This is a genomic window from Streptococcus sp. 400_SSPC (assembly GCF_001072745.1).
Classification (GTDB): Bacteria; Bacillota; Bacilli; order Lactobacillales; family Streptococcaceae; genus Streptococcus; species Streptococcus xiaochunlingii.
The window spans coordinates 1-51,247 of sequence record NZ_JVIQ01000002.1; the positions used below are offsets into that span (position 1 = coordinate 1).

A 51,247-nucleotide genomic window follows, 5' to 3' on the forward strand; every position below is an offset into this window, starting at 1 on the left:
TAGAGCCCACTCAACCACTGCGTCTTGCTCGATAATCCAAAGACAATTGAGAGGCTAGGACTTCTGTCCCAGCCTCGTTTTTTGATTTAATTGCGTCTGGCTTGTTGTTGTTTGAAATGGTAGTAAGCTCCTATCATCCCTGCCGTATTTTGATGATGCGCAAACTCCAATTGTGTCTTGTCTGCTAGGCTCGGAACAAGAGAAGCCTTGAGAGCTGCTGAAATCTTTGGTTTCAAAATAGCTTCCTGTCCCATGACTCCACCACCAAGAATGACCACTTGAGGATTGACAACATAACAGATATTGGCAAGCCCCTTGCCCAGGTAGTCGACCATGCGATCGATTCCTGCCATACAGATGGTATTTCCTTGGGTCGCTTCCTTGAATATGCGACGACCACTCCATTGTTCAACAGGATCCCCATGCTCCTTGGCAACATATTCAACCAAAGCTGTCGTCGAGGCCAAATCTTGGAAGGCGCCATCTTGAAGATGAAAGTAACCTACCTCGCAAGCAGAATTGCTAAAGCCATGGAAAATCTCCCCATTGATCAAGAGACAGCCACCAATGCCAGTACCGACCGTTAAACAGACGGCAACTTGAGCACCCTGGCCATTCCCTGACATCACTTCTGCTAAACCAGCACAGTTGACGTCATTTTCAATTTCGCAGGGGATTTGATAGGTCTCTTCAATTTCTTTTTTGAACTGAGTTCCTGCATAATTAGGAATCTGAGGGCCTGCATAAAAGATTTCCCCCTTATCGGGGTCAACCATCCCAGCTGACGAAATACAGACTCCAAGAATAGTATTTTCTTCGAGGTAAGATTCTACTAAAGCTTTGGTTTTCCCTAGAATTCCAGGTCCCCCTTTTTCAGCTTCTGTCGGCATTTCATGCGACTCGATCAGATTCTCTGCTTCATCAATCAGACCATATTTGATATTGGTCCCACCGATATCAATCGCTAGGTAATAGGCCATACACCTCTCCTTTCCGATTTACACTCTTTTTTAAAGGAAACGTTCCTTGACTTCACGGATTAAGCTAGCTGCTTTTTGAACCACTTCCTGGTCTGCTTCAGTTACCGGGGTTAATGGACTCCGAACAGATCCCAGTTCTAGACCTTCATTGATCCGCAAGACTTCTTTAATGACCCCATACATGTTTCCATGAGCAGACGTCAAGACTCCGATAATGCCATTGATGGCAAACTGCAAGGCACGCGCAGTCTCTAAGTCTTTCTCAGCAATCAGCTGATTGAGTTTCAAGAAGAGTTCCGGCATAGCACCATAGGTGCCTCCAATACCTGCTCCTGCTCCCATCAGACGGCCACCTAAGAATTGTTCATCTGGACCATTAAAGACGATATGGTCATCACCTCCCAAAGAAGCAAAGGTCTGGATATCTTGCACAGGCATGGAAGAGTTTTTCACCCCAATCACCCGTGGGTTTTTCAACATTTCTTTATACAGACTTGGTGTCAGAGCTACCCCTGCTAATTGCGGGATATTGTAGATGACAAAGTCTGTGTTTGGCGCTGCTGCGCTGATTTCATTCCAGTAGTGGGCCACACTGTATTCTGGTAAGCGGAAATAAATTGGCGGAATGGCCGCAATGGCATCTACTCCAAGTTCTTCTGCATGTCGTGCCAATTCCACGCTGTCCTTGGTATTGTTGCAGGCCACGTGAGCGATGATGGTCAATTTTCCTTTAGCCACTGCCATGACTTCTTCCAAGACTAGCTTGCGATCGGCTACGCTCTGGTAGATACATTCGCCGGAAGATCCGTTGACATACAAGCCCTGCACACCTTTCGCGATAAAATATTCTACCAGCGCACGTACCCGCTCCGGGCTAATTTCTCCTTGGTCATCATAGCAGGCATAAAAAGCCGGGATGACTCCTTCATATTTTTTTAAATCTGACATTTTTTCTCCTTTTGTCGTATCAGTAATATTATTAACCCATGATCTCTGATAATTTAACTTTTCGGTCTTCATTAATGGAACGAGTACAAGCATCAGCAGACGCAATCGCTTCTAACGCCGCTTCTCCGGTTAATAGTTTTTCAAATTCTTTTGATACAGGAGCACCATTCATTATGTCATGAAGGTATTTCATTTCTTTATCAATAACAGAAGATAGCCATAATGGAGTTCGTTTCCCTGGTTTGCCATAAGCAATGGCACCATCCATCTCCGTACTATGATAAATTCTTGTACGGTCATCATCCTCTTCCTGAGATTCATGAATTAAGAAATAAGTTTCTTTTCCATCTACTTTCAGAGTACCTTTACAATTAAATAGGTCTAATTTTATAGCACCCTTCGTTCCCTGAATCAGAACATAGTGTTCTCCCCAACGATAGGCAGAACCCCATTCAAGCAAGGCAAATCGCTTGCCAGGGAATTCCATATTAACAAAAATCATATCATCTTCATCACCAAAGTTTTCTCCTTGGTGAGCTACATTTCCACCTGTCATCGTAACTGTTTCAGGAATACCTCCCATTAAAAATTGAACGCAATCCAACTCATGGATATGGTGGTAAAGATGGCCCCCTGATTTTTCACGAATTTTTTTCCATGAAATGGATGGTTGTTGTTCTTCCCAGCCATTTCTCGCTGTATGACAGTACAAAACATCTCCAATAACCCCTTGATTGATCAATTCTTTAGCATGATGAACACCATTAAAGAAATTCATAATGTGACCAGCCATGAAAATCACACCATTTTCTTTACATGTTTCTACCATCTCTTTACAATCTTCATATGATAAAGCAATCGGTTTTTCACAGAAAACATTTTTTCCATTCTGAGCAGCTTTAATAACGGGTTCTTTATGCAGATTATTAGGAGAAGCAACAATCACGCAGTCCACATCATCACTTTGAACCAATTCATCTAGTGACGAAGCCACTCGTGCTCCTAATTCTTCTGCTACAGCTTCTGCATTTTCTGGATCATACACAACTGTAATTACTGCACCGTCATTTTCTTTCATATATCTTGCTAATTCAGCACCAAAGTATCCTGTGCCAACAACACCATAATTTACAACCATTGTTTTTCTCCTGTTTCTATTTTTACTATTTTACGGATCCTTCAGAAAGACCACTTGCAATTTTATTTTGGATAATTGAGAAGAAGATGATTGAAGGCAGTACCACAATTACAGAGGCTGCCATCATATCTCCCCAATCTAGAATCTCCGAACCGTTTAATGAACGCAAAGCCACCGCAACCGTCATCTTACTTGTATCATTGATCAAGATCAATGCATAAAGAAATTCATTCCAAGCATTAATAAAGGTATATATGGCTGTGGCCACAATCCCTGGTGCAACAATTGGTAACACCACTTTATAAAAGGTAACAAATTTATTCGCGCCATCTATTTTTGCTGCTTCCTCGATTCCAATTGGAACTGTTTGGAAGAACCCTACTAACAACCACACTGCATAAGGGACACTAAACGAAAGATAAACAATCATTAAACCAATTAAACTATTGGTTAATCCAACTTTTGCAACGGCAATAGAATAAGGAATTGCCAACAAGATCGGAGGGAAGATATAAGTAATTACTAACAATCGAGACATGATCGCCCCTAATTTTGGAAAGAAGCGAACAATCCCGTAAGCAGCCATTGCAGAAATGATAATAGCGATGACAGTTGTCGTTAATGCGATTAATAAGCTATTTTTTATATTATCTATAAAATGTAGGTCATTAATAACATGCGTAAAATAATCGAGAGTAAACTGTTTAGGCCAAAATCTTGTTGGAAACTGGGTTAATTCACCTTTTCCTTTTACAGAAGATAAAAGGATCCAAATTAAAGGAAAAATTGCGATAATAGTTGAAATAACTAAAACAACATGTGACCCAATATCAAGGAGTACATTTGTTCTTCTCTTCATCATTTTCTACCCTCCTTCTCCCATTTACTAATTACTCCAAAGTAAATGAAACATACTGCCAACAAGAAAATAAATAGCAAGACTGTTACTGCGGAGGCACGCCCAAGAAGTTTTGTTCCCCAACCGAGATTATATGCGAATATTGGCAATGTTGTTGTTGCGTTTGAAGGGCCTCCACCTGTAATCAGATAGATAATATCAAAGTTATTAAAGATCCATACTGTTCTAAGTACAACAAGTAATCCGACTACTACTTTAATATGAGGTAAAATTACAAATCGAAAAACTTGCCAACTGGAGGCTCCATCAATCCTAGCTGCTTCAAACTGTTCCTCCGGAACCGTTTGTAAGGCAGATAGAACATTGACCATGATCATAGGGGCACCAAACCAAATATTAATAAATACTAAACAGATGAAAGCCCACGTACTTTCTGTCAAAAATCCAGGGACGTGATTCATCAGTCCTAATTTCACAATCAAGTTAGGTAGATAACCATATACTCCATTTAAGATCCATTGCCAAGAAAAGGCAATGACAATAGTTGGGAACGCCCAAGGAACAATCAACAATGTCCTATATAACTTCTTAAAACGTCTAACTCTATGCAATGCAAGTGCTAATACAAAACCAACAAGCACTTGTCCCACAAGAGAAAAGACTGTCCATTTAAGGGAGTTGAAGAAGGCATTGTAGAAATTAGGATCCGATAAAACTGCTTTATAATTTGCTAATCCTACAAATTTATACCGCGGCAAGATCAAATGTTTGTTTGTAAAGCTAAAATAAATGCTGGAGAAAAATGGGTAAACAAATAATAGTCCAACAATGATAATAGCAGGTAACACAAACACCCATCGAGTCAAATTTCTATTTTTGACCATATGCTTTTTCCTCTCTAAAAACAGAGGCTACATTATTGTAGCCTCTGCTATTATTATTTAACATCAACTGCTACAGTTTCGAATAAATCGTTCAATTGTTTTTCTGCATCCTTAGCAGCCTCCATTGGATCTTTACCATTTGTAATAATATCTTGGAACATTTGTTCAATGATATGTTGGTTTGTTAACATTCCAGCTTGAACACTTGGACCATTTTCATATCCAATAGCTGTACCTTTTTCTGCTGCTTTTGTAATAACTTCTTCTGCATGTTGGAATTTCTTGCGAATGTCATTATCTTTATAGGCTGGATCATCACTAATTCCTTTGATGGCAGGCAACATTCCAACAGGAGTTGAATCTAAGAAATTAATGTAATCTTCCTTTTCATACAAAGATTCTAAGAATGCCTTCGCTACTTCTGGATGTTTGGAATTCTTCCAAACTACCAATGGAATATTAGAAGTTTCAATACCATAATCTTTATCTGATTCTTTCACCTTTGGAATAGGATAGGCATCAATTGCATCAATCAATTGAGGGCTATTTGCTTGGATACCACCAACATGGAATCCTGAGTTAAAGTCAAATGCTGTCTTTCCTTGATAGAACAAAGTGGCTTGTTGCAAGACATTAAAGTTAAGTGAATCTTTTGGAGAAAATTCCTTGTACATCTTCACCCAATATTTAATTCCATCTTGAGCCAGTTTACTTGTCAAGTCAGCTTTCATATCTTTTGTCAAAAGACTTCCACCACCACTTCGTACATAGAAATTCAAGAAGCGTGTCCCCATCATATCATTTGTCCCGAAAGGTACAGACACTCCATAAACTCCATTTTCTTTTAATTTTTTGGAAGCCTCATACAATTGATCCCATGTTTTTGGAACTTCAATATTATATTGTTTCAATAAATCGGTGCGAACCCACATTACTTGAGCATGTGAGTACAAAGGAATGGAATAAAAATTGCCATCAACCTTCGCTTCATCTAATGCTGTTTTATTAAATTTATCTTCTCCTATTTTTTTAACGGTATCATTCAATGGAACCAAAGCATCTGAATTGACCATTTCCATGACCTGATTCGGCAATGCAGTGCTAATATCTGGAACATTCCCATTTGCTAATCCAGTCGTCCATTTTGTATAGAAGTCGTTCCATGAAAACGTCTCAATCTTAATTTTAACCTTTGGATGCTTCTTCATAAACTCATCCGCTGATTTTTGAATACTTTCTAACCGCGGACCCTGAGTAAATGAGTGCCACACTACAATTTCACCAGATAATTCTCCAGTTTTATTACTTCCTTCTGCATCATTTTTTGAAGATGAACATGCAGTGACAAATAATGCGAATAACGCGAGAACCAAAGCTAAAAGAATTTTCTTACTATTTTTCATTGTTTTCCTCTTTCTGTTTTAAATACAAAATATGTAATCAGCGCTTTGAAGACTTAACTTCTCCGAAAAAACTAACTATATTGCCTATCTCCTCCATTTTCTATTTAAGACATCTAATCAATCGCAATTTTGAATAAATATTTTCTGACTGTTTCTTCCTGACCTGAATAACCATTTGGTTGGTGAGGTTCACCAGGGAAGAAGACTGCAAAATTATGATAGCCCAAATGAAGTGGATAGAATTTCTCACAATGAACAAAGCCAATATCACTTGCTTCATCAAATGGAATAGCTTCATCTAGGATAAGGGAACCGTAGCTAGAAAATTCATGTCCTTCAACTAATAAATGAAGGTCGGCATAACGGCGATGATGTTCAAAGCGATCATTTTCATCTTTGTTAAGGGTGTTTTCTTGGACAACGAGAAAGACCTTGTCACCGTCGATATCATATCTCCCTAGCTCAAAAGAATCTTTCCGGTGTTCATAGAGAAAATCAATCGCTTGATCCAGATTAGGATGAATCCCTTTGTACAATTTTATGTTTATTAAATCATCAAATATCATCTATTTCTCCTTTTACACTAGATTTATGTTGCAGAAAGTTAAGCAAATATGACTTCCTTCTTGAAATCTTCATCGTTATCCTTCACTGAAACATTCTCATTAAATGAATTCGACTAGTCTCTATTGGGTCTCCTCCTCCTTCAATCTTCTGTTTTGTTTTCTCAATTTAATGCTGCGACGAAGCGTTCTGTAATTTCTTTAGGTCGTGTGATAGCTCCCCCTACTACAACTCCTCTGACACCCAGGTCATGAATTTCTTTGGCTTGTGCAGGATAATGAATCTTACCTTCAGCAATCACATCGACACCCGCTTGGCAGAGTTGGCGAATCAAGTCAATGTCAGGTCCGTCTACTTTCGGGCTATAATCTGTGTACCCAGATAAGGTCGTTCCGACAAAATCAACCCCTGCTTCGACAGCTGTTAAGCCTTCTTCAAAGGTGCTGATATCTGCCATCAAGAGTTGATCAGGATATTTCTCCTTCACTTGCTGGATAAAGTCGACAATCGATAGACCGTCATGACGCGGACGTTTGGTACAATCCAGGGCAATCACTGCGATATCTAATACGGCCAATTCATCTACTTCTTTCATAGTAGCAGTAATGAATGGTTCCTCAGGAGGATAATCTCTCTTGATGATCCCGATAATCGGAAGTTTTGTCACTTCCTTGATTTCTTTGATATCGCGGACACTATTCGCTCGGATTCCAACCGCCCCTCCTTGCTCAGCTGCTTTGACCAAGAGAGGAATCACACCTCCTGCCTCTGTGTAGAGAGGTTCATGAGGAAGCGCCTGACAAGAAACGATAATGCCGTCTTTGATCTGTTGAATTAATTCTTCTTTCGTGATCTTGGACATACATTCCATCTCCTTTATTTATTACGTCAACTCGAGTACTTGTAAAGTTATTATATAGTATTTTTAAAGCGCTTACAATGTTTTAGAGCTATTTTGATTATAGTTTCATATTTTAAACTATAATCTCTTTCCTCTGAAACTAGTTTCAGAGATGCAAACATTCTAAAACTTTTTTAGAAATTTTTTCCATTTCCAGATTTTTATACGAATAGTATAAGTGACCAAACAAAAAGAAAGGAGGACCACAGATGTACTATACTCCCATTATCATCCCATGGTTTTTGTATTACTTCTTCCGAAAATAAATAAGGAAAGGGAATACCGAACATGAAAAAGAATACCAAAGCTTTTGTTCTATTAATCTTGCTTTCATTGATCTTGTTTTAAACTAAAACCTTGAAACGTAAGAAAAACACAGCATTGGCTATTGACCTTATCCTTGCTTCATCTAATCAGATTAGCTGACACAAGGTGAATAAAAGGCTACCCATACAAGCTAGCTCTATTGGAAAATTACCCTAGCTTTGCTTCTCAACAAAAATTAGGATTATTAAAATATGAGATGGCCTATCCACACTATAATCTTTGCAATCATCATCGCATTAACTGTTTTACATGATGCACATCTGATTGCGTTTCAACCACAGATTAATTTAGCCATTGCGGCTACAATCTATCTAGCAGTTGATGCTAGATGGCGACAAACAAGAAAGAAAGAGGAAAATTAAATGACAACAGAATTCACACAAAAATTCACACCCTTAACAGAAGAAGAATTGACACAAGTTGATGGGGGAGCTATCCCATTGGTTGCTTGGATCCTTGCTCATCCCTATCTATCTGGCACTATTGCTGGTGGTGTAACAGCTGTCGGAACTGCCATTTGGGGAGCATTTAAATAATTAATTTGAAGGAGAAAAGCAATGATAGACCAAGTACAATTTAAAGATCTCACGCATGAAGAATTAAGTGATATTAATGGTGGAGGACTCCCTTTTCTATTAGTTTTCGCTTACGGTTTTTCTTCTGCTTATATCGGGACAACAAAACTGATCGATGCATTTCATAGTAATATGACACGGAAATGGTAAAGGAGGAGACCAATGAGTCTGGTATTTATCACCCTCATCCTTTTGACGGGATACTGCATTCTTGATAAAAAAGCACCCAAACAGGTAGAAGGGTACTTTCCTAAATTTGCTATTGCCTTCATGGTCACTTTCACCATTCTCAACGAGGCAATTGATTTACTCTACACAATCTTACATTAAGGAGGACACTTATGGATACAAGCATCCATTATACTTACCTAACAGAAGCTGAACTGGCGACCATTGATGGAGGAGCCTCCGTTTTTGACTCGGCAAAATTCATCGTTCAAACATGGAATATTTTATACAATTCCGGACGTGATTTTGGCCGTAGTATCATCAATGGCATCATGCACTAGAAAGGAGCAAGCATGAAACTCGAAGAAACACGTTTTAGAAGCTTGTCCGAGCAGGAACTCAGCCATGTAGATGGTGGATCCGTCTGGATCACTGTCGGACTGATCGCTACTCCCCTGCTCATGGGAACCTTCGCTGGCGCCTTTGACGAATACGCTCGCAAACGAGGCAAACAGTAACACTTCTTTATCATCTCACTAAACAGTACAAAAAATCCCAGCTTTTAAAAAAGCTAGGATTTTTTCGTTTGAACGAAGCAAGCCCTTTTTCTATTCTCCCTCTTCATCATCGAGGAGAGAGATCCCAAATAAATGTCTTCTAGAACTTTCGATGCACTAGGCCGTTTTTTGAATCGGTTTTTCCTTTACGACAAACACAAAGCCAATAGAGCCGACGAATGCCCCAAGCAAGATCCAATAAACTATATCCGTTGAAGTGAACGGACCTTCTAAGAGACCAGCCAATAAAAAGAGATCAATATACAATCTGGTGTCACGATAAAAGTCCCAATTGAAATGGTAGCTACCTACTGGATGCTGGCGAATGGACACCTGCGGTTGAAAGACCTGAAGAAGAATCAAAATCCCTACAAAAGCAAGATAAGCAAGGCTAACAACCGAAAGCGGATCCTGTGTCATCATAGCTACAGCCACTAAAAGTAAGACCAAGAGCCAGAAATGAAAGTCCAACCAGAACTCACGATGATAATGGAACATTTTCATAAGATCACACCTTTCTATTTATGTTATATTTCTAATAATATTAGAGTACGTTTTATTAGGAGTAGCAAGTAAATAGACGTGACAAGAACAACTACTACATCTGTTAAAAAGGACAGGAACAGTTTCATGTTCCTGTCCTTTTTGTTTCAGCATCAAACGATTGAGCCTTCTTAGCTGAGGTCATTATCAATAATGACTTTCAAGGCATTGTTTTCGCCAGCATGTTTGAAGATTTCGTATGCCTTTTCTGCTTCTGAAAGTTTGAAGTGGTGGGTCACTAACTTCGTCGCATCAATCTTGCCAGATTTCAAAACATTAAGAAGCATTTCAGTTGTATTGGCATTGACCAAACCAGTATTGAGCGTGATGTTCTTAATCCAAAGGTCGTCAAGATTGAAGCTAACTGGTTTACCATGCACTCCGACGTTGGCAATATGACCGCCGACCGAGATAATATTTTGGCAGACATCGAAGGTAGCTGGATAGCCCACACATTCCATAGAGATATCAACACCACGACCATCGGTCACTTCATTGATAAAGGCCTTGATTTCATCAATATCACTTGAACAGATGGTATGAGTAGCTCCAAACTTCTTAGAAGCTTCGAGACGTGATTCTGACAAGTCTACCATGATAATGGTAGCTGGTGAGAAGAATTGTACGGTTAAGAGAGCTGCCAAACCGATTGGCCCTGCACCAACGATACAAACGTTGTCTCCAGGTTTCACGTGAGAAGGGAGCACTCCAATCTCATAGGAAGTAGGCAGAATATCAGAGAGCATAACCAGGGCTTCGTCATCTACAGAAGCTGGTGCATGATAGAGACTGCCGTCTGCGTGAGGGATATGGACATACTCTGCTTGGGTACCGTTGATCAAGTGGCCAAGGATCCAGCCCCCATCTTCACAGTGGGAAGGCAAGCCACGTTTACAGTAGTAGCAAGTGTTACAAGCTGTTACGCATGAGATGATAACCTTGTCTCCTACCTTAAAGTTCGTAACCGCATCGCCGACTTCTTCGACAATCCCAATTCCTTCATGACCCAGGATGGTCCCTTCTTTACAAGCTGGAACATCACCACCCAAAATATGGAGGTCTGTTCCACAAATGGTCGTTTTCACTAGACGAACAATCGCATCAGTTGGTTTCTTGATCACTGGTTTTGGTTGATCAATCAACTGAAGATTTCCTGCTGATACATATGTTGCTGCTTTCATAAGCGACTCCTTTTTTGTTGGTTTTATCAAACCATTTTATTACAGTTTTTACTTTGTGAATATTATAACATACAAAGCAAGCGCTTGCAACATATTTATTAGATTTCTTTAAAAGATAGTTTTCAGGTCTCAAAAATCAATTTCTAGCGTTAAGATAAAGAAAAATCCCTCGCTCTTTTGAGCGAGGGGTAGCTGATAAACATCAGTTGTTCTCTAGCGCCTTATTTACGACGTCCTGGACGTTCTTTGTAACCATAGTATGCATCTTCGATGATTTCTTGCATGTGGTCTACCATTGGAAGACGTGGGTTAGCTGGTGAACATTGATCTTCGTAAGCAAGGAAGGCCAATTCGCGAGAATGTTTCTTCCATTCTTTTTCGTCAATTCCTTGTGCTTTAAAGTTCATTTCAATTCCTACACGTTCACCGAGTTCGTAAACAGCTTTCGCGTAAGCTTCAACTGCTTCTTCTGGTGTAGAGCATGGAAGGCCAAGCATACGAGCGATGTCTTGATACTTCTCATCTGCACGGTAGTAGTTGTACTTAGGCCATGTTGCTGTCTTAGCTGGGCGTGTACCGTTGTAGCGGATAACGTATGGAAGCAAGATTGCATTGGTCCGTCCGTGAATGGTGTGGAATTGCGCACCAATCTTGTGAGCCATTGAGTGAGAAATACCTAGGAAGGCATTGGCGAAGGCCATACCAGCAATAGTTGAAGCGTTATGCATTTTCTCACGTGAGTGGAAGTCTGCATTCTTCACTGAGCTTTCCAAGTTTTCAAAGACAAGTTTGATGGCTTGAAGAGCAAGACCATCAGTGTAGTCGCTAGCCATTTGTGATACGTAAGCTTCAGTCGCGTGAGTCAATACGTCCATACCAGTATCAGCCGCAACAGATCCAGGAACTGTCAATACCAAGGCAGGGTCTACAATGGCAACCGTTGGAGTCAATGAGTAGTCTGCGATTGGGTATTTACGGTTGTTTGCTTTATCAGAGATAACGGCAAATGGAGTTACTTCAGATCCTGTACCAGATGTTGTTGGGATCGCGATGAATTTAGTTTTCTTACCAAGCAATGGGAATTTGAAGGCACGTTTACGGATATCCATGAATTTTTGTACAAGGTCACGGAAGTCCACTTCTGGTTGTTCATAGAAGAGCCACATTACTTTAGCCGCATCCATTGGAGATCCACCGCCGAGAGCGACGATAGTATCTGGTTTGAAGGCACGCATGATCTCTGTACCACGTTCAACAGTTGTGATATCTGGATCTGGTTCAACGTCTGCAAAGATTTGGTAAACTACCTTGTTGCGACGAAGGTCAAGCTGTTCGATGATACGATCAAGGAAACCAAGCTCTACCATAGCGTGGTCTGTAACGATCATGACACGTTCAACGTCACGACATTTTTGTAGGTATTCAATTGAATCACGTTCAAAGTATGTTTTTGAAGGAAGTTTCATCCATTGCATGTTATTTCTCCGGCGTCCGACTTTTTTGATATTCAAGAGGTTGATGGCACTAACGTTGTCCCCAACAGAGTTACGTCCGTAAGAACCACATCCAAGTGTCAATGATGGCAAGAAGGCATTGTAAACATCCCCGATACCACCGAAAGTCGAAGGAGAGTTGCAGATCACACGAATGGCTTTAACTGCTTTACCAAATTCTTTGGTCAATTCTTCGTCAGCTGTATGGATGGCAGCTGAGTGACCAAGACCGTTGAATTCAACCATTTGACGAGCTTTGTTAATTCCGTCTTCACGGCTTTCAGATTTCAAGACAGCGATGACTGGTGACAATTTTTCACGAGTCAAAGGCTCTTTTTCGCCAACTTCTTTACATTCTGCCGCAAGGATATTGGTTCCTTCTGGAACTGAGAAGCCAGCTTGTTCAGCGATCCATGCTGCTGGTTTCCCAACGATGTCCGCATTCAATTTCGCACCCGCACAGTTTTTGCTGTTAGCTTTTACACCAAAGCAGAACTCTTCAAGAAGGGCTTTTTCTTTTTTGTTGACGAAGTAAGTGTGGTAAGATTTGAATTCTTCAACAAACTCATCGTAGATTTCTTTATCGATGATGACCGCTTGTTCAGACGCACAGACCATACCATTGTCAAATGATTTAGACATGACGATATCGTGTGCAGCTTGGCGGATGTTAGCTGATTTTTCGACATAAGCAGGAACGTTTCCGGCACCGACCCCAAGAGCTGGTTTACCGCAAGAATAGGCAGCTTTCACCATTGCGTTACCACCTGTTGCAAGGATAGTCGCAATCCCTTCGTGGTTCATAAGGGCACTGGTTGCTTCCATAGATGGTTGCGTGATCCATTGCACACAGTTTTCAGGAGCTCCTGCTTTAATCGCTGCATCGCGGACGATTTGTGCCGCATGAGCAGATGATTCTTGCGCTGATGGGTGGAAAGCAAAGACGATAGGGTTCCGTGTCTTCAAGGAAATCAATGCTTTAAAGATTGCTGTTGAAGTTGGGTTGGTTGTAGGTGTGATCCCGCAGACTACTCCGACTGGCTCAGCAATCAAGGTCAAACCAGTGACATCATCTTCTTGAATGACACCAACTGTCTTGGTGTGACGCATGTTGTTTACAACGTGCTCACAAGCGAACAAGTTCTTAGTCGCCTTGTCTTCAAAGACTCCACGACCAGTTTCTTCATAGGCATGAAGAGCGAGCTCACCGTGAGCGTCAAGAGCAGCTACAGATGCTTTCGCCACAATGTAGTCTACTTGCTCCTGATCCAATTTGCGCATTTCTTCAAGCGCTACGAGCGCTTTTTGCACCAACTCGTCTACATGTTTTTCAGCAGCGAGTTTCTTTTCTTCAGGTGAGAGAGTTTTTTTATCAGCCATTTGATACTTTCCTCCAATGTTTGAAACCCTTATCCTTTTCCGGAACTTTTTCTTGTTTTCAGAAACTTTCAAGAATAGTGTAAGAAATTTCGATTTGTTAATTTTTTCACAATATTATTGTACTCTATTTTAGAAAATTTGTAAATAGTTTCACAAAGATTTTTTTAACTTTTTATCATGAATCCTCCTTCTCCTTCTATACAGGAGTATTTTCAAGAAAAAATTGAAGGATGTTTTTGAGAAAGCACTTCAATTTCACAAACAAATATTTTCACGCAATTTTTGTAAGCGTTTTCTTAATTTTACTAAAAAAAGCAATTTTCTTCAAGTGAAAATTGCTTAAGTCGTTTAGTAATTTTTACGGCTTAACTGGCCCTCTATTTGCTTGATCAACTGCTTCTTTTACGACGTTAGCGTATAGATTTCCCCCAACATCGATGGAGCCATCTGATTCTAAACCAAAGTGGACACTATCCGTTCCAGCCCAGATAGCTGGATTTTCGACAGCAACTTGATGCCAGTCCGCTACATAGACATAATCGTATTTTTTAGCTAACTCTAGCTCATACTTTCGAGTCTGAACGGTGACGCTCTTGCTATCATTTGCTTCACGTCCATCATATGGGGTCACAAAGATTAAGCGATGTCCTTTTGGTAGTTCTTGAACAAACTTATCCAACAATTCTTGATAATTATTAGAAGAGTTAGTTCCAAGTGCGATCACCACGTTCTTGAGCAAGACTCTATTGGCAATATCCGTTTCATATACCTTTAAGCCTGAGTCCAGATTGCGACTCACCAAAGCATCTAGTTGGATATCTGGCAGAACTTGTTTCAGATAATCTGATGCCCGGAGGTTTACAGAATCTCCGATCATGGTCACGCCATCTGATACATTGTAGGAAGTCGCTGAAGCATTGTCAACTTGGGCACGCGTGATCTGCATCTTGCTGTCGGATTGACGAAGCCCTTCGGTAATCAGGTTTTCATCAAAGGCTCCGACGCGTGGCGCAAAGAGTGCAATCCCAAACATGAGCAAGGTCAAGGGAATCGCGCTGTAAAAGAGTGGTTTCGTGAAACTTCTGAGATCCATCGAGATCCCAAAAATCTTCGGTTCACGTCCAGCCAAGGTTGGTTCAATAATATAGAAACTCAAGGCAGCAAGACTAAAGGATACAAGCGCTGTTAATAGAGAAGCCCATCCATTGGTCATTAATTGAGAAAAGATGATGTAAAATGGCCAGTGGAAGAGATAAACCCCATAACTTGTATCTGCAATAAAGGTAATCACTGCAGGTTCTTTCTGATCTGGCGTCTTTTCATGAAGGACACGCGTCATCACAATCATCACAGATGCAGCAAGAGTTGCTACTAAAAATCCAAATAAATAGGTCCAAACACTATCAAATGGAAGAATAAATGTCAAGACCAACAAAACTAGAAAAGCACCCGCTAAAATCGTTAACGTCTTCTGTAGAGATAGCTTCTTCACTAATTGAGTAAGATTTGGGCTGGTCGTTGTAATCCCTGTCACTGTCGCTAAAGCACTCCCCACAAAGAAAGGAAAGACGTGAGCGATACTAGAAAAATAGACATTGGACAAATTCTTGGTGACCAGCGCTCCGACAAAGAAGGTCAGGAAGGCCACCAAAAAGAGACCTGTCGACGACAGGAAGATATAGCCTCTATATTGGCCAACTGACTTAGCTTTTTTACCCAAAAACCAAGCCAAAAGAGCCCAGAGGACGTAGTAATGAACTTCAAGAGCCAAACTCCAAGTATGAATGAAAAGATGGGGGATGAACTGACTTTCGTAACTTCCGCCACTTAACATCTCATAGAAATTGGTCACAAAGCCAAAGACGGCAGCAATCTGTGTCCCAAGCCCAGCAATAAAGTCTCGTCTGACCAAGAAGGTAAAAGGCATGACCAGCAAGACCATAAAGACTAAAGGTGGGACAATCCGGTAGAAGCGTCGTCTAAGGAAGCCCTTGAGATCAATTTTTTGATGACGGGCAAACTCATCGATCAGAAGAGCCGTGATCAAAAATCCTGAGAAAGTAAAGAAGATATCTACTCCAATAAATCCACCAGGAAAAACCTTTTGGAAGAAATGGTAGAGAAGAACGAGAAGAAGTCCCGTTATCCGTACCAATGAAAACCATTTAATTCGCATTTTGATAAATTCCTTGTTTAAACGTTCCCTTATAGACGACATTTTGTTCTGTCGTCAAGGTTCCCTGTCCTTCTGGTTGACCATTGACAAATTCACCTTCATATTTCCAACCAGCCTTGGCTGTAAAGGTTCCATAACCACTAAAGGTTCCATTGACAAAATTGCCCTTGTAGGTGTCCCCATTCTCAAAGGTCACCGTCCCTTGGCCATTCATCTTGCCTCGGACGACACTTCCGTCGTAGCGAATAGCTCCCTTATCGAGGGTCAACACACCTCCGAAAGGAATGGAGGAAAGAAATACCCACAAAGCAGACAGAACAATAATCCCCAAGGACAATCGTTCAATATTCTCTCTCGTAACATAGACCTTATAGGTCTCAAATAATTCTTTTATTTTTTCCATACTCTGTTCATTCTTTTTATCTTCAGCCGGTTACTCATTTCAGGAGCCAGTCCGAAACTAATCTTCTAATCGATCCAACCACTCTTGACAACCAGCTAGAACACGGCGATAGGTCTCTTCGAAATCTCCTGTGTACCATGGATCTGGAACACTTTCTCCTGCAAAGAGATGAATCTTGTGCTCTGTTCCAGGAGGTGCCATTCGTTTGAGGTCAGCTACATTGTTCTCATCCATTCCTAAGATCAGATCAAAGGCATGAAAATCTTGGTCGCTGATTTGAAGGGATGTTTTAGAAGCATCATAGGGCACGCCATGACTACGAAAAATCTTTTGAGTCCCTTGGTGAATAGGGTTCCCGTGCTCCCAGTTAGAAGTGGCACGACTTTCAATCTCATACTGGTTGGTCAAGTCCTTCATGACAAACTCTGCCATGGGGCTCCGACAAATATTTCCTAAACACACAAATACAATTTTTTTCATGACAGCACCTCCTTTCTATTATAACAGAATGTAAGAAAAATATAATCTGCTAAAATTATATTTTTGAGGCAAGACGAAAAAAGCCTGTCCATCGTTGAGGTGGGCTGACTTTCTTTTTTTATTCAGGCAGGATGATCTGAAGGGATAGCCATTTTCGTTTCCAATCTTTCTTCCGCATACGCTCTGTATAAACCGCCAAACGCTCGGGACTGGCTAAAAAATGTGGAGTCGGCTGAACGATGAAATCTTCGATATCCCTTGTCCCATAGGGGAGAAAGAGCTCTAGCTGACCATCTTTCCTTAAGCGAACTGCAATTGCTGTACACTGCTCGGGGTATTTAGAAACCGCGTCACAAGCACTGCGATAAGGAGCCGTCCCCGGACTATGCTGGTGCATATAGACTTGATTTTTGACTTCCCAAGCGTACTGAGGATAGGTCTTCTTTAATCCCTGCTCGATCTGCAAAGTCTCCTCATAGCTAATCGTAGGGTCATAAAAGACCAGATCCATATCGGTCGTCGCATCAAACCCTGGTTTTCCAGAGAGCTGGTTCCAGACGAAATTGCGCACCGCACCAGCTGCAAGCCAAGCGTCTGCCAGGTTGAGATCCCGAATAATGGCCAAGACAGTCATCATCTCTTGATCCGCTTGGATTTGCTCTACTATCGCTTTTTCCGTTAGCATCTTCTTCTAGTCTCCATTGTAGGGATAACCCAGGTGTTCATAAGCCTTGCGGGTCGCCACGCGCCCTGTCCGGGTCCGCATGATAAAGCCTTTCTGAATCAAGTAAGGCTCATACATATCTTCTACGGTCTCTCGCTCTTCGGCAATATTAACCGATAGAGTCCCAAGGCCAACCGGGCCGCCACCGTACATCTCAATCATGGTCCTCAGGATCTTTTGATCGACATAGTCCAGTCCTTCATGGTCCACATCTAGCATAGAGAGGGCCTTGTCAGTAATGGTGTCATCAATCAAGCCATCACCCATAATCTGAGCAAAATCACGCACCCGCTTCAGCAAACGGTTGGCAATCCGAGGAGTCCCCCGACTACGAAGAGAAAGCTCCTCGGCAGCCTCGTGAGTAATCTCCATCTCAAAAATCTCGGCGGTCCGCTCGACTATCTCTGTCAGATCATCTTGCTCGTAGTATTCCATATGACCGGTAATTCCAAAGCGAGCGCGCAAGGGATTGGACAGCATCCCAGCTCGAGTCGTCGCACCAATCAAGGTAAAGGGAGGAAGATCCAGATGGACACTCCGGCTGGTCTCGCCAGCACCAATCATGATGTCGATGTAAAAATCTTCCATGGCACTGTATAGTACTTCTTCGACTGACATAGGAAGACGGTGGATTTCATCAATAAAGAGAACATCGCCTGGCTCTAGATCATTGAGGATAGCTACCAAATCACCAGCCTTTTCAATGACAGGACCGGAAGTCTGCTTTAGATTGACGCCCAGTTCATTGGCAATAACAAAAGCCATCGTAGTCTTCCCTAGTCCCGGAGGACCAAAAAGAAGGATATGATCCAGCGCCTCATCCCGAAGCTTGGCTGCCTCGATAAAGATTTTTAACTGGTCCTTGACCTTATCTTGACCGATATATTCATGTAAATATTGCGGGCGCAGCGTCCGTTCAACAGCCTCTTCATCGCCCATGATCTCATTGTCTAAAATTCTACTCATACAGTCTATTATAGCAAAAAATGATGCCTCTGATGATTTAAAATCATATTCTATTCAATATGTCACTAATTATTGATTGTTGGGTGTTGGGAATCGATTCCCCTCTTAAACTACCTTGTTTCTTTTTAAGGAATGTACCTAAACTCGCTAATACTCGTAAAGAATAAGGAACGTAGTTTTCGCTCCGCTCAAACTGCGTCAACGTACCTAAACTCGTCTACGTCCCTATCAGGCTTGGTTAGATGAAATAGGTTTAGTAATAATTACATAACGCAGTGGTTGATTGGTATCTTTGTTCGCTCTTATAGCTCCAAAGATTACCTAATCAACTGTGCGGGGGTGAGACAACGAACAATTTTAAAAAATTGTTCTGTCTCACTCCCAGAAAAAAAGCCACCGGTTTTGGTGGCTCTTATAGGGAGATTATTATGAAAAAGTTTTAGGAGTTTTATCATTCAAAGTTAGGAGGTCTTTGATGATGGTATTAGTATACGACGGGAAGCTTAAAGTTTCCTTATAGTCATTTTTTAAATTTTTTTCAAAAAAAGAGGAGGTTCCAAGCAAAGATTTCACATCCTTGTTTGTCACCCTCTCTTTCTTATCTATTTCTTAGCAATGGCATGGTAGCTGGTCTTGCTGGTGAAGATTTGACCCGCTCTCAAGATAACCTTTTCAGCTTGGTCGCTATGAATGGCATCTGGTACGATTTGGAATTCTAGAGCCAAGCCATTGTGTTGAACCATTGGTTTGCCTTCCAGATAAACCGTTTCATCCACAAAGTTAGCAGAATACACCACCAAGGCGGGAGCTTCTGACTTGAAGGTCAAAAAGCGTCCAGACGGCTGATGATAGAAGAAGCCTGCATTCTCATGCCCTTCTGGAAGAGCAAATGGATGGTCCAAGCCTTCTACCAGGCGGATTTGCGGATCAGAATCCTTAAAGAGATCCTCTAAGAGCATAGCTTGGTAGAGATGCTGAACAACCGGACTTTCTTTGTCCACAGTGTGAAGAGGGACACCGTCGGGATGGATAGGGTAAAGCCCTTGATGGTTGATCTGAAAGACATGGTCATTAATCGGCTGAGTGAAGTTTCCTGATAGGTTGAAATAGCTGTGGTTGGTCGGATTAACTAGAGTATCTTGGTCCGTTTCTACTCGATAGCTGATTTCCAACTCCCCTGCTTCCGTCAAGCCATAGGTCACCCAGATCTTGAGATTTCCAGGGAAACCGCCGGTACCATCCGCACGCTCTGTGTACAGGGTGATTTCTTGGTCTGTCACGGATTCCACGCTAAACAAGGCGCTGTCCCAGCCAGTCGGTCCACTGTGGTTGCAGTTGGCACCATTATTGGCTTCTAAGTGATAGGTTTGACCATTGAGCTCAAAACTTGCCTCCGCAATCCGGCCCGCGACTGGGCCAATGCTAGCTCCATACTTGGGGCTATTGCCGACATAGGCATCAAAATTGTCAAAGCCCAATACAATATTAGCGAATTGATCATGCTTGTCTGGTGTCACATACTCTAAGATCGTCGCCCCATAGGTCATGACAGACAATTGACAACCTAGGTCATTTTCGAGGCGATAAGCTTCTACGTCTTGGCCGTCCAGTTGACCAAATAGATATTTTTGATAGTGTTTCACAAGTTGTCTCCTCCAAGATCATTCATTCTAGTGAAAAGGGTGAATCACCACTCCTTGTACAACCCGATTGACGGTACCGGTTGGTGATGGCGTGTCTGGACGATTTTGAACCTTGAGCGAAGTCAAGAGAGAAATCAATTGACCGTAGATAATGTATGGGAAGGCACGGTAGATATCTAGTGAGTCTGCAGAAGCTTCTACTAACACTTCTCGTACCTGCTCAATACCTGCAGCTTGGTCCGTCAAGAGGACGACCTGACGGGCAATCTGATCCCCTGCTACTTCTCCAACCAAATCTAGATCATACTGACGCGTATAAGGATCAATGGAGCCAAATACCAAGACGAGAGTTTGGTCATTGATAAGAGATTTCGGTCCGTGACGGAAGCCGACAGGACTCTCGTACATGGTCGCGATTTTACCGGCAGTCAATTCCAAAATCTTGAGTTGAGCTTCATGAGCTAGCCCAAAGAAAGGTCCTGCCCCCAGATAGATGACGCGTTCGAAATCTAAATCTACAACTTCCTTGACCTCACGGTCTTTCTCCAAGACTTGCTCTGACAGACGAATCAGTTCTTCTACTCGTTTTGCCTTGATTTCTTCCTCGCTTGGATCAAAGACCAAGAGGGCTGTCAGGAGCATAGAGGTAAAGCTGGAGGTCATGGCAAAGCCGGCGTCGTTGGTTTCTTTTGGTTGTAAAAGCAAGAGATTGCGCTCATCTCCGTGGGCCTGCTGGGCCAGTTTTCCTTCTGCTGCACAAGTAATGGTGATCTGATAAAGTTCATCAACCAAGTCTTGGGCCAGCTGCACTGTTGCGACACTTTCAGGAGAGTTGCCGCTTCGTGCAAAGGAAACCAAGATCGTCGCCACTTCTTTTTTGAGATAGATTTGTGGATGCGCCACGATATCGGTCGTCGCAATGGATTGGAAATTCCAATGCCGTTCATCGTGCACTTCCTGCAAATACGGAACCAAGGTGTCCCCCACATAGGCTGAAGTTCCCGCACCTGTCAAGATCACTTTGATGTATCCATGACGCTTCCCAATGGTCTCTAAAAACTCTTGAATTTCTTTTGCTTTCTCCTGATAGAGACGATAGGTCTCTTTCCAAACTTCCGGTTGCTGGTAAATTTCACGCGTCGTAATCTCAGCCCCCAGTTCCAGCAGTTCTTCTTTTGTATAATCTAGCATGCTTCTCCTCTTTTCTACTCGCCTTATAAGCGGTAAGAGGCCGAGACAATTGTCCCAGCCCCATTCCGAATGTTCAAGCGGTTTTCGCTATCGTATTTTACTCATCCTCGTCGTCATCAAAGTTGGATAAGAGATCATTAACCTTCACGATGCTTTCTTGTGCACGCGCTGGATAAGCTTCTTCTCCTCCGACCAGGCTGTTATTAATAAATTCAATTACCATTGGCAAGTTCATCCCTGCATAGAGGTCAATGGCGCGCCCTTCAAGAATCAGACGGCTAACCGTATTACAAGGAGTGCCTCCCAAAAGATCCGCAAAGACGATATAGTCCTCAAAGTCTGCAACACAGGCTTCAAACTTGGCTGTAAACTCCTCAGGACCTTCCTCTGGCAAGAGGGCCACGGCATGAATGTTGTCTTGTGGTCCCATAATCATTTCTGTGCTGGCCTTGAGCTCTTCACAGAAGCGACCATGACTGACCAATACTAGGTGTTTTGCCATACCTTACTCCATTATGCCATTCCAAAGAAGAAGTGGCCAAATGCTGAGAATGCGATTGCTGCAAGGATGATGAGCAAGATAGCTTTTGTAGAGTTCATACCCTTACGTCCAAGCAACCAGTAGATTACACCTGTGATGATAGCTGGTACCAAACGTGGGAAGATAAGGTTGAGCATATCTTGAATTTCAATCGCTTTGTTCCCAATGTGTGGAGTCCAAGAAACTTCAACACCAATCATGCTGGCAATCAAGGCACCAACCATGAAGATACCCAGAACGGCAGCTGCATCGATCAAAGCTGTCAAGGTACTTTGCATGTTGTTGATGAGGTTAACCCCTTCTTTATAGGCAAATTCCAATTGTTTCCAACGGAAAATGTCATAAGCAAATGCCACAGCGATCCACAAGAAGATACCGGCTGGGTTTCCTGCAACAGCCAAAGTTGCTGCGATTGAACCCATAATAGCTGGTACCAATGATCCAAAGATGGAGTCTCCAAGAGGGGCAAATGGTCCCATGAGACCTGTCTTGATCCCGTTAACCGCATCTTTCGATTTCACACCATCTTTTTCTTCCAAGGCCAAATCAAAACCAGTGATAATGGTGTGGAAGAATGGTGAAGTATTGAAGAATTGCGTATGCAATTTCATCATTTCTTTCAATTCTGGAGTGCCATCACCATACATTTTACGCAACTGAGGTAAAAGCATATAAAGGTAACCAGAAGCCTGCATCCGTTCGTAGTTCCAACCCAATTGGAAGGTGAAGAGGCTACGTTTGTTGATTTGTTTGAAATCCTCTTTAGTGAGTTTGTAGTTCTTAGAATTCGTCATCTTCAATTTCCCCGCTTTCTGATTCAGTTACTGGAGCAGCTACAACTGTACGTTGGCTGTTTTTGAAGTGTTGTACTGCAAGGAAGATACCGATAATGGCAATACCAATCATAGATACAGATTTGAAGTTGTTTGTGAAGGCAACCATTTGTTCTTTTGGAAGTTTTGCAAAAGCATCTGTTCCAAGCATTGCTGAAACGGCGTTACCAACACTTTGAACATTGCTATAAAGCACTGTCAACATTGCTGTTAAGCCAAAGCCAAGTGCTAAGTAGTGAAGGTTACGACGAACAGGAAGGTAACGAAGCAAGATCGCAAATCCAAGACCTGGAAGCATTTGACCCGCAAGTTTCAGACCGTTTGCCAACCATTGTACATTAGCAAGACCTGTAACAACAGTTTCTACGAAAGCTCCACCAAAAGCAAGAGCGAAGAAAACTGGGAGAGCTCGAGAAAGAGCCCAAGGAATCGCTCCAAGAAGGTAGTTGCGTTCGATACCTTTGTAGTCAAAGCGGTCGATTGCAGCATCTACACGGTGAGCGAAGTAAGTTGTAGTCATACGACCAAGAATATCAAAGTAGGTCAACAAAGTTGCTACCGGCACAGCGATTGTAGCAATAGCAAGCTCTGGATCAATCCCTTGTGCTACTGAGAAGGCAGTCGCAAGAACGGCACCAGAAGTCGCGTCAATACGAGAAGCCCCACCGAAAGTACCAACACCGAGTACTGTCAATTGAAGAGAAGCTCCGATAAAGAGACCTGTCTTTAAATCTCCCATGACAAGTCCTGTAATGAAACCAGCAAAGACTGGTGATCCTGCTGATGAAACAATCGTCAACTCATCACAGATTTGATAAGCTGAGTACAAAGTAAGTAGTAAAATTTGCCACCATTGTATCATGACAATTTCCTCCTAAAATTTTTCTTTTTTATTTATAAACTATTTGAGCAACTTCAAGAAGTCTTCAACTGGATCATTTGGAACCATTTGAGCAGTTAACTTAACTCCTTTTTCAGCTAGCTTGTGGAAAGCTTCCACATCGGCATCCACTACGTTGATCGAACGAGTAACAGGACGAGTCTCGTCTGATTGAGACATATTCCCTACGTTTAAGGTTTCAAGTGGTACACCTGCTTCTACCAAACCGAGAAAGCGGTCTGGCTTGCGGGCTACGATGAAGAGACGTTGGCTGTCATATTTTCCAGCCAAGATATTTTCTGCAGCCTTTGCGACTGGCAAGATACTGAGCTTGACACCAGGTGGTGTCGCTAGTTTCAAGCCACTTTTTTCGATATCATTTTGAGCGACTTCATCATCGATCACCATGATACGTGAAATATTTAGTTTGGTAGTCCAAAGATTGGCCACCTGCCCGTGGATCAAACGTCCATCGATACGGCATCCTACAATAGTCATAAGTTTTCCCCCTTTACTTCTTTGAATGTAGGTTGTGAAACAAGTTTTAAGGTCTCCTTCCAAGTGCCCTCTGTCTCAAAGACGAGGATCTCATTTTCCCCATCTTTGAGAAAACCATGAGGGATGTAGAGGGAGAGTGTTGGACCGACTTCCCAGAAACGACCGATATGGTGGCCATTTACAAGAACGATCCCTTTTCCAAATCCAGTCATATCAAGGAAGGTATCCTCAACCTGATCTAGATGAAAAGCAAATTGATAAAAAGCTGGTTGACCTTCTTGCCATTCTTTCGAAAAATCCAAGCGATCCAGCTGGCTAAAATCAAGCGCATATTGTTTCCAATGAAGCTTGAAATGAAGATCGATACAAACTCCTGTTCGGATTCCTTTTCGTTGGGTGTCCGCTAAGAGTTTGTGCCCATAATTGACTCTTCCCATGTTTTCGATCAAGAATTTTAGGTTTGTAATCGTTTTCTTTTTTCCGTTTAAAAAAAGATCTTGACCGATTTCTTCTTGGTATTGAGTGGCAATCAACTGATCATTGGCATACACCTGTACCCGATCACGCGCATCAATGATACGCAAGCGCTCTTCTTCTGCATCCATTTCCACTTCTGTCTCATAGAGCAGATAGCCTAATGGGTGGTCGATTTCTTCCATGGTCTGTGGGTAAAGACTTTCGGTGACCTGAGCAATCTCGTTTAAGTTGCCGAACAAACTAGTCTTTTGGGTCAACTCCAATGTTCGTTCAGATAAACTCGACTTCACAAGCGGATCCATCTGTGGATACTCTGGATAGTAGGTCGCCATCATCTTTTTGACTGCATAGTACTTAGGAGTCGGGTTGCCCTGCTCATCTAAGAGAGCGTCATAGTCATAAGATGTTACTTGCGGTAGATCCACGGTCCCTCGTGCTGAGCAGCCGTTCATAAATCCGAAGTTGGTCCCACCATGGAACATGTAGAGATTGATAGAGCCTTCTTGTAAGACCTCATGGACCGCTTCTGCCAACTCTTCTGGATCTCGCTTGATGATGGGTTCTTTCCAACGATTGAACCAGCCATCCCAAAATTCCATACACATGAGTGGCCACTTTTTGTCATGCTCCGCAAAGAACTCTTTCATCTGAGAGAAATTGTAATTTGCTCGCGAACCAAAATTACCGGTTACAAAGAGTCCATCCTCAATCAAAGTTCCTGCTCGAAGAGTCGCCCTCCAAGGTCCATCAGAAGTAAAGAGTGGACAGGTAATGTCCCGCTCGATCATTAGATCTCTGATCGCCCGAAGATAGGCTTTGTCTTCGCCGTAAGAGCCGTATTCATTTTCTACCTGCATCATGAGGATATTGCCCCCACGATCCAATTGGTACTTGGCCACACGTGGCAGGAGTTCATCGTAATAGCGAGCCACTTCCTCGAGAAAGGCCGAATCTGATGAACGAATCCGAAGGTCTTCTTCGATTAACCAGGCTGGCAAGCCCCCAAATTCCCACTCCGAACAAATAAACGGTGATGGACGGAGGATCACATACAGATCCAACTCTTGAGCCACTTGGATAAAGTGCTCCAGGTCCAAATTCCCTTCAAAGTAAAAGTGGCCTCTTTGCGACTCATGAGCATTCCATGGAACATAGGTTTCAACAGTATTAAAACCTAGAGCTTTTAGGTTATATAAGGAATGATACCAATCCTCACGATCGATCCGAAAATAATGAATTGCACCAGATAAAATCTTAAAAGGTTGATCATTTAAATAAAAATCTTCACGGATTTCAAATGCCCCCATACTGAGAACCTCCTTCTAAGAAACCCTTTTCATTTATTAATATAATATATTAACGAAAAAATGTCAACCACTTTCAAAAAAATATGTTAAAATAATATTAACAAGAGATATCGAAAAAAGAGGTGAAGTACATGGCAATCCCAAAATACCAACACATCAAAGATGATTTGAAGCAACAAATTATCTCAGGTAAATTTGAAAATGGAGATAAATTTTACACAGAAGCCGAGTTGATTAAGATTTATAATGTTAGCTCGATTACTGTTGTTCGTGCTTTGAACGATTTGGCTAGCGATGGATACATCGTCCGCCAACAAGGAAAAGGAACCTTTGTTTCGCGCGCTAGAAAACACAAGCTGGTTGAGTTTTCAGACGTTGAAACCTTCCCTATCCAAAAAGCGACCGTAAAAGTTCTCTCTATCAAGCGTGGCAACGCACTGAACATCTTGGATAAACTAGGACTTGCTCCAACTCAATTCTATTATAAGATTGATCGGACCCGTCATATTGGTGAAGATACTTATATCTACCACCAGACTTATGTCCCAGAGCAATATATTAACCCAAATTATCCGAGCTTAGATTACTATAGTTCGATTTATGATCGCTTTAAAGAAGATTATCATATCCATATGAATGATGAACACTTTGAAGAAATCAATGATATTGTATTTCCAACACCAAGCAAAATCGCTTCTGTGTTGAATATCGATGAAAACTTCCCAACTGTCCGTCAAGTGAAGACGACAAAATTGGAAGCGACCGGTCAAATTCTCGAATATAGCGAAACCTATAAACGCGGCGACTACTATAAAATCAAATTTATCTCTTGTGATCGTGATCATTGATCATTCAAAGTCTGGGGTCTGGCCTCAGACTTTTATGATACAAATTATAGCATGAAAAAATAGTTCCTAAAACATGTAAAACGAATAATCTATAATTAGTGATAGACTTCCTATAAATAGTTTAATCAGTCAAAATTTATTATGATAAATTCCGTGTCTAGAGCACCTGATATCGGAAAAGAAAAAGGCAAACATCTCGTGATGTTTGCCTTTTTTAATCAAATTTATGAGGGGCTTAGTCACCCAAACCGATGCGTTCGAAGATTTCATCCACCCGTTTAGTGTAGTAAGTTGGGTTAAAGATTTCGTCGATTTCTTCTTGAGTGAGGCGTGATGTCACTTCTGGGTCTGCCTCAAGAAGTGGTTTGAAGTCAACTTGGTTATCCCATGATTGGGCAGTCTTCGGTTGAACAAGGTCGTAAGCTTGCTCACGTGTCATGCCTTTTTCGATTAAAGTTAGCATGGCACGTTGGCTGAAGATTAAACCAAATGTAGAGTTCATGTTGCGGATCATGTTTTCAGGGAAGACTGTCAAGTTCTTAACGATGTTTCCGAAACGGTTGAGCATGTAGTCGATCAAGATGGTTGTATCTGGTGCGATGATCCGCTCAGCTGATGAGTGAGAGATATCACGTTCATGCCATAGGGACACGTTTTCATAAGCTGTTACCATGTGACCACGGATCACACGCGCAAGACCTGTCATGTTTTCAGAACCGATAGGGTTCCGTTTGTGAGGCATTGCTGAAGATCCCTTTTGACCTTTAGCAAAGAACTCTTCCACTTCACGTTGTTCAGATTTTTGAAGGCCACGGATTTCAGTCGCCATACGCTCGATAGACGTTGCGATGCTAGCGAGAACTGCAAAGTACTCAGCGTGAAGGTCACGAGGAAGGACCTGTGTAGAGATTTCTTGAGCACGGATACCCAATTTGTCGCAGACGTATTTTTCAACAAATGGTGGGATGTTGGCAAAGTTACCAACCGCACCAGAAATCTTACCAGCTTCCACTCCAGCAGCCGCATGCTCGAAACGCTCGATGTTCCGTTTCATTTCGCTGTACCAAGTAGCCAATTTAAGACCAAAAGTTGTCGGCTCAGCGTGCACCCCGTGGGTACGACCCATCATGATGGTGAACTTGTGTTCTTTCGCCTTGTCAGCGATGATGTTGGTGAAATTTTCAAGGTCACGACGGATGATGTCGTTGGCTTGTTTGTAGAGGTAACCATAGGCCGTATCGACCACGTCAGTAGAAGTCAACCCATAGTGAACCCACTTACGCTCTTCACCAAGCGTTTCAGAAACCGCACGTGTAAAGGCAACCACATCGTGACGCGTCTCCTGCTCGATTTCCAAAATACGGTCGATGTCAAAGTCCGCTTTTTCGCGGATCAAAGCCACATCTTCCTTAGGGATTTCTCCCAATTCAGCCCATGCCTCGTCAGCCAAGATTTCCACCTCAAGCCAAGCACGGTATTTATTTTCTTCAGTCCAAATGTTCGCCATTTCTGGGCGACTATATCTATCAATCATGTTTAATTTTCCTTTCTTTTGATGTTTCACTTATGTGGGGCGGACGTCAGCAGCTTCCTGCGGAATCTCATGACTAAATCTTGAGCCTCTAGTCTCAAGATTTCCGTCGCTTACGCTTTCCCCACGGCGTGAAACATCCGTTTAACGAACAAAAGTCGTTTTATTAAAATTCTTCTTTCCCAATCCACACTGATGGATAATGATCCAGTGTATTCAAATCCGTATCTAACGGTAGATCATAGATGGCTAAATAGTTTTCAGGATATTGTGTAACTAGCTCTTCATACTTAGCTTTCACTTTTTCATGATCACTACTAGCATACAAGACTTCGACGACTGCTCCAGTCTTATCTTTTTCAACAAATGCGTTGACGATGAGTTGAATCATAAAACCTCCTAAATCGAAATTCCCTTCATATTTGCTTCCAGAATAGGCATCTTCACACCTAACTCCTGACCAGTCTGATAAACACTTTGACAACAATAGAAGATGTCCTGTTTATCATTGTGCAAGGTCATGATTTTTCGGGTCAGCTCATTTTTCGCAAACATGACTTTCATGGCCTTGCCGGCTATCCAAGCAGGAATTTTGTATGGCAAGAGTTCGGCTTTGTAAAGCTTCAAATTCACACCACGCGCTTCTACGACTTTCAAAGCTTCTCGAATGGCTTTGATGGCTAATGATAATTCCGATGAACTATTCATCAAATTCAAAGCCAGTTCTTCTGGGTTTTCCAGATTCCCTGAACGTGCTGCTGTCGAAGTGACACCTGCATTAATCGCCATGTGAATCCAAATCCACTCGACCATATCATGAGGCACTTCCCACTTCAAATCTGCAGAAGTCAGTAAAGTCGTCAAATCAGCATAGTTAGAAATCTGTGCTTTTTGCTCACCTTCTAGCATTAAATGGTCAAACAAGACACCATCCAAATGGTCCTCCTGCATGTGACCTCCAGCTGTTGGAAAAGCTAAAATATAGTCATAATCTCCTGCCCACTCTTGGACCTCTTTTCGAGTATCCCAAAAATTACAGAAGAAAACAAGGGTGCCTTTGATATTATTTTTTAGCAAGGTCTCCACAGCCTCTTTGACAAGCCCATGACGCACACTCAGAAAAATAAAATCATATTCCGAATCAGCTTCTGCCACACGAACCTCATAGGTATCGTGTTTGTTCTCACCCTTGGAATGATAGCGACCATCTAGTAGATCAACCGACAATTCCTTCGGAGCAGTGCTTTTCTTACTATCTCTCAGTACGTGCTCTACTTGATGGCCTGCTTTTTGAAAGGCGTAGGCATAAGTGGTCCCGATGACTCCAAGTCCTAGAATCGCTATCTTCACTTAAAAATCAATTCCTTTCCAGCAGTAGTTGTCTGGCTTCTCTTGTCGATTTTTCACCTGCGACAAGCCTAGTCAACCTTGCAGGGGTAAGACGACGGACCTTATTGCTGGGGTCCTGTCTTACTCCCCAAACTCCTCAACCTTATCTGGTTCAATACTAAACAAAGTCACATGTCCCATTTTGCGGTTGTGCTTTGCTTCTAGTTTACCATATAAGTGGAGGTGAGCGCTTGGATTTTCTGTCACATATGTTTCAGCAGCCTCGACGTGTTGGCCGAGAACATTGAGCATAACAGCTGGTGCATGGAGGTGAATAGCAGGAAGTGGTGCTCCGAGAACGCCCAAGATATGCGTGTCAAACTGTGAAAAGTCACAGGCTTCAATTGAGTAGTGACCTGAATTATGTGGGCGAGGCGCGATTTCGTTGACGATAATGTCATCAGCTGTCGCAAACATTTCCACGCAAAGGGTTCCAGAAAGGTTGAGTTGTTCTGCAATTCGCACTGCCATGGCCTTGGCTTTTTCAGCTAGATTTTCAGAAATGCGAGCGGGCACAATGGTTTTTGAAAGAATGTTGTTGCGGTGGATATTTTCCTGAACGGGAAAGACTGTCACGTCCTTGCCGTTACCTGACACGATGACCGAAATTTCAAGGTCAAAGTTGACGAACTCTTCTAAAACGCAGTCTGCTGAATCAGCTAAAGCATAGGCCTCTTCCAAATCTGCTTCTGAACGAATGACCTTCTGACCATGGCCATCGTAGCCACCGGTCGCCGTCTTGAGGACATAGTTTTTAGACAGGTCGATATCTGCCAAGTCTTGGCTTGAGGTCACGACCTTGTAAGGTGCTACAGTGACTTGGGCCTTGTTAGAAAGAAAGTCCTTCTCAAAAATACGGTTTTGGGAGATGCGGAGTAGGTCTGTCCCTTGTGGAAGCTGACCATCCTTGATAACGGCGTCCAAACCGTCAGCATCCACATTTTCAAATTCATAAGTGAGAATATCACAACGCTCTGCCAACTGACGAAGAGCATCCACGTCGTCGTATGGGGCTACGATGATTTCTGCCACGCGAGAGGCTGGGCAATCAGCTGCTGGGTCCAACGCGATAACCTTGTGTCCCATGTAGATAGCTGAGATCGCCATCATCTGACCGAGTTGACCACCACCGATGATACCAATGGTTTTAGTTGAGCTCATTTGTAGACTCCTCTGCAATTTTTCCTTGTTCTTCAGCAAAATCCGCCAAAGCTGTCGCAATAGCCTGATCCTCTACTGAAAGGAGACGAAGGGCAAAGAGGGCCGCGTTAGTCGCACCTGCTTCACCGATCGCCATAGTTGCGACAGGCACTCCACCTGGCATCTGAACGATGGAATAAAGTGAATCCACACCGCTAAGGGCACGAGACTTGACGGGTACCCCGATGACTGGAAGGGTCGTTTTAGCAGCAACCATCCCTGGCAAATGGGCTGCACCACCAGCACCCGCGATGATGACCTTAATACCACGGCTACGTGCTTCTTCCGCATGTTTGAACATGAGGTCAGGCGTCCGATGGGCGGAAACAACTTTCTTTTCGTAAGCGACACCGAAGCGGTCGAAGACTTCGGCGGTTTTTTGCATGGTTGCCCAGTCAGATTTTGAGCCCATGATAATGGAAATAATTGGTTTAGTCATAATTTTTCCTTTTTTCTTCTTTTTGATAATGGTCTTTGGTGGTGGGGACGGAAGCAAACCTTCGGTTTCATTCCTAAACATTGAGCCTAAGGTATCAATGTTTCCCCCGACCAGAACAGATGCTGTTCTGGTCTTTTCACCACGGCGACCATTATCGGGTTTAGCGACTTCATCGCGCTATTCTTGTACTTCTACTTTATCGCCTTGCTACCGATATCCGTACGATAGAAGAGGCCTTCTGTGTTTTGTTTGTTGAGTTCGTTGTAGATAATGTTTTGGCCGTCTTTGACGGTGTCTGCTGTAGTAACCAGCATGTAGACGCGTCCGCCGTTCGAGAGGAGGTCTTGGTCATTTTCAGCGAATTTAGCACCAGCATAGTAAGTGATGATATCACCTTCTGTCTTGGATGGAAGCTTGACACCTTTCTCATAAGCGAGTGGGTAGCCGTTTGAAGCTACAACCACGCCCAGTGTCACCCCCTTGTCCGTCCAAGTGATGGCTGGCTCTTTGCCATCCAAAATGTCAGTGATATTTTGTGCGAAGTCAGATGTCAAACGAGGCAAGATAATTTGCGTTTCAGGATCTCCGAAGCGAGAGTTGAACTCGATAACTTTCGGTCCATCAGCTGTCAAGATAAGACCCGCGTAAAGGACACCAGTGTAAGGACGCCCTTCTTTAATCATGCCTTCAAGAACTGGCTTGACAATGGTGTCAACCGCTGTGTCAACCACGCTCTGTGGCAAGTGAGGAACTGGCGCATAGGCACCCATCCCACCAGTGTTAGGACCCTTGTCGCCATCGTAGGCACGTTTGTGGTCCTGAGCTGTTGGCATGATGTAGAACTTGTCCCCATTGACAAAGGCAAAGAGAGAAAACTCTTCCCCGTCAAGGAATTCCTCGATGACCACACGCGCACCTGAATCACCGAATTTATTATCCAAAAGCATCTCGTGAGCGGCTCCGACGGCTTGCTCAACCGTTTCAGCAACGACGACACCTTTCCCAAGGGCCAAGCCGTCTGCCTTGACGACGATTGGAGCACCTTTTTCTTCGATGTAGGCCTTGGCTTCTTCGAAATCTGAAAATGTGCCGTAGGCTGCTGTCGGAACGTCGTATTTGACCATGATTTCCTTAGCAAAATCCTTAGACCACTCCAGCTCAGCCGCAGCCTTGGTCGGACCAAATGCCTTGAGTCCAGCTGCATTGAAGTCATCCACGATTCCAGCCGCAAGGGCATCATCTGGACCGATAAAGGTCCAAGCAATCTCATTGACTTTTGCGAAGTCAATCAGCTTAGAATGTTCGGAAATTCCGATATTGATCAAATCCAGACCATCTAATCGCATCCCGTCATTACCAGGAGCCACAAAAACCTGCTCAACGTCTTTAGACTCCAACAATTTCTTGGCAATCGCATGCTCACGACCGCCAGATCCAACAACCAAAAGTTTCATCTCGAACCTCTTTTGCGAATTATTTTATTAAATTATATCATAATCGTTCGTTTTATTCTAATATTTCAAGGAATATCCGATGATTTTCATTAGAAAACAAACTTTTTTCATTATTTTTTAAATTTCTGCTCCTTTTTACGAATATTATAATTGAGACCTCTAATATTTTTTAAAAAAGGAGTTTTATGCAGAGAATAAAGAAACTACTCTTGGCAGCTTGTCTTTTCTGGGCAGGAGCTTCACAAGTTGCAAGAGCAGACCAAAACGTCAATTATATCTACAAGGAAAAAGGACAATTAGTTGTCCACCTCGGGACCATTCCAGATCGCTTCCAAAGCGTTAGCGTCCCCATTTGGTCCGAGCAAAATGGCCAGGACGACCTCATTTGGTATCCTGTCCAACGAGGAGAAAATGGGTTTGATTTGCAAGTACCTCTGACTAATCATTTGGATCAAGCAGGACTTTATCACATCCATGTCTACGGGATCCATTCTAACGGAAATATTGAAGGACTGTTTCCTCTACAGACAATCATTGAAGAAAAAGATCTGACTTCTTCCCAACCCAAGATTACAGTCCGACCTAGCACTGCACAGCTATTTGAGATCCAACTCCAGCTTTTTGAAGATGTGGAGGAGGTCTTCTTTCCCATCTGGTCTGAACAAGATGGCCAAGACGACTTGATCTGGTATCCCGCAAAAAGAACGGCACCTGGTCGCTACCAATTATCCTTCAATGCCGAGAAACATACAGGGAAAGGAACCTTTCATCTCCACGTCTACCAAAAAGACAAGGGGCACTTAAAAGGCCTGCTTGCCACTGAATTTCAGGTCGAGCGGGTCAAACCTGCTCCACTGGTCACTCAACCGGATAATTACTATCCCGTCGGCGAATGTACCTGGGCGGCAAAAGAGCTAGCTCCTTGGTCACAAAACTGGTGGGGAAACGGTGGCATGTGGGCAGCTAGTGCACGCGCTGCGGGCTTCCGGACAGGAAATACCCCAGAGGTCGGTGCTATCGCCTGTTGGGATAATGGAGGCTATGGCCACGTTGCAGTCGTGACGGAGGTCGAACATGATCAAAAAATCCAAGTAAAAGAAGCTAATTACAATGGAAATCGGACCATCAACAATTTCCGTGGCTGGTTTGACCCCACGAATGTTGTCTGGGGAACAGTCAGCTATATCTATCCAAATTAAGGAATTCCTAACCAGAACAAAAGGCGCTCATCAATCGATGAGTGCCTTTTTAGATTAATGTCTGAAGTGACGAACACCTGTAAAGATCATGGTCAAACCATATTTATCAGCCGCTTCGATTGACTCTTGGTCACGGACTGATCCACCCGGTTGGATGATAGCCTTAATTCCTGCCTTAGCGATTTCTTCTACGTTATCCGCAAATGGGAAGAAGGCATCTGAAGCAAGGACAGCACCGTCAAGGCGGTCTTTAGCTTGGTCAATAGCGATGCGGACAGATGCCACACGGTTGGTTTGACCAGGGCCAACACCAAGTGTCATGTGGTCGTTGGTCACGATGATCCCATTTGATTTGACGTACTTGATAGCCTTCCAAGCAAACTCAAGAGCTGTCGCTTCTGTCTCCGTTGGCTGGCGTTTGGTTACCACTTGCCAGCCAGCTGGACTTTCTTTGACCACGTCTTGGTTTTGAACGAGAAGGCCACCAACAACACCAGTGTATTCTGCCTCCACTTCGCTCGCATCTTGAGCGTCAAACGGCAAGGCAAGGATCCGCAAGTTTTTCTTTTTGTTGGTCAAAATGGCTAGCGCTTCATCTGTATAGCTTGGTGCGATGATGATTTCAAGGAAGACACCATGCATCTTCTCGGCTGTCGCAGCATCCACCTCACGGTTGAGAACAACAATCCCACCAAAGATAGAAACCGGGTCAGACTGATAAGCGTAGTCCCATGCGGTCTCGATGTCGTCAGCTTGACCAATCCCACATGGGTTCATATGTTTGAGAGCCACAACTGTTGGACGGTCTTTGAAATCGCGGATGATACGAATCGCAGCATCCGCATCGCGGATATTGTTGAAGGACAATTCTTTCCCGTTGAGCTGTTTAGCGGATGCAATCGAGTAGTCTGTCGGCAAAGCTTTTTGGTAGAAATCAGCGTCTTGTTGAGGGTTTTCACCGTAACGCATGGCTTGTTTGAGATCATAGGTCAGAGTGAGTTTTTCAGGTTTTGTTTCACCCACTTGAGCTGTGAAGTATTCTGCAATCAAGGCATCATAAGCTGCAGTGTGACGGAAAACCTTGGCTGCCAACCGTTGACGAGTTTCGTAAGTAGTTTCGCCCTTGGCTGCCAATTCTTCCAAAACTACAGCATAGTCAGCAGGGTCTACCACAACTGTAACGCTAGCATGGTTCTTCGCTGCAGAACGAAGCATAGATGGCCCACCGATATCGATGTTTTCAACCGCGTCCGCGTAAGTCACGTCTGGTTTGAGGATAGTCTCCTTGAATGGGTAAAGGTTTACCACCACAAGGTCAATCAATTCGATATTATTGTCCTTAGCTGCTTGAAGGTGGCCATCGAGGTCACGACGAGCGAGAAGACCCCCGTGAATATTTGGATGCAGGGTCTTCACACGACCGTCCATCATTTCTGGGAAACCCGTCACATCATCGATGGCAATGGTCTCTACCCCAGCATTATCAAGGGCAACCTTGGTCCCACCTGTTGAGATGATATCCCAACCGAGTTTTTTGAGTTCTTGGGCAAATTCAACAATGCCCGCTTTATCTGAGACACTAATTAGTGCGCGTTTAGTCATTTTCTCTCTTTTCCTTTTTAAAAAAGTTCTTTCTCTACTACAGTCAAAAATTTTCTTTCAGCTCTAGCACTTCCTTATTTTCGTGCAACTCCCAAACATTCCAGCACCTCCGGATACAATTTGTACTCTGTTTCGTGGATGCGTGTTTCGAAAGTGTCAAGGGTATCCCCTTCAAGGCGAGGCACACGGACTTGTTTGATGACCTTACCGGTATCCACGCCCGAGTCCACCCAATGAATGGTCACGCCAGACTGGTCAACACCTGCATTCCAAGCATCCTCAATGCCATGAGCTCCTGGAAATTCTGGAAGGTAAGCCGGGTGAATATTGATGATACGGCCTTCATAAGCTGCTAGCAAGGTTGGACCGACGATTTTCATATAACCCGCCAAACAGACTAGGTCAATCTGGTGCTCATCCAGAAGCTCGACGATGGCTCCTTCGTAGTCTGCCTTGCTCTCAAACTCCTTGAGTTCGAAGGCATAGGAAGGAACTCCAAGCTTTTCTGCACGCTTAAGTACATAGGCATCCCGGTGATCTGAAAAGACAAATTCTACTGGGAATTGTTCCGCAATCACCTGGAAGTTTGAGCCGTTGCCAGAGGCAAAAACAGCAATTTTTTTAGCCATTATTTAATCACCACACTAGCATCTGTCTTCTTCACAATTCGACCAATTTCATACACAGGCTCGTCAAGAAGCTCTTTGACACGTTCCACATTTTCTGGCTTCACCGCAAGCATGAGACCAATCCCCATGTTGAAGATTTCAAACATTTCTTCATGTTTGATTTCACCATATTTTTCAAGGGCTTTGAAAATCGGAAGAACTGGGACCTTGCTTTCGTCAATTTCAGTAGCCAAGTCATCCGCAAACATCCGTGGGACATTTTCGATGAAACCACCACCTGTGATGTGGGCAATCCCATTGACCAATTCTTCTTTGATGAGTGGCAAAACAGCTTTGACGTAGATACGAGTTGGCTCCAAAAGAACGTCTTTGAGTTTCTTACCTTCCAGTTCTGGGAGGACTTCTTCACCTGTATAATCCGCAAAGACACGACGAACAAGTGAGTAACCATTTGAATGGATACCGCTTGAGGCAAGGCCAAGAAGGACATCACCTGCTGCTACTTTTGAACCGTCGATGATTTGAGATTTTTCTGCAATACCGACCGCAAACCCAGCCAAGTCATAGTCATCTTCGCCGTACATACCAGGCATTTCGGCTGTTTCACCACCGATAAGGGCCGCACCAGCTTGCACACAGCCTTCAGCAACACCAGCAACGACTTGTTCCAATTTAGCGGGTTCATTCTTCCCAGTCGCTACGTAATCTAGAAAGTAGAGGGGCTCCGCACCTGCAGCGATGATGTCGTTGACACACATGGCTACACAGTCTTGACCGATGGTATCGTGCTTGTCGTACTTGATAGCCAGCATGAGTTTCGTACCGACACCGTCCGTCCCTGAGATCAAAACAGGTTCTTTGACACCTGTTTTTGAAAGGTCAAACATGCCACCAAAACCACCTAGAGCTCCCATGACACCCGCACGTTCCGTACGTGCTACGTGTTTTTTGATCCGTTCAACAACTTCATAACCCGCTTCAACATCTACACCAGACTGGGCATAAGCATTTTTATTTGTCATTTGTTTCTTCCTTTTTCTGTTCCTAGATCCTACTGTGAATGGTCAGATTCACTTGCAAAAATTCCTAATAGAAAGAAGTCTGCTCATTCAAGCTTTCCAAATAGCGTTCTTCGTAGTCATACAAAGGAGTTGGGTATTTTCCATCAAAGTAGGCTACACATAGGCCACCGTTTGGTGCATCGGTATCAATGCCAATAGAATCAATCAAGCCATCAATGGACAAGTAGGTCAAGCTATCCGCACCGATAATCTCACAGGTTTCCTCTACTGTATGGTTGGCTGCGATCAGCTCCTCGCGGCTCTGAATATCAATTCCGTAGAAACATGGATAAGCCAGAGCTGGACTGGCAATTGCCACATGGACTTCAGTAGCCCCTGCTTCTTTCAACAATTTCACAATCCGACGAGAGGTCGTTCCACGTACAATAGAATCATCAATCATGACAACCCGTTTGCCTTTCACGACCCCAGATACGGCAGAGAGCTTCATCCGCACTCCTTGTTCCCGCAATTCCTGAGTCGGTTGGATAAAGGTCCGTTGGACATACTGATTCTTGATCAAGCCCATTTCATTTGGCAGACCGGATTCTTCCGCAAAGCCCATGGCCGCACTGAGAGAGGAGTTGGGAACCCCCACTACAATATCTGCTTGGTTCTTAAATTCTCGTGCTAACTGAGCGCCCATCCGCTTGCGAGCCGTATGGACGTTGACTCCTTGGATATTGGAATCAGGACGAGCAAAATAGATATACTCCATAGAACAAATCGCTAGTTGAGTATCATCCGTATAGCGATCATAGGTAATACCATTTTCATCGAAAATCACGAGCTCACCAGGATGCACATCTCGAATCCATTCTGCCCCAATCACCTCAAAGGCACAGGTTTCAGAAGAAACAACCAAGGCACCATTGGCCATTTTCCCAATGGAAAGAGGACGGAAGCCATTTGGGTCCAACGCCGCGATCAGCTTATCTTCAAACAGCATCAGATAAGCAAACCCACCTTTGACCGTATTGAGTGCTTCCTTGATTTTCCCCATAAAGGAAGGGTTGTGGCTCCGACGGATCAAGTGGGCCAGAATTTCTGAGTCAGAGGTCGAGCTAAAGATGGCTCCATTTTTTTCTAATTCCGATTTGAGCGATTGGGCATTGGTCAAATTCCCATTATGGGCCAGACCAAACTGCGTATCGTGAAAGCGGAAGAGGAAGGGTTGGATGTTATCCACAGACGCTTCCCCCGCTGTCGCATAGCGAACATGTCCAATAGCAGAAGATCCTGTCAATTTTTCAAGATTTAAAGGATTCCGAAAGACTTCTGAAAGCAGACCTGTATCCCGATGGCGTCTCAAGGTCCCTTGGTCATTGGCCAAGATGCCTGCCCCTTCTTGTCCCCGGTGTTGGAGACTGTGAAGGCCAAAATAGGTGAGTTTTGCTGCGTCTGGATGTCCCCAAATCCCAAAGACTCCACACTCTTCATTAAGAGATTTTACTTCGTATGTCATGTTGTATACCTTTTATTTTCCAGTAAAGTATTGAACTGCTGATGCAAAGAGATGTTGATCTTTATTTCCTGGAATATTTTGGAAGAGACCGTTTTCGAAACGTTCTGAGTGGCCCATCTTCCCAATGATTTGACCGTTCTTGCTAGTAATCCCTTCGATCGCATGGACAGAACCATTTGGATTGTATTTAGAATCCATGCTTGGCTTACCTTCGAAGTCAACATATTGGCTAAAGATTTGACCATTGTCACGAAGCTCTGCAAATTCCTCAGCTGTCACGACAAACTTCCCTTCACCGTGTGATACTGGGATGGCATGGATGTCACCAACTTCCACTCCAGCAAGCCATGGTGAGTTGGTATTGGCAATCCGTGTTTCCACCATCTTGGCCACGTGTTGGTTGGCATCGTTGTAGAAGAGGGTTGGACTAGTGCTACTTGCATCTTCAAAGTTACCATATGGAAGGAGACCTGATTTGACAAGAGCTTGGAATCCATTACAGATACCGATGATCAAGCCACCACCTTCAATAAAGCTGTCGATAGCCACACGCACTTTTTCATTGAGCAAGATGTTGACGATAAATTTAGCAGATCCATCTGGTTCATCCGCTGCTGAGAAGCCACCTGCAAAGAAGATAATGTTGGCTTTATCGATGTTGTCAACCATGGTGTCAACCGACTTGACAATCTCTTCTTCATTCAGTGTGACAAATGGTACCAAGTTGACTGTTGCACCTTCTTTTTCAAAGGCCTTAGCGGAATCATACTCAGAGTTGGTTCCTGGGAATACTGGGATGTAAACCACTGGTGTATCAACTGTTTCTTTAGCTTTAATCACCGCATCTGATGCCACAGCAGGTACTTCTTCCAATTCAGTAGCCTGTTCAAACTCAGTAGGGTAAACTTCTTCCAATTTACCTTGGAAGGCACTGTCAATTTTGTGTCCATTAAGCGTTACACCATTGACAAGTAGTGTAAAGTCTGCAACTGTTTGTCCGATCTTGGCAACACCTGCAATTTCTTCAGGTGAAGTGAAGATGAATCCACCTAATTGTGCTGTCAAGCTAGTGTCAAGAGCAGCTAATTGAACAGTTGCACCGATATGGTTCCCAAAACTTGCAAGAGCAAGAGCTTCAAGGACACCACCGTATTTCACAGCTGATGCGGCTGTCACTTTGTGTTTAGCTTGGATAGCTTCAAATTGAGCAAAGTTAGACTTGATAAGATCAAAATCAATCTCTTGGGCCAAAGCTTGACCTGGAATGTAGTAAATATTTTCACCAGCAGCCTTAAATTCTGGAGAAAGGACCTTACGGCTGTCTGCTGTTGTCACCCCAAAAGCAACCAAGGTTGGCGGTACAGTCAATTCTTCAAAGGTACCAGACATAGAGTCCTTCCCGCCGATAGATGGCAAACCAAGTTGAATCTGAGCTTCGATGGATCCAAGGAGAGCAGCTACTGGTTGACCAAAACGCTCTGCTTGTTTATCCATACGCTCGAAGTATTCTTGATAAGAGAAACGAGCCTTAGACCAGTTTGCACCAGCAGCAACCAAACGAGCAGTTGCTTCGATGACCGCATAAGCAGCGCCATGATATGGAGACCATTCTGCTACATAAGGGTTGAATCCTTGCGCCATAACAGAAGCAGTTGTTGTCACGCCATGTTGGACTGGCAATTTCTGTACAGAAGCTTCCGTTGGTGTAATTTGGTAGCGACCACCAAGTGGGTGATTGACTGTTGAACGACCAACTGAGCTATCAAAGATGGTTTGTAATCCTTTTTGACTGGCATGGTTCAGGTCAGCCAAGACTTCAAGAGTATCAGTTTCAAGGGTTTCAGCAGATGTTTGACGTTCTTCTGGAAGCTTGACATCCTTGTCAACCACCTTAGCATCTACAACCACACGTACACCGTTTGTATCAAGGAAACGACGTTCCAAATCAACGATTGTTACACCATTCCAGTGCATGACAAGGTTTGGTTTTTCAGTCACTGTCGCAACGACAACAGCATCAATATTTTCTTTTTTACATGCTGCAATGAAGGCATCCACATCTTCTGGACGAACCACTACAGCCATCCGTTCTTGAGATTCAGAAATGGCAATTTCTGTACCGTTCAAACCTTGGTATTTCAATGGCACTTTGTCTAGATCAATTTCAAGACCATCTGCCAATTCACCGATAGCCACACAGACACCACCAGCACCAAAGTCATTTGATTTCTTGATCAGACGGGTCACTTCCCCATTACGGAAAAGACGTTGAATCTTACGTTCTTCGATGGCATTCCCTTTTTGAACCTCAGCACCAGCTGTTTCAACAGATTCAACCGTTTGAACTTTAGAAGAACCTGTCGCACCACCGACACCGTCACGTCCAGTCTTCCCACCGAGCAAGATAATCACATCACCTGCTTCAGGTTTTTCACGGACAACATTTTCTTTAGGAGCCGCACCGACAACTGCACCTAGCTCCATACGCTTAGCAACGAAACCTGGGTGGAAGTATTCACGAACATAAGTTGTCGCCAAACCAATTTGGTTACCGTATGAAGAATAACCATGAGCCGCTGTCTTAGAGATCACTTGTTGTGGCAATTTACCAGCACGAGTTGCTGAAATTGGAGCTGTAATATCACCAGCACCTGAGATACGCATGGCTTGGTAAACGTATGAACGACCTGACAATGGGTCACGAATGGCACCACCGATACAAGTAGCCGCTCCACCAAATGGTTCAATTTCCGTTGGGTGGTTGTGGGTTTCATTTTTGAACATGAGAAGCCATGGTTCTTTGACACCATTGACATCCACTTCAATTTCAACTGAGCAGGCATTGATTTCATCAGACACTTCCATGTCATCCAAACGACCATTAGCACGCTCATAACGGCCAAAAATAGTCGCCATATCCATCAAGGTTTGAGGTTTTTCTGTACGTCCCAACTCATCACGCATGGCAATATACTTGTCATAAGTCGCTTGCAATTGTTTTTCAAATTTAGAAGCCGAGAAGTCGATATTTTTCAACTCAGTTTCGAAAGTCGTGTGACGACAGTGGTCAGACCAGTAAGTATCCAAAACTTTGAGCTCAGTCTCAGTTGGTACCCGTCCAATAGACTTGAAGTAATCTTGGATGAAGAGAAGGTCATCCACTTCCATGGCCAATCCTTGCTCAGCTTTATACTGTACAAAATCTTCTGCCGTATATGTTTCAAAGAAATCCAAGCTTGGAATGGTCTTGTCAGACTCAGAGAAATCCTGTTTAGCAATACCAACAGTAATATCTTTAAAACGAGAATCCACTGGATTCAAGAGGTAGTTTTTGACAGCTTCCAACTCATTCGCATCAATATCCTTGTTAACTAAATATAATTGCGCTGTGTTCACCGTTACATCATTTGAACTACCCAACAACAGCAAAGCTTCTTGTGAAGATGCCGCCCGTTGGTCAAATTGACCAGGCAAGCTTTCAATGGCAAAGAAAGCATGCTTCTCAAGATCAGCCTGAACCGCAGCTTCATCCAAAACAGTATCAGTCACTTGCTCAGAGAAGATGTGTTTTTCCGCACGCGCAAACAAGTCCTCTGCCAAACCAAAGACATCATAAACCTGAACAATCCGAAGATCCTTCAACGTTTTCAACTGAAGATTATGCTGTAATTCTTTTACTAAAGAGTCCGATTTCACACGAAAATCAGCTTTTTTCTCAACGAAAATACGTTTATCCATTTTATTTCCTTTATTTCTATTCAAACATGCTCTTGAAGACGAAGGTTTTCCGTTTCAAAAAGATTACTTCAAGCCCTGCAATTTCTCTAACACAACCTTGTACACATCTGTCAGACTGCCCAAGTCTCTACGGAAAACATCCTTGTCCATATGGTGCCCTTCCGCATCCCAAAGGCGGCAGTTATCTGGTGAGAATTCATCAGCCAAGATGATCTTGCCATCCTTATCAAAACCAAATTCCAATTTGAAGTCAATCAAGCGAAGACCAATTTGTGCAAACCAATCTTTCAGCAATTCATTGATGCGACGCGTTTCTTCCTTGATATAGGCAATTTGTTCATTATTGGCAATATCCAAGAACTTCACATGCTCATCATTGATAAATGGATCATCCAACTCATCATTCTTGTAGTAAAATTCAACGATTGGAGTCTCCAAGTCCAAACCTTCTTCAACGCCAAACCGTTTAGAAAAGGAACCCGCAGTCACATTACGTAGAACAACCTCCAAAGGAATGATGGTAACCTTCTTGTTCAATTGTTCGGTATCAGAAATACGTTCGATAAAGTGCGTCTCTACACCCGCAGCATTCAATTTTTCAAAAATAAGAGACGAAATCTGATTGTTGAGCACACCTTTCCCCTCAATGGTCTCTTTGCGAGCTCCATTCAGCATGGTGGCCTGGTCCTTATAAACGGACTTAATCACATGTTCGTCTTCTGTACTATAAATATCTTTTGCTTTCCCCGTATAAATTAATTGATCGGACATCTTCTTGTTCGCCTTTCATCTTTTATCCCTTTCAGTGTATCACAGAGAGGTTGTTTTTTCAAGTTAAATCCGTATCTTGTTCGCTTGTAACACAAAAATAATAAGAGATTGAATCAAAAAGATTCAACCTCTTATTTTTAGATGCTTATTTGTTCGTAAAATCCGAACTTTATTTGCTTGTTTTCTTCAAAACGTAGTCTACCATATCTCCAACAGTTGCCATGGCATCAATATCCTTGTCTGGAATATTAATTTGATAGGCTTCTTCCAAATAAATAATGTATTCCATGAGATCAACGGAATCCACTTCCAAGTCTTTTCGTAAATCCAAATCCAAAGAGACCTCATAGTCAGATCCCTTATTATCTTGAATCAACCCTTCAACTAGTTTAAAAATTTCTTGATGACGACTCATTTCTCTTCCTCCAATTCTGATAATTCAACCACAGATTTACGAATAACATCTGTTTCCAACATGGTCCGGATCTGGCGGATCGTGCTATAGACTGCCTTGGCATCACTAGAACCATGGGTTTTCACGACAGGGGCTTGCAAGCCAAACAAGACCGCACCTCCAACATCTGAATAATCCAAGGTCTTTTTCAAACCTCGTAGATCATTCTTCAAGAGGAAAGCTCCAATCTTAGCTTTCAACCCACCACCACTAAGGACCGTTTTCAACTGTTTAAAGAGGCCCAGAGCAGTTCCTTCCATAGTCTTAAGGACAGCATTTCCTGTAAATCCATCTGTGACAATGACGTCAGCAACTCCATCCATCAAGTCACGCGCTTCCACATTTCCTACAAAATTAAGAGAAGGATCTGCTGCTAATAGTTGATAGGTCTCCTTGCGTAGGGGATCCCCCTTGCTTTCCTCTGTTCCGTTATTTAAGAGACCGATACGAGGCCGCTTAATGCCACGGACATTCTCTGCATAATAGGCTCCCATAATCGCATATTGGTGCAAGTGTGTTGGCGTATTTTCAGCATTTGCCCCCAGATCCAACATATCATAGCCCTTCCCATCAAGGGTAGGAAGAGTCGACATCAAACCTGGACGATCGATGACCTTGATCCGACCGACGATGAAGTAACCAGAAGCCAAAAGTGCTCCTGTATTTCCTGCAGAAAGCATGGCATCCGCTTCCCCGTTCTTAACTGCATGCGCTGCCAAGACCATGCTGGCTTGTTTTTTTCGACGAATAGCACGAGTTGGCTCATCATCTGAGTTGATTTTCTCATCCGTATGGACGATGGATACCCGCTCAGTTGCTGTCAGGTATTGCTTAATTTTAGCCTCATCTCCGTACAAAATGACTTCAATATCCTTGAATTCTTGTATGGCTTGATTGACCCCTTCTACTAGGGCCTGTGGAGCATGATCTCCACCCATTGCATCAACTGCAATTTTTTTCATTTCTTACCTCCAGACTGATCTTTTAAGATCTCTCCCCAGCTTCCCAGGGAATCAATAAATTTCTTAGCTTTTAGATGAATGCCGACATATTCATCATAGAGTTGGTCTAGACACTTTCTCAACTCTTTCTTCATCGCATCATGGATGGAAATCGTCTCTAACTCACTAAATTTCACAGCTTGAAAACGATCCAACAAATAGAGGGCATTTGGATCCCAGTGGGCTCGTCTTTCGTCACGATCATAATGATCTGGGCAAAGGACACCACCTAATCGGAATGAAAAATCAAAAGGCAGCCCCACTCGATGACAGACACAACACTCATGGACGTTTAAGGCGACACCAAATCGGGATAAAATTTGCATTTCAAAAATATTGGTCAAGATTTCATAATCCAAGCCCCGATCCACCAATTGCAAGGTCTGCTCTAAAAAAGCAAATAAAGCTGGATCAGGTTGACGATCCTGTATACTAGCATCTGCCAAGGCCAGTATATAGGTTGCGTAGGAAAGACGAAAAAGATCTTGATTAATCACTTGGAAACTTTGAACCTCATGAATATCTTCGATGTAGCTGAGTCCATCATCATTGATTTTCAGATACATATCCGCTAAAGTCAAAGGTTGGATCATAGAATTCAACCGAGAACGATTGGCATGTTTCACGAAAAACATGAGCTTGCCAGCTTGCTCCGTAAAGATTTTAACCAGCTTATCGTCCTCTCGATAATCCCGATGATAGAGGACAATGCCGCGACTCTCAATGCTCTCCAGCATGTTCTTTCATAAACTCCTTCAACCGACTCATCGCTTCTTGGATCACTTCCATACTTGCTGCATAAGACAAGCGCACATAGCCTTCTCCATATGGGCCAAAAGCCATTCCTGGGATAAAGGCAACAGCCTTTTCTTGGGCTAGGAGCTTCAAAAAATCGAAGGAATTTTGAAGATATCCTTGTGGGATCTTAGCAAAGATATAGAAGGCTCCATCTGGACGGATGATATCAAAGCCCATGGCAGACATTTCTTTGATGATATAATCTCGACGCTCTATGTATTCCCGTTTCATCGGCTCTGCGTCATCTTTTCCAACTGTTAAGGCTTCAATAGCTGCATACTGGTTCATGGTTCCCGCTGCAGTCACCAAGTACTGATGGCTCTTGATTAATTGAGCTGTCAACGGAGCCGGCGCAAAGATAAAACCAAGTCTCCAGCCTGTCATAGCATGAGACTTAGATAAGCCATTGATAATAATGGCTTGGTCCCGTAGGTAGGATCCCAAGGAAACGTGAGGCTGACCTGTGTAGGTTAATTCTGAATAAACCTCATCACAAACGACAAAAACTTCATATTTCTTCAAGACACTAGCCAACTCCTGCATCTGCTCCTTAGAGTAGGTGACACCTGTCGGATTAGCTGGGTAGTTGAGAATAACCGCCTTGACGCGATCCCCTTGCTCTTCTAAGGCCTTTTCTAAAGCCTCTGAGCTAAGGACAAAGCGATTATCAGTGGTATCAATTTCGACGACACTAGCCCCCATCAGTTTAATAATGGGTTCGTAACCAGGATAAGCAGGTGCTGGTAATAATACCACATCTCCAGGTTCCAGTATAGCGGTCAAGGTCGCAGAAAGGGCCTCTGTTGCCCCAATGGTAACCAAAATTTCATCCTCTGGTCGATATTGTAGGTTATATTTCTCAGCGACAAACTGACTGGCAGCTTCTCGTAGAGCTAATAAGCCACTCATACCTGTATAATGACTCTGGTTGGCATCAATAGCTGCTTTTGCCGCTTCTTTTACATGATCTGGTGTCGTAAAATCTGGCTCGCCCAAGGTTAATCGTAAGACACCTGGAATAGAAGAAATGGCTTGGTCAAACTGACGAATCAGAGAAATCTCGATTCGATTCAAATTTTGATTAAACCGTTTTGTTAAATCCATAGCCACCTCCAAAAAAAAGTTCTATCACCATTATACTATAAATAGAAAGCCATCGCAAAAAAGGGGCTAGTCCCAACTAAAATGATACAATAATGACCTTTCTCATCAAAATCAAAAAAAAGGACTTAGCACATGCTAAATCCTCTCATTGAATAAATTTTACCAAATCTTTTTTATTCTTGACCACGTGTTGCCACATAATTCAACTGGTCACCATGTTTCGCCAAGAAATCTTTCATTTCTGAATCCGGAATTTGACGAAGATAGAGATTGGAACGGATCGTTTCATCTTCTTCACGACAAGTAGACAATACTAAGTACTTATCAGAAGCTTTGATTTGAATAGTTGGATTCTTTGTCCGCGATCCTTCATAGTTATGCTTCAATTGGGTAGTGAAATCTTCATCATCCTTAAAGCTTGTACGGTAGAAAGCAGTCGTTTCAGGAACAATGACCAAGCACATTGCTTCATAATAATACTTACGCTCAGGTGTTTCAATAACTACATAAGGATGTTGATCAAAGTACTCTTGGTTATCATAGAAGTTAACATCGTTAAACATCCGATGATCTGCAACCTTGCTCCCACGAGCATGACCGAATAACCAAGTCAACCGATCGCTAAAATCTTTTTTGTTATCCGTATCCATGAAGACCGTACCTAAATACGGTTGGTAGCCACCTTCAAAAGTTTTATCCAAGTAAGTAGCATTATCTCCTGTTTGAACTACTGGCTCATCTAACTCCGTACCAGGAGCATAAACATAAGCAATCGTCTCTGGATTGACTGCAGTAAATTGAGCAAAACGATTTGCTAAGTAATCTTTCTCCTCTTGACTAGGGGTATATTTTACCTCTTGTTTAGAACTAGTCGAACCACTTGTAGATTTCGCAGTTTCCTGATGTGTCGACGTGGATTTTTGTTTACCAAATGGATTGAAGAAAATAAACCCAAGAACAAGTGCTACAACGGCTACTAAGGCAAAGAGAATTCCCAATCCTTTTCCTTTTGAAGTCGTCTGTTTCTCTGCTCGTTTCATAAATTAGAACTCTCCTAAGTATTCAATTTTTTCTAAAAAATACACTGAGCCCAAGGACCCAGTGTATTTTTATGAGCTAATTAATAATTTAATTATTTAACTGCGCTTGTTTTTGGAAGAGTTTTTTGTCCTGCTGCTGCTGGAGCTTTTCCTTCTTCTTTTTTAGCTTCTTTTTTAGCATCTTTAGCTGAACCTTCAACTACGAATTCACCTGGTTTACCTGGTACAGGTACAAGTTTTTCGCCATTTTCGTTGAATTTAGCTTCAGTTGATTCAGCATCAACGTTGTCAAGACCTTTTTTAGCTTCTGGAGTAAGACCACTTTCACTGTTTGTGAAGAATTCAGGACCAGTCACTTCTGTTTTGTTATCAAGGCTTCCTGTGTGAACATGACCGTCGTTAGCGAAAACTGGTGCTGCTGCTGCAAATACTGCAAGTGCTGCTACTGATGATAATAAAACTTTTTTCATTGTTTTATCTCCTTTTTTCATTTTAAAAATATTTCGTTACTTCGTAACTAGTTTAAGTATACTACTATATCATATATCTGTCAACAAATTTTTTAGCTAATTTTAAAATTTTTTTAATTTTTTTTAGGAAACAAACTATTTGATTTTCTAAGGCATTTTCCTTACTCTATTTGACTACACCACTCTTTGGCAAGGTCTTTTTGGGTAGACGAGGATCCAATCTATCCTCATTTTTTTGTGCTTCCTTCAGCAACTCCTCCCTCTGATTATTGATCTTACTTTCTTTTTTTAACCAGTTGAAAAACATATCTTTCCTTTCTTAAAAAAGAGGCTTTTTATAACCTCTTCTTTACATTTTTAAGATTTTTTCGCATTTCCAATTTCAAATAGAGGAGACAAAGGACGTTTTTCATGGATGCGGATAATCGCTTCTGCCAAAAGTTTTGCAATGGAGATTTGTTCAATTTTATCGATTAAGCGGTCTTCAGGTAGGTAAATAGTGTCCAACACCACCAACTTCTTAATCGCTGATTTTTGAATATTGTCCATAGCTGGACCTGACAATACAGGGTGCGTACAACTTGCATAGACTTCTACAGCTCCTGCTTCAGCAAGTGCATCCGCAGCGTGGCAAATGGTTCCCGCAGTATCAATCATATCATCGATCAGGATACAAGTTTTCCCTTCGACATTCCCAATGATATTCATGACTTCACTAGTGTTCATTTTATCGACACTCCGACGTTTATCAATGATGGCAATTGGAGTTTTCAAAAATTCAGCTAGCTTACGAGCACGCGTCACACCACCGTGGTCCGGACTGACTACCACATAGTCAGAACCAACCATGCCACGACGTTCAAAATAGTCTGCAATCAATGGAGCCCCCATCAAATGATCCACTGGAATATCAAAGAACCCTTGAATCTGAGCCGCATGCAAATCAATGGTTAAAAGGCGATCCACACCAGCAATCTCTAACATATTGGCAACCAATTTGGATGTAATCGGCTCACGAGCACGAGCTTTACGGTCTTGACGAGCATAACCATAATAAGGCATCACTACATTAATGGTTTGAGCACTGGCACGTTTTAAGGCGTCTACCATGATCAAAATTTCCATTAAATTATCATTGACAGGAGAGCTCGTAGATTGAAGAATATACACCTCTTTACCACGAATAGACTCCTCAATATTGACCTGGATTTCCCCATCTGAAAATTGACGTACGGTCGACTTACCAAGTGGCAATCCCATCTCCTTAGAGACACGTTCAGCCAAATCTTGGTTAGAAGATAAAGCAAACAGCATTAAATCCGAAAACGACATGATTTCCTCCACATAAATTTAACCACAATGTACAAATGTACAAATCTTCTCTTTACCCATTGTAACGCTTTTTTCATGATTTTTCAATCGATAATCCACCAAAAATTAAAATAGTAACTATAGTAAAAAACACCCACGAAAAGTGAGTGTTTTGAATTCTTAGTTTGGATAAATATAAGTAACTGATCCTTGTGCATTCACTGGGTTAAACCATCCACGGTAGTTCCCAATGCTACGGATACCTAAGTAGTTAGATTCAGATACTTGGATACTTGTAGTAGATTGAACAGCTGTAACCACTGCTACGTGTCCATATCCACCGTCATTCCAACATGCAATAGCTCCAACTTGTGGTTGGCTACCAGTACGGAATCCAGCTGCTGCGGCACTTGCAGCCCACTGTGCACCATTACCCCAGTAATCGCCAGCCCAAGGTGCCAACACTTTAACACCCCAAGTACATTCACCTACTGGATATGAACTTGCAGATGTGCTGTATGTTGGACGACTAGTTGCAGCAGGTGTAGCAACAGTTTGAGTTTGAACTACTGGTGCTGCAGCAGGAGTTGCAACAGTTGCTTGAGGTTGTGCACCTTCAGCTGCAGGTGTTTGAGTAGCAGCTTGCACTTGTGCTTGCAAGTTAGTATTAGCAGATGCTTCTACAGCCTTACGCTGTTCTTCTTGTTGAGCACGGTATGCAGCTTCTGCAGCTGCTTTCTCAGCTGCTGCTTTCTCAGCTGCTGCTTTTTCTTCAAGCAAAGCATTCTTTTCATTTTCAGCTGTTGACTTTTCAGCCGCTAAATTCAATTGAGCGACTTTCAACTCAGCTTCCTTAGTTGCTAAAGCTTGTTCATCATCATTTAATTGTTGTTGGTTCGCAATAACAGTGTTAATGGCATCGTTGTTTTCTTTTTGCTTAGCATCGATATCTTCTTTATCACGTTTTTGCTCTTCCAACATTTTGTTATTCGCACTAGCAATTTCATTCATTGCAGAAACGCGTGAAATAGCTTCAGTCAAAGAACCAGAACTTACAATAGCGTTAATGTAACTTGTAGCAGTTCCTGTTGTTTGAGCACTACGTGCTTGGTTCGCTAATGATTCTTGACGAGCAACAATGTTCTTAGAGAGCTCTTCAATCTCTGCAGAAAGTTTAGCAGACTCTTCATTCAAACGTTCATTTTCAGCTTTAAGAGTTTCTTGTTGTTTTTTGATTTCAGAAACTTGAGCTTGAATTTGATCAACTTGTGCTTGCGCACTTTGTTCTTTTGAACTCAAATCAGCAATCTTATTATCTTGTGCAGCAATTTTATCATCAGTAGAATCAGCTCCTACAGAAATAACTGTACCTACTTGTGATAAAGCAACTGTAGTAAGTAAAATAGTCGTTAATAATTTTTTCTTCATAAAATAAAAGACTCCTTCATATAAGACACTAACTAGTATAACAGAAAATGAAAGATTTTATGTTACGCCTTTGTTACAATTTTATTTCTATTGATGTATCAAAGTAACAAAAAAAGTTAGCTTTCTAGCTAACTTGATTCCGTACGGAGAATGGGGGATTCGAACCCCCGCGCCAGTTACCCGACCTAACGATTTAGCAAACCGTCCTCTTCAGCCTCTTGAGTAATTCTCCAAAATGGGCACGAGTGGACTCGAACCACCGACCTCACGCTTATCAGGCGTGCGCTCTAACCAC

The 51,247-nt window shown here is 42.8% G+C and carries 50 protein-coding genes and 1 tRNA gene; 7 read left to right on the plus strand and 44 right to left on the minus strand.

Features of this window, described 5'->3' with window-relative positions:
* Nucleotides 1–86: 86 nt before the first annotated feature.
* From ADH49_RS00235 to ADH49_RS00270, 8 genes are all read right to left on the minus strand, one after another.
* Nucleotides 87–980, minus strand: a complete 894-nt coding sequence (locus tag ADH49_RS00235) for an ROK family protein (RefSeq protein ID WP_048687817.1) — start codon at nucleotides 978–980, stop codon at nucleotides 87–89.
* 30 nt (nucleotides 981–1,010) lie between these two features.
* Nucleotides 1,011–1,928 (minus strand): dihydrodipicolinate synthase family protein, encoded by a 918-nt coding sequence (locus tag ADH49_RS00240; protein ID WP_048687819.1) that lies wholly within the window; start codon nucleotides 1,926–1,928, stop codon nucleotides 1,011–1,013.
* A 31-nt stretch (nucleotides 1,929–1,959) separates the two neighbouring features.
* Complete coding sequence (locus ADH49_RS00245; protein WP_006595261.1) at nucleotides 1,960–3,066, minus strand: Gfo/Idh/MocA family protein; 1,107 nt, start codon at nucleotides 3,064–3,066, stop codon at nucleotides 1,960–1,962.
* A gap of 25 nt (nucleotides 3,067–3,091) precedes the next feature.
* Nucleotides 3,092–3,925 (minus strand): carbohydrate ABC transporter permease, encoded by an 834-nt coding sequence (locus ADH49_RS00250; RefSeq protein ID WP_048687910.1) that lies wholly within the window; start codon nucleotides 3,923–3,925, stop codon nucleotides 3,092–3,094.
* Nucleotides 3,925–4,809, minus strand: coding sequence for a carbohydrate ABC transporter permease (locus tag ADH49_RS00255; RefSeq protein ID WP_048687823.1), 885 nt, complete (start codon nucleotides 4,807–4,809; stop codon nucleotides 3,925–3,927). The genes ADH49_RS00250 and ADH49_RS00255 overlap by 1 nt, the downstream gene beginning before the upstream one ends.
* Before the next feature lie 53 nt (nucleotides 4,810–4,862).
* A complete protein-coding gene (locus tag ADH49_RS00260) occupies nucleotides 4,863–6,212 on the minus strand; it encodes an ABC transporter substrate-binding protein (protein WP_048687825.1) in 1,350 nt (449 codons plus the stop codon).
* A 113-nt stretch (nucleotides 6,213–6,325) separates the two neighbouring features.
* On the minus strand, nucleotides 6,326–6,778 hold the full coding sequence (locus ADH49_RS00265) for a YhcH/YjgK/YiaL family protein (RefSeq protein ID WP_048687828.1): 453 nt from the start codon (nucleotides 6,776–6,778) through the stop codon (nucleotides 6,326–6,328).
* 161 nt (nucleotides 6,779–6,939) lie between these two features.
* Nucleotides 6,940–7,638, minus strand: a complete 699-nt coding sequence (locus ADH49_RS00270) for an N-acetylmannosamine-6-phosphate 2-epimerase (RefSeq protein ID WP_048687830.1) — start codon at nucleotides 7,636–7,638, stop codon at nucleotides 6,940–6,942.
* 728 nt (nucleotides 7,639–8,366) lie between these two features.
* Here ADH49_RS00270 and ADH49_RS00275 point away from each other — a divergent pair.
* The 5 genes from ADH49_RS00275 to ADH49_RS10240 are packed head-to-tail and all read left to right on the plus strand — an operon-like array spanning nucleotide 8,367 to nucleotide 9,265.
* Entirely contained in the window at nucleotides 8,367–8,540 is a 174-nt protein-coding gene (locus tag ADH49_RS00275; RefSeq protein ID WP_006595268.1) for a Blp family class II bacteriocin, read from the plus strand.
* 21 nt (nucleotides 8,541–8,561) lie between these two features.
* Nucleotides 8,562–8,729 carry a class IIb bacteriocin, lactobin A/cerein 7B family gene (locus ADH49_RS00280; protein ID WP_006595269.1) on the plus strand — a complete coding sequence of 56 codons (168 nt, stop codon included), beginning with the start codon at nucleotides 8,562–8,564 and terminating at the stop codon, nucleotides 8,727–8,729.
* 12 nt (nucleotides 8,730–8,741) lie between these two features.
* The gene (locus ADH49_RS10235) at nucleotides 8,742–8,909 is read left to right on the plus strand and encodes a hypothetical protein (RefSeq protein WP_006595270.1); all 168 of its coding nucleotides are present in this window, start codon (nucleotides 8,742–8,744) and stop codon (nucleotides 8,907–8,909) included.
* An 11-nt stretch (nucleotides 8,910–8,920) separates the two neighbouring features.
* A complete protein-coding gene (locus tag ADH49_RS00285; protein WP_048687832.1) occupies nucleotides 8,921–9,088 on the plus strand; it encodes a hypothetical protein in 168 nt (55 codons plus the stop codon).
* 12 nt (nucleotides 9,089–9,100) lie between these two features.
* Nucleotides 9,101–9,265: a hypothetical protein gene (locus tag ADH49_RS10240; protein ID WP_185761541.1), complete on the plus strand. Its 165-nt coding sequence runs from the start codon at nucleotides 9,101–9,103 to the stop codon at nucleotides 9,263–9,265.
* A 156-nt stretch (nucleotides 9,266–9,421) separates the two neighbouring features.
* On the opposite strand, the gene ADH49_RS00290 is transcribed toward ADH49_RS10240, so the two are convergent.
* The 15 genes from ADH49_RS00290 to ADH49_RS00365 form a co-directional block, all read right to left on the minus strand.
* Nucleotides 9,422–9,808: a hypothetical protein gene (locus tag ADH49_RS00290; protein ID WP_048687834.1), complete on the minus strand. Its 387-nt coding sequence runs from the start codon at nucleotides 9,806–9,808 to the stop codon at nucleotides 9,422–9,424.
* A 170-nt stretch (nucleotides 9,809–9,978) separates the two neighbouring features.
* Nucleotides 9,979–11,028 (minus strand): zinc-dependent alcohol dehydrogenase family protein, encoded by a 1,050-nt coding sequence (locus ADH49_RS00295; RefSeq protein WP_023027479.1) that lies wholly within the window; start codon nucleotides 11,026–11,028, stop codon nucleotides 9,979–9,981.
* Between the two features lie 221 nt (nucleotides 11,029–11,249).
* A complete protein-coding gene (adhE, locus tag ADH49_RS00300; RefSeq protein ID WP_048687838.1) occupies nucleotides 11,250–13,901 on the minus strand; it encodes a bifunctional acetaldehyde-CoA/alcohol dehydrogenase in 2,652 nt (883 codons plus the stop codon).
* 358 nt (nucleotides 13,902–14,259) lie between these two features.
* Complete coding sequence (locus tag ADH49_RS00305; RefSeq protein WP_048687840.1) at nucleotides 14,260–16,077, minus strand: acyltransferase family protein; 1,818 nt, start codon at nucleotides 16,075–16,077, stop codon at nucleotides 14,260–14,262.
* A complete protein-coding gene (locus ADH49_RS00310; RefSeq protein ID WP_006595277.1) occupies nucleotides 16,067–16,480 on the minus strand; it encodes a hypothetical protein in 414 nt (137 codons plus the stop codon). Before ADH49_RS00310 ends, ADH49_RS00305 begins: the two co-directional genes overlap by 11 nt.
* A 57-nt stretch (nucleotides 16,481–16,537) precedes the next feature.
* Nucleotides 16,538–16,960: a low molecular weight protein-tyrosine-phosphatase gene (locus ADH49_RS00315; protein WP_048687842.1), complete on the minus strand. Its 423-nt coding sequence runs from the start codon at nucleotides 16,958–16,960 to the stop codon at nucleotides 16,538–16,540.
* A 118-nt stretch (nucleotides 16,961–17,078) separates the two neighbouring features.
* Entirely contained in the window at nucleotides 17,079–17,645 is a 567-nt protein-coding gene (locus ADH49_RS00320; protein ID WP_048687844.1) for a nucleotidyltransferase family protein, read from the minus strand.
* Between the two features lie 6 nt (nucleotides 17,646–17,651).
* Complete coding sequence (ruvB, locus tag ADH49_RS00325; protein WP_082161844.1) at nucleotides 17,652–18,650, minus strand: Holliday junction branch migration DNA helicase RuvB; 999 nt, start codon at nucleotides 18,648–18,650, stop codon at nucleotides 17,652–17,654.
* Between the two features lie 602 nt (nucleotides 18,651–19,252).
* Nucleotides 19,253–20,293 carry an aldose epimerase family protein gene (locus ADH49_RS00335; protein ID WP_048687850.1) on the minus strand — a complete coding sequence of 347 codons (1,041 nt, stop codon included), beginning with the start codon at nucleotides 20,291–20,293 and terminating at the stop codon, nucleotides 19,253–19,255.
* Between the two features lie 27 nt (nucleotides 20,294–20,320).
* Complete coding sequence (locus ADH49_RS00340; protein WP_048687851.1) at nucleotides 20,321–21,484, minus strand: SIS domain-containing protein; 1,164 nt, start codon at nucleotides 21,482–21,484, stop codon at nucleotides 20,321–20,323.
* 97 nt (nucleotides 21,485–21,581) lie between these two features.
* Nucleotides 21,582–21,986, minus strand: coding sequence for a PTS sugar transporter subunit IIA (locus ADH49_RS00345; RefSeq protein WP_006595284.1), 405 nt, complete (start codon nucleotides 21,984–21,986; stop codon nucleotides 21,582–21,584).
* A gap of 11 nt (nucleotides 21,987–21,997) precedes the next feature.
* Nucleotides 21,998–22,819, minus strand: a complete 822-nt coding sequence (locus tag ADH49_RS00350) for a PTS system mannose/fructose/sorbose family transporter subunit IID (protein ID WP_048687854.1) — start codon at nucleotides 22,817–22,819, stop codon at nucleotides 21,998–22,000.
* The gene (locus ADH49_RS00355; protein WP_048687856.1) at nucleotides 22,806–23,720 is read right to left on the minus strand and encodes a PTS mannose/fructose/sorbose/N-acetylgalactosamine transporter subunit IIC; all 915 of its coding nucleotides are present in this window, start codon (nucleotides 23,718–23,720) and stop codon (nucleotides 22,806–22,808) included. The genes ADH49_RS00350 and ADH49_RS00355 overlap by 14 nt, the downstream gene beginning before the upstream one ends.
* A 39-nt stretch (nucleotides 23,721–23,759) precedes the next feature.
* Nucleotides 23,760–24,236 (minus strand): PTS system mannose/fructose/N-acetylgalactosamine-transporter subunit IIB, encoded by a 477-nt coding sequence (locus ADH49_RS00360; protein ID WP_006595287.1) that lies wholly within the window; start codon nucleotides 24,234–24,236, stop codon nucleotides 23,760–23,762.
* Nucleotides 24,233–26,020, minus strand: a complete 1,788-nt coding sequence (locus ADH49_RS00365) for a glycoside hydrolase family 35 protein (RefSeq protein WP_048687858.1) — start codon at nucleotides 26,018–26,020, stop codon at nucleotides 24,233–24,235. The genes ADH49_RS00360 and ADH49_RS00365 overlap by 4 nt, the downstream gene beginning before the upstream one ends.
* 131 nt (nucleotides 26,021–26,151) lie before the next feature.
* Here ADH49_RS00365 and ADH49_RS00370 point away from each other — a divergent pair, with 131 nt between their 5' ends.
* On the plus strand, nucleotides 26,152–26,868 hold the full coding sequence (locus tag ADH49_RS00370) for a GntR family transcriptional regulator (RefSeq protein ID WP_006595289.1): 717 nt from the start codon (nucleotides 26,152–26,154) through the stop codon (nucleotides 26,866–26,868).
* 235 nt (nucleotides 26,869–27,103) lie between these two features.
* On the opposite strand, the gene purB is transcribed toward ADH49_RS00370, so the two are convergent.
* The 6 genes from purB to purD all read right to left on the minus strand — a co-directional run bounded on the left by purB (nucleotide 27,104) and on the right by purD (nucleotide 32,881).
* Nucleotides 27,104–28,402, minus strand: a complete 1,299-nt coding sequence (gene purB / locus ADH49_RS00375) for an adenylosuccinate lyase (protein WP_048687861.1) — start codon at nucleotides 28,400–28,402, stop codon at nucleotides 27,104–27,106.
* Between the two features lie 163 nt (nucleotides 28,403–28,565).
* Nucleotides 28,566–28,790: a hypothetical protein gene (locus ADH49_RS00380; protein ID WP_048687864.1), complete on the minus strand. Its 225-nt coding sequence runs from the start codon at nucleotides 28,788–28,790 to the stop codon at nucleotides 28,566–28,568.
* An 8-nt stretch (nucleotides 28,791–28,798) separates the two neighbouring features.
* Entirely contained in the window at nucleotides 28,799–29,749 is a 951-nt protein-coding gene (locus ADH49_RS00385) for a ketopantoate reductase family protein (protein ID WP_048687866.1), read from the minus strand.
* 120 nt (nucleotides 29,750–29,869) lie between these two features.
* Nucleotides 29,870–30,949, minus strand: coding sequence for a 5-(carboxyamino)imidazole ribonucleotide synthase (purK, locus tag ADH49_RS00390; RefSeq protein ID WP_048687869.1), 1,080 nt, complete (start codon nucleotides 30,947–30,949; stop codon nucleotides 29,870–29,872).
* The gene (gene purE / locus ADH49_RS00395) at nucleotides 30,936–31,427 is read right to left on the minus strand and encodes a 5-(carboxyamino)imidazole ribonucleotide mutase (protein ID WP_048687912.1); all 492 of its coding nucleotides are present in this window, start codon (nucleotides 31,425–31,427) and stop codon (nucleotides 30,936–30,938) included. The genes purK and purE overlap by 14 nt, the downstream gene beginning before the upstream one ends.
* Before the next feature lie 191 nt (nucleotides 31,428–31,618).
* A complete protein-coding gene (gene purD / locus ADH49_RS00400) occupies nucleotides 31,619–32,881 on the minus strand; it encodes a phosphoribosylamine--glycine ligase (RefSeq protein WP_048687870.1) in 1,263 nt (420 codons plus the stop codon).
* A 185-nt stretch (nucleotides 32,882–33,066) separates the two neighbouring features.
* Here purD and ADH49_RS00405 point away from each other — a divergent pair, with 185 nt between their 5' ends.
* The gene (locus ADH49_RS00405; RefSeq protein ID WP_048687873.1) at nucleotides 33,067–34,080 is read left to right on the plus strand and encodes a GBS Bsp-like repeat-containing protein; all 1,014 of its coding nucleotides are present in this window, start codon (nucleotides 33,067–33,069) and stop codon (nucleotides 34,078–34,080) included.
* Nucleotides 34,081–34,134: 54 nt separating this feature from the next.
* Here the strand turns inward: ADH49_RS00405 and purH are convergent, their stop codons facing one another.
* The 15 genes from purH to ADH49_RS00485 form a co-directional block, all read right to left on the minus strand.
* Nucleotides 34,135–35,682 carry a bifunctional phosphoribosylaminoimidazolecarboxamide formyltransferase/IMP cyclohydrolase gene (gene purH / locus ADH49_RS00410; RefSeq protein ID WP_048687875.1) on the minus strand — a complete coding sequence of 516 codons (1,548 nt, stop codon included), beginning with the start codon at nucleotides 35,680–35,682 and terminating at the stop codon, nucleotides 34,135–34,137.
* Between the two features lie 74 nt (nucleotides 35,683–35,756).
* A complete protein-coding gene (purN, locus tag ADH49_RS00415; protein ID WP_048687878.1) occupies nucleotides 35,757–36,311 on the minus strand; it encodes a phosphoribosylglycinamide formyltransferase in 555 nt (184 codons plus the stop codon).
* Nucleotides 36,311–37,333, minus strand: a complete 1,023-nt coding sequence (gene purM, locus ADH49_RS00420) for a phosphoribosylformylglycinamidine cyclo-ligase (protein ID WP_048687880.1) — start codon at nucleotides 37,331–37,333, stop codon at nucleotides 36,311–36,313. The genes purN and purM overlap by 1 nt, the downstream gene beginning before the upstream one ends.
* A 64-nt stretch (nucleotides 37,334–37,397) precedes the next feature.
* Nucleotides 37,398–38,837, minus strand: coding sequence for an amidophosphoribosyltransferase (purF, locus tag ADH49_RS00425; protein ID WP_048687883.1), 1,440 nt, complete (start codon nucleotides 38,835–38,837; stop codon nucleotides 37,398–37,400).
* Between the two features lie 12 nt (nucleotides 38,838–38,849).
* Nucleotides 38,850–42,575: a phosphoribosylformylglycinamidine synthase gene (locus ADH49_RS00430; protein ID WP_048687886.1), complete on the minus strand. Its 3,726-nt coding sequence runs from the start codon at nucleotides 42,573–42,575 to the stop codon at nucleotides 38,850–38,852.
* A 63-nt stretch (nucleotides 42,576–42,638) separates the two neighbouring features.
* Entirely contained in the window at nucleotides 42,639–43,346 is a 708-nt protein-coding gene (gene purC, locus ADH49_RS00435; protein WP_048687887.1) for a phosphoribosylaminoimidazolesuccinocarboxamide synthase, read from the minus strand.
* Between the two features lie 169 nt (nucleotides 43,347–43,515).
* Nucleotides 43,516–43,761, minus strand: coding sequence for a phosphopantetheine-binding protein (locus ADH49_RS00440; RefSeq protein ID WP_048687889.1), 246 nt, complete (start codon nucleotides 43,759–43,761; stop codon nucleotides 43,516–43,518).
* Nucleotides 43,758–44,762: a phosphate acyltransferase PlsX gene (plsX, locus tag ADH49_RS00445; protein ID WP_048687892.1), complete on the minus strand. Its 1,005-nt coding sequence runs from the start codon at nucleotides 44,760–44,762 to the stop codon at nucleotides 43,758–43,760. The genes ADH49_RS00440 and plsX overlap by 4 nt, the downstream gene beginning before the upstream one ends.
* Complete coding sequence (recO, locus tag ADH49_RS00450) at nucleotides 44,759–45,538, minus strand: DNA repair protein RecO (RefSeq protein WP_048687894.1); 780 nt, start codon at nucleotides 45,536–45,538, stop codon at nucleotides 44,759–44,761. Before recO ends, plsX begins: the two co-directional genes overlap by 4 nt.
* Complete coding sequence (locus ADH49_RS00455; RefSeq protein ID WP_048687897.1) at nucleotides 45,522–46,703, minus strand: pyridoxal phosphate-dependent aminotransferase; 1,182 nt, start codon at nucleotides 46,701–46,703, stop codon at nucleotides 45,522–45,524. The genes recO and ADH49_RS00455 overlap by 17 nt, the downstream gene beginning before the upstream one ends.
* A 173-nt stretch (nucleotides 46,704–46,876) precedes the next feature.
* Nucleotides 46,877–47,743 (minus strand): class B sortase, LPKTxAVK-specific, encoded by an 867-nt coding sequence (srtB, locus tag ADH49_RS00460; protein WP_048687899.1) that lies wholly within the window; start codon nucleotides 47,741–47,743, stop codon nucleotides 46,877–46,879.
* A 92-nt stretch (nucleotides 47,744–47,835) separates the two neighbouring features.
* The gene (locus tag ADH49_RS00465; protein ID WP_048687901.1) at nucleotides 47,836–48,213 is read right to left on the minus strand and encodes an LPKTxAVK-anchored surface protein; all 378 of its coding nucleotides are present in this window, start codon (nucleotides 48,211–48,213) and stop codon (nucleotides 47,836–47,838) included.
* A 357-nt stretch (nucleotides 48,214–48,570) separates the two neighbouring features.
* Nucleotides 48,571–49,545, minus strand: coding sequence for a ribose-phosphate diphosphokinase (locus ADH49_RS00475; protein ID WP_048687906.1), 975 nt, complete (start codon nucleotides 49,543–49,545; stop codon nucleotides 48,571–48,573).
* 159 nt (nucleotides 49,546–49,704) lie between these two features.
* Nucleotides 49,705–50,952: a peptidoglycan hydrolase PcsB gene (gene pcsB / locus ADH49_RS00480; protein WP_048687908.1), complete on the minus strand. Its 1,248-nt coding sequence runs from the start codon at nucleotides 50,950–50,952 to the stop codon at nucleotides 49,705–49,707.
* A gap of 144 nt (nucleotides 50,953–51,096) precedes the next feature.
* Nucleotides 51,097–51,184: transfer RNA gene (locus ADH49_RS00485), tRNA-Ser, on the minus strand.
* Nucleotides 51,185–51,247 lie beyond the last annotated feature (63 nt).

Excerpts from the sequence above, each read along its gene's own strand:
- ADH49_RS00355 (WP_048687856.1), bottom strand. The coding sequence starts at position 23,720 with ATGATACAATGGTGGCAAATTTTACTACTTACTTTGTACTCAGCTTAT.
- purE (WP_048687912.1), bottom strand. The coding sequence starts at position 31,427 with ATGACTAAACCAATTATTTCCATTATCATGGGCTCAAAATCTGACTGG.
- purH (WP_048687875.1), bottom strand. The coding sequence starts at position 35,682 with ATGACTAAACGCGCACTAATTAGTGTCTCAGATAAAGCGGGCATTGTT.
- ADH49_RS00260 (WP_048687825.1), bottom strand. The coding sequence starts at position 6,212 with ATGAAAAATAGTAAGAAAATTCTTTTAGCTTTGGTTCTCGCGTTATTC.
- ADH49_RS00265 (WP_048687828.1), bottom strand. The coding sequence starts at position 6,778 with ATGATATTTGATGATTTAATAAACATAAAATTGTACAAAGGGATTCAT.
- purN (WP_048687878.1), bottom strand. The coding sequence starts at position 36,311 with ATGGCTAAAAAAATTGCTGTTTTTGCCTCTGGCAACGGCTCAAACTTC.
- ADH49_RS10235 (WP_006595270.1), top strand. The coding sequence starts at position 8,742 with ATGAGTCTGGTATTTATCACCCTCATCCTTTTGACGGGATACTGCATT.
- ADH49_RS00290 (WP_048687834.1), bottom strand. The coding sequence starts at position 9,808 with ATGAAAATGTTCCATTATCATCGTGAGTTCTGGTTGGACTTTCATTTC.
- purB (WP_048687861.1), bottom strand. The coding sequence starts at position 28,402 with ATGATTGATAGATATAGTCGCCCAGAAATGGCGAACATTTGGACTGAA.
- ADH49_RS00345 (WP_006595284.1), bottom strand. The coding sequence starts at position 21,986 with ATGGCAAAACACCTAGTATTGGTCAGTCATGGTCGCTTCTGTGAAGAG.
- purM (WP_048687880.1), bottom strand. The coding sequence starts at position 37,333 with ATGACAAATAAAAATGCTTATGCCCAGTCTGGTGTAGATGTTGAAGCG.
- ADH49_RS00255 (WP_048687823.1), bottom strand. The coding sequence starts at position 4,809 with ATGGTCAAAAATAGAAATTTGACTCGATGGGTGTTTGTGTTACCTGCT.
- ADH49_RS00315 (WP_048687842.1), bottom strand. The coding sequence starts at position 16,960 with ATGAAAAAAATTGTATTTGTGTGTTTAGGAAATATTTGTCGGAGCCCC.
- purC (WP_048687887.1), bottom strand. The coding sequence starts at position 43,346 with ATGTCCGATCAATTAATTTATACGGGGAAAGCAAAAGATATTTATAGT.
- purK (WP_048687869.1), bottom strand. The coding sequence starts at position 30,949 with ATGAGCTCAACTAAAACCATTGGTATCATCGGTGGTGGTCAACTCGGT.
- ADH49_RS00465 (WP_048687901.1), bottom strand. The coding sequence starts at position 48,213 with ATGAAAAAAGTTTTATTATCATCAGTAGCAGCACTTGCAGTATTTGCA.
- ADH49_RS00455 (WP_048687897.1), bottom strand. The coding sequence starts at position 46,703 with ATGGATTTAACAAAACGGTTTAATCAAAATTTGAATCGAATCGAGATT.
- ADH49_RS00430 (WP_048687886.1), bottom strand. The coding sequence starts at position 42,575 with ATGGATAAACGTATTTTCGTTGAGAAAAAAGCTGATTTTCGTGTGAAA.
- ADH49_RS00270 (WP_048687830.1), bottom strand. The coding sequence starts at position 7,638 with ATGTCCAAGATCACGAAAGAAGAATTAATTCAACAGATCAAAGACGGC.
- ADH49_RS00275 (WP_006595268.1), top strand. The coding sequence starts at position 8,367 with ATGACAACAGAATTCACACAAAAATTCACACCCTTAACAGAAGAAGAA.
- ADH49_RS00280 (WP_006595269.1), top strand. The coding sequence starts at position 8,562 with ATGATAGACCAAGTACAATTTAAAGATCTCACGCATGAAGAATTAAGT.
- purD (WP_048687870.1), bottom strand. The coding sequence starts at position 32,881 with ATGAAACTTTTGGTTGTTGGATCTGGCGGTCGTGAGCATGCGATTGCC.
- ADH49_RS00340 (WP_048687851.1), bottom strand. The coding sequence starts at position 21,484 with ATGCTAGATTATACAAAAGAAGAACTGCTGGAACTGGGGGCTGAGATT.
- ADH49_RS00475 (WP_048687906.1), bottom strand. The coding sequence starts at position 49,545 with ATGTCGTTTTCGGATTTAATGCTGTTTGCTTTATCTTCTAACCAAGAT.
- ruvB (WP_082161844.1), bottom strand. The coding sequence starts at position 18,650 with ATGAGTAGAATTTTAGACAATGAGATCATGGGCGATGAAGAGGCTGTT.
- ADH49_RS00310 (WP_006595277.1), bottom strand. The coding sequence starts at position 16,480 with ATGGAAAAAATAAAAGAATTATTTGAGACCTATAAGGTCTATGTTACG.
- ADH49_RS00235 (WP_048687817.1), bottom strand. The coding sequence starts at position 980 with ATGGCCTATTACCTAGCGATTGATATCGGTGGGACCAATATCAAATAT.
- adhE (WP_048687838.1), bottom strand. The coding sequence starts at position 13,901 with ATGGCTGATAAAAAAACTCTCTCACCTGAAGAAAAGAAACTCGCTGCT.
- ADH49_RS00370 (WP_006595289.1), top strand. The coding sequence starts at position 26,152 with ATGGCAATCCCAAAATACCAACACATCAAAGATGATTTGAAGCAACAA.
- ADH49_RS00440 (WP_048687889.1), bottom strand. The coding sequence starts at position 43,761 with ATGAGTCGTCATCAAGAAATTTTTAAACTAGTTGAAGGGTTGATTCAA.
- ADH49_RS00285 (WP_048687832.1), top strand. The coding sequence starts at position 8,921 with ATGGATACAAGCATCCATTATACTTACCTAACAGAAGCTGAACTGGCG.
- recO (WP_048687894.1), bottom strand. The coding sequence starts at position 45,538 with ATGCTGGAGAGCATTGAGAGTCGCGGCATTGTCCTCTATCATCGGGAT.
- ADH49_RS00380 (WP_048687864.1), bottom strand. The coding sequence starts at position 28,790 with ATGATTCAACTCATCGTCAACGCATTTGTTGAAAAAGATAAGACTGGA.
- ADH49_RS00360 (WP_006595287.1), bottom strand. The coding sequence starts at position 24,236 with ATGACTATTGTAGGATGCCGTATCGATGGACGTTTGATCCACGGGCAG.
- plsX (WP_048687892.1), bottom strand. The coding sequence starts at position 44,762 with ATGAAAAAAATTGCAGTTGATGCAATGGGTGGAGATCATGCTCCACAG.
- ADH49_RS00405 (WP_048687873.1), top strand. The coding sequence starts at position 33,067 with ATGCAGAGAATAAAGAAACTACTCTTGGCAGCTTGTCTTTTCTGGGCA.
- ADH49_RS00350 (WP_048687854.1), bottom strand. The coding sequence starts at position 22,819 with ATGACGAATTCTAAGAACTACAAACTCACTAAAGAGGATTTCAAACAA.
- ADH49_RS00250 (WP_048687910.1), bottom strand. The coding sequence starts at position 3,925 with ATGAAGAGAAGAACAAATGTACTCCTTGATATTGGGTCACATGTTGTT.
- ADH49_RS00365 (WP_048687858.1), bottom strand. The coding sequence starts at position 26,020 with ATGGGGGCATTTGAAATCCGTGAAGATTTTTATTTAAATGATCAACCT.
- purF (WP_048687883.1), bottom strand. The coding sequence starts at position 38,837 with ATGACATACGAAGTAAAATCTCTTAATGAAGAGTGTGGAGTCTTTGGG.
- ADH49_RS00320 (WP_048687844.1), bottom strand. The coding sequence starts at position 17,645 with ATGCTAACGGAAAAAGCGATAGTAGAGCAAATCCAAGCGGATCAAGAG.
- ADH49_RS10240 (WP_185761541.1), top strand. The coding sequence starts at position 9,101 with ATGAAACTCGAAGAAACACGTTTTAGAAGCTTGTCCGAGCAGGAACTC.
- pcsB (WP_048687908.1), bottom strand. The coding sequence starts at position 50,952 with ATGAAGAAAAAATTATTAACGACTATTTTACTTACTACAGTTGCTTTA.
- ADH49_RS00295 (WP_023027479.1), bottom strand. The coding sequence starts at position 11,028 with ATGAAAGCAGCAACATATGTATCAGCAGGAAATCTTCAGTTGATTGAT.
- ADH49_RS00305 (WP_048687840.1), bottom strand. The coding sequence starts at position 16,077 with ATGCGAATTAAATGGTTTTCATTGGTACGGATAACGGGACTTCTTCTC.
- srtB (WP_048687899.1), bottom strand. The coding sequence starts at position 47,743 with ATGAAACGAGCAGAGAAACAGACGACTTCAAAAGGAAAAGGATTGGGA.
- ADH49_RS00245 (WP_006595261.1), bottom strand. The coding sequence starts at position 3,066 with ATGGTTGTAAATTATGGTGTTGTTGGCACAGGATACTTTGGTGCTGAA.
- ADH49_RS00240 (WP_048687819.1), bottom strand. The coding sequence starts at position 1,928 with ATGTCAGATTTAAAAAAATATGAAGGAGTCATCCCGGCTTTTTATGCC.